Origin of the sequence: Streptomyces ambofaciens ATCC 23877 (assembly GCF_001267885.1) — a bacterium.
In the GTDB taxonomy this organism is placed as follows: domain Bacteria; phylum Actinomycetota; class Actinomycetes; order Streptomycetales; family Streptomycetaceae; genus Streptomyces; species Streptomyces ambofaciens.
Map to the genome: position 1 here is coordinate 2,097,686 of NZ_CP012382.1, position 55,159 is coordinate 2,152,844.

A 55,159-nucleotide genomic window follows, 5' to 3' on the forward strand; every position below is an offset into this window, starting at 1 on the left:
GCCGATGGAGACGACCTTGGTGAGGCCGGGGTTCTCCTGCGCGGTCCGCAGGATCTCCTCCCTGAGGCCGCCGCTGCCGCTGTACGGGCGGAAGACGCCGTCGGCCGCGGCCTCGACGCGCTTCTCGGCCCGGGCGGACAGGGTGTGCTCGGCGAGGCCGACGCCCTGCTTCTCCAGTTTCTCGGCCTGCCCGTCGGTCAGGTAGACCTCGACGGTGGCCGTCCCCTTGTCGGGGACCCGCTCACTGAGTTCGTGGCCGTCCTGTCCGGCGGCCAGCAGCAGCGGAACCTGCTCCTGGGTGACGTCCGCGCGGAAGACCTTCACTTCGTCCGCGTCCGGGGTCACCGGGTCCGCGGGTTGTGCCTGGGCGATGGGTGCGAAGCTCGCTCCGCCGATCAGGAGCGCGCCGACGGCGAGGATCGATCTCGCTCTTCGTCTCATGAACCCCCCTAGCTGAAGCCTGTCCGACAGGCTTGAGTCCGCCACAGCAGCGAACAGATGCCAGGCTCATGACACATCATGATCCAGTCAAGAGCGCGGCAGAGACACGCCTGAGCCGGTGGCGGTCACCCAAGTGGGTGCCGGCACCGGCTCGTTGACGTCCCGCGCGAGGACGGTCGGCGTGTGCGAGGAGGGAGCGGTCCTGGTCGGGTCAGCCGACGAGGTTGTCGGCCAGCTCGTCGCTGAGGTTGGCGTCCGTGCCGGGGATGCCGAGGTCCGAGGCCCGCTTGTCGGCCATCGCCAGCAGGCGGCGGATGCGGCCGGCGACGGCGTCCTTGGTCAGCGGCGGGTCGGCGAGGGCGCCCAGCTCCTCCAGGGAGGCCTGCTTGTGCTCCATACGGAGCCGGCCCGCGGCGGCGAGGTGCTCGGGCACGTCGTCGGCGAGGATCTCCAGGGCGCGCTGGACCCGGGCGCCGGCGGCGACGGCGGCGCGCGCCGAGCGGCGCAGGTTGGCGTCGTCGAAGTTGGCGAGGCGGTTGGCGGTGGCGCGGACCTCGCGCCGCAGCCGCCGCTCCTCCCAGGCCAGCACCGAGTCATGGGCGCCGAGCCGGGTGAGCAGGGCACCGATCGCGTCACCGTCCCGGACGACGACCCGGTCCACGCCGCGCACCTCGCGGGCCTTGGCGGGGATCGACAGCCGGCGGGCGGCGCCGACGAGGGCGAGTGCCGCCTCGGGCCCCGGGCAGGTCACCTCCAGGGAGGAGGAACGGCCGGGCTCGGTCAGCGAGCCGTGCGCCAGGAAGGCCCCGCGCCAGGCGGCCTCGGCGTCGCACGTGGCCCCCGAGACCACCTGCGGCGGCAGGCCCCTGATCGGCCGGCCCCGGCCGTCCACCAAACCGGTCTGCCGGGCCAGCTGATCACCGCCCGCAACCACCCGAACGACGTAACGCGAGCCCCGGCGCAGTCCGCCCGGTGCCATCACGATCAGCTCGGAGCTGTGCCCGAAGATCTCCAGAATGTCCTGCTTGAGCCGGCGGGCCGCTCTCGCGGTGTCCAGTTCGGCCTCGATCACGATGCGCCCGCTCACCAGGTGAAGGCCGCCGGCGAACCGCAGAATGGCGGAGACCTCCGCCTTTCTGCAGCAGGTACGGGTGACGGGGAGCCGGGAGATCTCATCCTTCACCGCTGCCGTCATCGCCATGGGCCGATCCTTCCATGCATCCGAAAAATACGGTCGTACGCGGCGGCCAGCAGCTCCGGGTCGTGCCTCGGGGTCCCGTCGGTCCGGGCAACCGGAGCCAGTTCGACCGCGGCGCCGAACCGTTTCGCGGCGTCGGTGAGCGAGTCACGGTCGGGCACGGCGGCCTCGTCGGCCAGCACCACGTCCAGGGCGAGTTTAGGGGCGTGTCGTCCCAAAACCTCCAAATGACGCTGCGGAGAGAAGCCCTCGGTTTCTCCGGGCTGGGGCGCGAGGTTCAAGGAGAGCACCCGGCGTGCCTTCGTCTGGGCGAGCGCGTCCAGCAGATCGGGCACGAGCAGGTGCGGGATGACCGAGGAGAACCAGGAGCCCGGGCCGAGCACCACCCAGTCGGCGTCCAGGACGGCGTCGACCGCCTCGGGCACGGCGGGCGGGTCGTTCGGCACCAGGTGGACGGACTGCACCTCGCCGGGCGTGAGCGCCACGGTCGCCTGCCCGCGCACGGTGTCCACCTCGTCGGGCCGCTCCGGGTCGTGCCCCCGGACCAGGGCCTGGAGCTCCAGCGGCACGGCCGACATGGGCAGCACGCGCCCGTGCGCGCCGAGCAGCTTGCCGACCAGGTCCAGCGCCTGGACGTGGTCGCCGAGCTGCTCCCACAGGGCGACGATCAGCAGATTGCCGACCGCGTGTTCGTGCAGGTCGCCCTGGGACTGGAAGCGGTGCTGGATGACGCGGGCCCAGGTCTGGCCCCAGTCGTCGTCGCCGCACAGCGCGGCCAGCGCCTTGCGCAGGTCGCCGGGTGGCAGGACACCCAGCTCGTCACGGAGGCGCCCGCTGGAACCACCGTCGTCGGCCACGGTGACGACGGCGGTGAGGTCGCCGGTGATCCGGCGCAGTGCGGCGAGCGAGGCGGACAGGCCCATGCCGCCGCCGAGGGCGACGACCTTGGGCTGGGCGCCCCGGCGGCGCGGCTTGCCGCCGCGCGCCTGTTCGGGCCGGGCGGCGCGGGTCTCGGCGGGCCGGCCGCCGCGCCCCTCGGGCACCACCCGGCGCAGCCTGCTCAGCCGCGGAGTACGTCCTGTCATTCCCGTCCCATGTCCCGGTGGACGACCACCGTCTCCACGCCCTCCGCGGCGAGCCGGGCGGCGAGCTTCTCCGACATGGCCACGGACCGGTGCTTGCCGCCGGTACAGCCGACGGCGACGGTCACATAGCGCTTGCCCTCCCGACGGTAACCCGCGGCGATCATCTGGAGCAGCTCGGTGTAGCGGTCGAGGAACTCCTTGGCCCCGGGCTGGTTGAGGACGTAGGAGGACACCTCCTCGTTCAGGCCGGTGAACGGGCGCAGCTCGGGGACCCAGTGCGGGTTGGGCAGGAAGCGCATGTCCACGACCAGGTCGGCGTCGACCGGGAGGCCGTACTTGAAGCCGAAGGACATGACGGTGGCCCGCAGCTCGGGCTCCTCGTCGCCGGCGAACTGGGCGTCCATCTTGGCGCGCAGCTCGTGCACGTTGAGGCTGGAGGTGTCGATCACCAGGTCGGCGTCGCCGCGCAGCTCGCGCAGCAGTTCCCGCTCGGCGGCGATGCCGTCGACGATGCGGCCGTCGCCCTGGAGGGGGTGCGGGCGGCGCACCGACTCGAAGCGGCGCACCAGGGCCTCGTCGGACGACTCCAGGAAGACGATCCTGCGGGTGACACCGCGCGCGTCCAGGTCCGCGAGGGATTCGCGCAGATTGTCGAAGAAGCGCCGGCCGCGGACGTCGACGACGACCGCGATCCGTGCCACGTTGCCCTGCGAGCGGGCGCCGAGCTCCACCATCGTGGGGATCAGCGCGGGCGGGAGGTTGTCGACGACGAACCAGCCGAGGTCCTCCAGACACTTGGCGGCCGTCGAACGGCCGGCCCCGGACATGCCGGAGATGATCACCAGCTCGGGGATGGCCGCCTCGTGCGCCCCGGCTGTTTCCTTGCCCGTACTCACCTGTGCTCCGTCGTCCTGGCGCGGTGCGGAACCGGCCGCCTGCGGGCCCGGCTCCTCACCGGTCGTGCGGTGGGCCTGTTCTCGTCCCGCTGTGGGCTGTGCCTGGTGCTCGGTCATCTCTCCTGCCCCCGTCGTTCGTCCGGGGTGCCCGCGGTCACGGGCTCCCCAGGGGCATCCGCCGTCGTCTCGGGTGCCCCGTCCTCGTCATCAATGATCTCTCCCGTCGCCGTGTTCACGGCGGGCGCGGCCGGGGTGGCCGCGGCGAGGGCCACGGCGACGGTCTCGGCCGTCTTGCGGCCTATGCCGGGCACCTCGCAGATCTGGTCGATCGTCGCCGTCCGCAGCTTCTTCACCGATCCGAAGTGCTTGATCAGCGCCTGCTTGCGGGTCTCCCCGAGGCCCGGCACGTCGTCCAGCGGACCGGAGCGGAAGCGCTTGGCGCGCTTCGTGCGCTGGTAGGTGATCGCGAAGCGGTGGGCCTCGTCGCGAACGCGCTGCAAGAGGTACAGGCCCTCGCTGGTGCGGGGCAGGACGACCGGGTCGTCCTCGCCGGGCAGCCAGACCTCCTCCAGTCGCTTGGCGAGGCCGCAGACGGCGATGTCGTCGATGCCCAGCTCGTCCAGGGCCCGCTGGGCCGCCGCGACCTGCGGCCGGCCTCCGTCGACGACGATGAGCTGGGGCGGGTAGGCGAAACGCCTGGGGCGGCCGTCCTCGTCCTTCAGGGCGGGGCCGTCCGTCAGCGGCGCGTCGCCGCCCGCCTCCGCCGCGTCGCTGCCGTTCTCCCCGTCCGCCCACTCGCCGGTCCTCTCCTTGTCGGCGAGGTAGCGGCGGAAGCGGCGGGTGACGACCTCGTGCATGGAACGGACGTCGTCCTGACCGTTGCCGTGCCACAGCTGCGTGTCTCCGGCACGCCCCTTGATCTGGAAGCGCCGGTATTCGCTCTTGCGGGCCAGACCGTCCTCGAAGACGACCATGGAGGCCACCACGTCGTCGCCCTGGAGGTGCGAGATGTCGTAGCACTCGATCCGGAGCGGGGCGCTGTCCAGGCCGAGGGCGTCGGCGATCTCCTCCAGCGCGCGCGAGCGGGTCGTCAGGTCGGAGGCCCGCTTCGTCTTGTGCAGCACGAGGGCCTGCTGGGCGTTGCGCTGGACGGTCTCCATCAACGCCTTCTTGTCGCCGCGCTGCGGGATGCGCAGGGACACGCCGGACCCGCGGCGGTCGGTCAGCCACTGCTGGACCGGCTCCACCGGGTCGGGCAGCGCGGGGACCAGGACCTCCTTGGGGACGGCGTCCCCGGTCTCCTCGCCGTACAGCTGCTGGAGGGCGTGCTCGACGAGGGCGCCGGTGGTGATCTCCTCCACCTTGTCCGTGACCCAGCCGCGCTGGCCGCGCACGCGTCCGCCGCGCACGTGGAAGATCTGGACGGCCGCCTCCAGCTCGTCCTCGGCGACCGCGATCAGGTCGGCGTCGGTCGCGTCGGCGAGCACGACCGCGCTCTTCTCCATCGCCTTCTTCAGGGCCCCGATGTCGTCGCGCAGGCGCGCCGCCCGCTCGTACTCCATCTCCTCGGCCGCGTCGGCCATCTGCCGCTCCAGGCGGCGCAGGTAGGTGCCCGTGCGGCCGGCCATGAAGTCGCAGAACTCGTCGGCCAGGTCCCAGTGGTCGTCGGGGGAGATCCGGTCGACGCACGGGGCCGAGCACTTGCCGATGTAGCCGAGGAGGCAGGGGCGGCCGGTACGGGCGGCGTTCTTGAAGACACCGGCGGAGCAGGTGCGCACCGGGAAGACACGCAGCAGGAGGTCGACCGTGTCGCGGATCGCCCAGGCGTGCCCGTACGGCCCGAAGTAGCGCACGCCCTTCTTCTTGTGGCCGCGCATCACCTGCACGCGCGGGAACTCCTCGTTCATGGTCACCGCGAGGTACGGGTAGCTCTTGTCGTCGCGGTACTTCACGTTGAACCGGGGGTCGTACTCCTTGATCCAGGAGTACTCCAGCTGCAGTGCCTCGACCTCCGTGGACACCACCGTCCACTCCACGGACGCGGCGGTGGTGACCATGGTGCGGGTGCGGGGGTGGAGGTTCGCCAGGTCCTGGAAGTAGCTCGCCAGGCGCTGGCGCAGGCTCTTCGCCTTTCCGACGTAGATCACCCTGCGGTGCTCGTCACGGAACCTGTACACCCCCGGGGTGTCCGGGATCTCTCCCGGCCTGGGGCGGTAGCTGGAGGGGTCGGCCATGACTCACACCCTACTGGCGGGGGCCGACACTCCGGCGGGCCTGTGGACGACGGGGCGGGGGCCTGTGGACGACGGGGCGGGGGCCTGTGGACGACGGGGCGGGGGCCTGTGGACGACGGGGCGGGGCCCCATCGACGACCGGCCGCGGCGCCGGGGGAAGACGGTCCGGGGCCGGTCGGTCACACCGTGTGCCCTCGGGGAGCCGGGCCGGTGCGTTCTCGGCCAGGACCGTGTCGGGGTCGGGCGTCAGGTGTTGTCGGGACTAGATCAACACGCTTCAATGCGGGGGGACTCGGGGCCTCGAAGCGCGGCGGACGGATGTGAGGACCTTCGCGCCGCGACCGGGGGGGGCGGCTCCGGTCGATCCGCGCCGAACGGTCTGACCAGCCGTCGTGAACTTCACAGGAAGGCCCCCGCATGCCGCACGCCACCCAGCCCTTGGACGTCGCCACCGCGGAACTCGACTCGGTGCTGCGCGGTGGCCCCTTCCACGTGGCCCTGCGCGCCGCGATCGCCGCGCGCGGGCTGCCCCTGCAGCGGGTGCAGCACCATCTGTCGCGCCGCGGGGTGAAGGTGGGCGTCACGAGCCTGAGCTACTGGCAGCAGGGCGCCCGGCGCCCGCAGCGTCCGGAGTCGCTGCGGGCCGTGCGGGCTCTGGAGGAGATACTCCAGCTGCCCGAGGAGTCGCTGATACGCCTGCTCGCGGAGACGGACGAGGACACCGTCGCCCGGCGTCCCGCGGCCCGCTCCTACCGAGCCCACGTCGAGGCCTCCTGCGTCCTGGACGGGCTGCTGGCCGAGCTGGACCACCTGCGGTCGGACGGCGGCGTGCACAGCCTCGGGCACCACGAGCGCATCCGGGTGGGAGCGCGGCGCGAGCTCGCCGGCCGCGAGTCGCACCACATCGTCCGCGCCCACCGCGACGGCGTCGACCGCTTCGTCGCCGTCCACCACGGTGACCCGGGGTGCGCCCCCGCGCGGATGACCGTCCACGCCCTGGAGAACTGCCGCACCGGACGTGTCCGCACCCACCACGACACCGGTGTGCTCGTGACGGAGCTGCTCTTCGACACGCGGCTGCGGGCCGGGGACACCCACCTCTTCCGGTACGGGGTCGAGGACGGCACGGCGGGAGTGTCGCGCGAGTACGTCCGGGGGTTCGGCTCGGTGGGCGGGCAGTACGCGCTGCAGGTGCGGTTCGACCCCGCGGCCCTGCCGGCGCGCTGCCACCGGTTCACCCAGCACTCACCGGCGGCTCCGCGCGGCGCCCGCCAGGAACTGCTCCTCAGCGGCCCGCACCACTCCGTGCACCTCGTGGAGCCGCGGGTGCGGTCGGGGCTGCTGGGGATCGGGTGGGAGTGGGACTGAACGGACGGCGCCCGCGCGGACGGCGGGGCGCGGTCAGGTTCCCGGGCTCACCACGATCCGGCCCTGTTTCACCTCGACCGGAAGCTCGACGAGCGCGACGGTCGCCGGGGCGTGCAGCACCTCGCCGGACCGGGCGTCGAACTCGCTGCCGTGGCAGGGACAGACGAGCTTCGCCCCCTCCAGCTTCTTGATGGGGCACCCCGCGTGCGTGCAGACCGTGCTGAACGCCTTCAGGGCGCCGTCCTCTCCCCGGCTGACGACCACGTTCTCGTCCCGGTAGAGCTTGGCCTCTCCCCCGGCGACCGCCCCCTCCGCGCCGAGATCGACGGGCGCGGTCGGCCTGGCGGGCGCCGCGCCGTCGTCGCCCGGCGAGCAGGCGGCGAGACCGAGTCCGGCGACGGGGGTGGCGGCCGCCGAGCGCAGGACGGTACGGCGGCTCGGGAGGGGACGGCCGGGCATGGGAGGTCTCCACAGGTCGGGGGATGTGCAGGCCGACGATATCGGGCACCGGGTTTGTGCCCGCCGGGTGGGTCGCCAGGACATGCGAGGGATGGACTAGCCGCGTAAACGCTTGCGCAAGCGTTTACGCGGCCATGGCCGATGGGATACGGTCCCCAGCGACGCGCCGGGAGGAACACGGAGAGGAACCCGCCGATGGCGACCATGGCCGACGTCGCGCGGAGCGCCGGGGTCTCCGTGGCGACCGTCTCGCACGTGCTCAACGACACCCGTCCGGTGCGGCCGCACACCCGCCAGGCGGTCCTGGACGCCATCGAGGAGCTCGGCTACACGCCCAACACCCTCGCCCGCTCCCTGGTCACCTCCCGCACCCGCTCCATCGGGCTCGCCGTGTCGGCGATCAGCAACCCGTACTTCACGGAGATCCTCCAGGGCGTCGAGGCCGCCGCGCTGGAGCACGGTTACAGCCTCCTCATCGCCGACCCGCACGACGACCCGGTGCACGAGCGCAAGGTCGTCCAGCTGCTGCACGAGCGGCGCGTGGACGGCATGATCGTCGCGCCCTCCGCCGACCCGCGCGACCTCGTCGCCTACCTGGGCCGCCACCGCGTGCCCACCGTGTTCCTCGACCGGGTCGTCGGCACTCCCGAGGGGGACGGCACAGCGCTCTTCGACCAGGTCTGCGCGGAGAGTGCCGAGCCCACGACCCGGCTGGTCACCCATCTCGCCGGGCTCGGCCACCGTCGGATCGGCCTGGTCGCGGGCCGCCCGGGGCTCAGTACCACGCGCGAGCGGATCACCGGTTACCGGCACGGCCTCGCCGCCGCCGGGCTGCCCCACGACGAACGGCTCCTGGTCCACGGCGACTCCGAGGCGGCCGGCGGCGAACGGGCCACGGCGGCCCTGCTGTCCCTGGCGGTACCGCCCACCGCCCTGGTCACCGCCAACAACGCGATGACCATCGGCGCGCTGCGCACCCTGCGGGAGCGCGGCCTGACCGTCCCCGGCGACCTCGCCCTGTGCTGTTTCGACGACTTCGCCTGGGCGGACCTCTTCTCCCCCCGGCTCACCGCCGTGGCGCAGCCCAGCAGGGAGCTCGGCGCGCAGGCCGTCCGGTTGCTCCTGGAGCGCCTCGCCGCACCGGACCGGCCCGCGCGGACCGTCCGGCTGCCCTGCGCCTTCGTCCACCGCACCTCGTGCGGGTGTCCCGAGCGGTCCGGACACACCGCGCAGTCCCCTACCGAGGCCCACGAAAGGAACCCGCAGTGATCGTCGTCGCCGGTGAGGCACTGATCGACCTGGTACCGCAGGGCGCGGGCGCCCTCGCCGCGCTGCGGCCGGCGCTCGGCGGCGGGCCGTACAACACGGCCGTCGCGCTGGGCCGCCTCGGCTCCACCACCGCCTTCTGCTCCCGGGTGTCGTACGACGCCTTCGGCGAGGCGCTGCTGGACCGGCTGCGTGAGACCGGCGTGGACGTCTCACCGGTGCAGCGCGGCCCCGAGCCGACGACACTCGCCGTGGCCTCGGTGGACACGGACGGTTCGGCCGCGTACTCCTTCTACGTCCAGGGGTCGGCCGACCGGCTGTTCACCAAGCCCGGCGCGCTGCCGGACGGCACGCGCGCGGTGTCGTTCGGCACCTGTTCGCTGGTCCTGGAGCCCGGGGCGAGCGCGTACGAGGAGCTGATGCGCGAGACGGCCGAGCGGGGCGTGTTCACGGCGCTGGACCCGAACATCCGGGCCGGTCTGATCCCCGACCCCGAGGCCTACCGGGCCCGGTTCCGCAGCTGGCTGCCGTGGGTGTCACTGCTGAAGCTGTCCGCCGAGGACGCCGAGTGGCTCGGTGGCACCCCTCGGGAGTGGCTGGCCGCGGGCCCGGCCGCGGTCGTGGTGACCCGGGGCGGTGCGGGGCTGACGGTCTTCACCCGTGACGGAGGTGAGCACGCGGTGCCGGGTGAGCGGGTCGAGGTGGTGGACACGATCGGCGCCGGCGACACCGTGAACGCGGCGCTGCTGCACGGCCTCGCGGCCCGGGACGCCCTCGACGGCGACGCCGTGGCCACGCTGGGGGCTGACGGCTGGACCGAGTTGCTGGGCTTCGCCGCCCGTGCGGCGGCGGTCACCTGCTCGCGGGCGGGCGCCGAGCCGCCGTACGCCCACGAAGTGGCCCTCTGACGACGGGGTCGTGACGGGTCGGGTTCGGCGGGCCGGGGCCGGGACAGCGGTCCGGGTCAGCCCGTCGGCCGTACCGCCCGCAGGGCGCCGGGGCGGCGGCCGTTGAGCCGGTCCAGGGCGGCGGCCGTGGTGTCGTCCGCGGGCAGGTGCACGACGATCCGCTGGCCCTCCTCGGGGAGCGCCAGCGTCTCGTGCAGCAACCGCAGCGGCCCGGCCTCCGGGTGCTCGACGTGCTGCGTCCCGACCCGCCGGGGTGCCACGGCCAGGTCGGCGAACCGGTCGGTGAACGGGGCCCCCACCGTCACGGTCAGCTCGTCGGCCAGCTCGGCGACGGACGGGTCCCGCAGCGGGGCCTCGTGCCGGAGCTGGGCGACCAGGTCGTCGGCCATGCGGTCCCAGTCCGGGTAGGCGGCACGGGCGCGCTCGTCGGTGAACAGGTACCGGAGCAGGTTGGGGCGTTCCTCGTCGAGCAGTCCGATCGGGCCGACCAGCCGTGCGTATCCGCCAGTGTGGGCGAGAACGTCGCCGATCCAGTTGAGCACCACGGCGGGGGTGGGCTCCAGACGGTCCAGCACCGCCCGCACGGTGGGTCGCGCGGTCCGGCCGAGCGGTGGGGCCGCGGCACACAGCAGCGGGTCGCCGCCCTCGGCCTCCTTGGTCAGCCGGCGCAGCAGCATCCGGTCCCGCAGCGACAGCTGGAGGGCGTCGGCGAGGGCGCCGAGGACCTGGGCGGACGGGTTGCGGTCGCGTCCCTGTTCCAGCCGGGTGAGGTACTCGACACTGACGCCGGCGAGCGTGGCCAGTTCGGCGCGGCGCAGGCCGGGGGTGCGGCGGCGGGGGCCGACCGGCAACCCCACCTCGACCGGGGTGACGGACTCGCGCCAGGTCCGCAGGAACGTGCCCAACTCGTTGTCGCTCACGTCTGGAACGTACCAAGGTGCGCGGGCGGAAGGGTGGCCCTGCGACTACCACGCTCGGGCCGGTCTCCCTGCCTGGGCGCGACGCGCCCAGGGTGGAGGGCATGACGAATGACACCACCGCCACCGCAAGCGCCACCGCGACCACCGACGCCGTCGCCGCTCCCCTGCCCGTCACCCCTGGTCAGTGGGAGATGGACCCGTTCCACTCCGCCGTGAACTTCACCATCCGCCACCTCGGCATCGCCAAGGTGCGGGGGCGTTTCACCGGGGTGCGGGCCGAACTGTTCGTGGGCGAGCGGGTCGAGGACGTCCGGGTGTCCGCGACGGTCGACCTGGCCACCATCGACACCGGGAACGCCGACCGGGACGCGCACGTGCGCGCCTCCGACCTGCTCGACGTGGAGAAGCGGCCGACGATGACCTACCGCTCGACCCGGGTGTCGGGCGAGGGCGAGGACTGGACCATGGAGGGCGAGCTGACCATCGGCGACGTGACCCGTCCGGTGACGTTCGCCGTGGAGTTCGGCGGGCTGGGAGCCATGCCCGGCGGCGACGGACGGCACGCCGGGTTCGAGGCGACGGGCGAGATCCGGCGCAGCGAGTTCGGCCTGGACTTCGCTCCCGGACTGCTCGGAGAGGTGGTGAAGATCCAGCTCGACATGCAGTTCGTGGAGCCGGCGGGTGCCTGAGCGAGAGCCGAGCGAACGACGCGCCGGGCCCCGCGGAATCGTCCGCGGGACCCGGCGCGTCGCTGTGCCGGCGGGCCGGGCCGCGACCAGGGTGCACTTCGCTCACCCGGAGCGGCCCAGGCTCAGGCCTTGCTCGTCCGCGTCGTCTTCTTCGCGGCGGGCTTGGCGGTCTTGGTCGCGGCCTTGGTCGCCTTGGTGGCGGTCTTCTTCGCCGCCGTGCCGGCGACCGCCTTGGTGGCGGTCTTCTTCGCGGTGGCCTTGGCGGCCACCGTCTTCGCCGCCGCCTTGCGCGGGGCCTTCACGGGGGCGTCGCTGATCCGGTCGGCACCGAGGATGTCCCGCAGGAACTTACCGGTGTGGCTGGCGGGAACGCCCGCGACCTGCTCGGGCGTGCCCTCGGCGACCACCAGGCCTCCGCCGGCGCCGCCCTCGGGGCCCATGTCGACGACCCAGTCGGCGGTCTTGATCACGTCGAGGTTGTGCTCGATGACGATGACCGTGTTGCCCTTGTCGACCAGGCCGGACAGGACCGTCAGCAGCTTGCTGATGTCCTCGAAGTGCAGGCCCGTGGTCGGCTCGTCCAGGACGTAGACCGTGCGCCCGGTGGACCGGCGCTGCAGCTCGCTCGCGAGCTTCACACGCTGCGCCTCACCACCGGACAGGGTGGTCGCGGACTGCCCGAGCCGGACGTACCCGAGCCCGACGTCCTTGAGCGTCTTCATGTGCCGGGAGATCGCGGGGACCGCCTCGAAGAAGTCGGTCGCCTCCTCGATCGGCATGTTCAGGACGTCGGCGATGGACTTGCCCTTGTAGTGGACCTCCAGGGTCTCCCGGTTGTACCGGGCGCCGTGGCAGACCTCGCACGGGACGTAGACGTCCGGGAGGAAGTTCATCTCGATCTTGATCGTGCCGTCGCCCGCGCAGTTCTCGCAGCGGCCGCCCTTGACGTTGAACGAGAACCGGCCGGGCAGGTAGCCGCGGACCTTGGCCTCGGTCGTCTCGGCGAACAGTTTGCGGACGTGGTCGAAGACGCCCGTGTAGGTCGCCGGGTTGGACCGCGGGGTGCGGCCGATCGGCGACTGGTCGACGTGGACCACCTTGTCGACGAGGTCGTCGCCGTCCACGCGCGTGTGCCGGCCCGGGACGCTCCGCGCCCCGTTCAGCTCGCGGGCCAGGTGCGTGTACAGGATGTCGTTGACCAGGGTCGACTTGCCGGAGCCGGAGACACCGGTGACCGCCGTGAACACGCCCAGCGGGAAGGACACGTCGATGTCCTGGAGGTTGTTCTCACGGGCGCCGTGCACGGTCAGCCGCCGGGACGGGTCGAGCGGGCGCCGGATGTCGGGCAGCGGGATGGCCTTCCTGCCGGACAGGTAGGCGCCGGTCTGCGACTCGGTGTTGTCGAGCAGCTCCTTGACGGACCCGCTGTGCACCACCTTGCCGCCGTGCTCGCCCGCGCCGGGGCCGATGTCGACGATCCAGTCGGCGACCTTGATGGTGTCCTCGTCGTGCTCGACGACGATGAGCGTGTTGCCCATGTCGCGCAGGCGTACGAGAGTCTCGATCAGCCGGTGGTTGTCGCGCTGGTGCAGGCCGATGGACGGCTCGTCGAGGACGTACAGGACGCCGACGAGTCCGGAGCCGATCTGCGTGGCCAGGCGGATACGCTGCGCCTCACCGCCGGAGAGGGTGCCGGCCGCCCGGTTCAGCGAGAGGTAGTCCAGGCCGACGTCGACCAGGAACCGCAGCCGTTCGTTGACCTCCTTCAGCACCCGCTCGGCGATCTTCTTGTCGCGGGCGCTGAGCTTCAGCTCGCCCAGGAAGTCCGCGCAGTCGCTGATGGACATCGCCGAGACCTCGGCGATCGACTTGCCCATGACGGTGACCGCGAGGACCAGCGGCTTCAGGCGCGTGCCCTCGCACGTGGGGCAGGGCACCTCGCGCATGTAGCCCTCGAAGCGCTCGCGGCTGGCGTCGCTCTCGGCCTCGCTGTGCCGGCGCTTGACGAAGGGGATCGCCCCCTCGAAGGCCGTGGTGTACCGGCGCTCGCGGCCGTACCGGTTGCGGTAGCGGACCTCCACCTGGGTCTTGTGACCGTTCAGCAGGGCCTTGCGGGCGCGCAGCGGCAGGCCCGCGAAGGGGATGTCCGTGCGGAAGCCGAGGGCGTCCGCGAGTGCGCCGATGAGGCGGCCGAAGTAGTCCTTGGTGTGCCCGTGCGACCAGGGGTGGATGGCGCCCTCGTCGAGCGACTTGTCCTCGTCCGGGACGATCAGCTCGGCGTCGACCTCCATGCGCGTACCGATGCCGGAGCAGTCGGGGCAGGCGCCGAAGGGCGAGTTGAAGGAGAAGGAGCGGGGCTCGAGCTCCTCGAAGGACAGGTCGTCGTACGGGCAGTACAGGTGCTCCGAGTACATGCGCTCGCGCTCGGGGTCGTCCTCGGGGAGGTCTACGAAGTCGAGCACGACCATGCCGCCGGACAGGCCGAGGGCGGTCTCCACGGAGTCGGTCAGCCGACGCTTGGCGGAGTCCTTCACCGTGAGGCGGTCGACGACGACCTCGATGGTGTGCTTCTCCTGCTTCTTCAGCGTGGGCGGGTTGGAGAGCTGGACGGTCTCGCCGTCCACTCGCGCGCGGGAGTACCCCTTGGTCTGGAGATCGGCGAAGAGGTCGACGAACTCGCCCTTGCGCTCGCGCACCAGCGGGGACAGCACCTGGAAGCGGCTGCCTTCCGGCAGCTCCAGGACCCTGTCGACGATGGCCTGCGGCGACTGGCGCGAGATCGGCCGGCTGCACTCCGGGCAGTGCGGCTTGCCGATGCGGGCGAAGAGCAGGCGCAGGTAGTCGTAGACCTCGGTGATGGTGCCGACCGTGGAGCGCGGGTTGCGCGAGGTCGACTTCTGGTCGATGGAGACCGCCGGGGAGAGGCCCTCGATGAAGTCGACGTCCGGCTTGTCCATCTGGCCGAGGAACTGCCGGGCGTAGGAGGAGAGCGACTCCACGTAGCGCCGCTGGCCCTCGGCGAAGATGGTGTCGAAGGCCAGGGAGGACTTGCCCGACCCGGACAGGCCCGTGAAGACGATGAGCGAGTCGCGAGGCAGGTCGAGCGAGACGTTCTTCAGGTTGTGCTCGCGCGCGCCACGGACGATGAGACGGTCGGCCACGCCGGTCCGCACCTTTCTTGAGAGAAGTGACAGGGGCGGGGCCCCCGTCCTTCTCAGACTAGGGGGAGCCACTGACAACGCCGGTCGATTCACCAGTCGTCAACAAACCCCGACTGTCCAGCATGCCCGACGCCGCTTCCGACCATATAGCACGTGCATTCGATTAGCGGACGTCGTCCGTCACCTTCACCCGAAGGTGTGGCGCGGTCTAGGGTCAGCACCATGATTGATCACGCGCATGACCTGGCGTCTGTACGTGACGCTACCGAGCGGCTGCTCATCGCGGTCGGGAAACTGGACAACGCGTCCGTGACGGAGTCGTCACGGCTGCCGGGCTGGACCCGCGGCCATGTCCTCGCCCACCTCGCCAGGAACGCGGACGCCCTCGTGAACGTCTTCGAAGGACGCCCCATGTACGCCTCCGCCGAGGCCCGGGACGCCGACATCGAGCGGGACGCCCCCCGCCCCCTCGACGTCCAGCTCGCCGACGTGCGCGAGAGCGGGGCCCGGTTCCAGGCGGCGGGGGCCGTGCCCGCCGACTGGTCGCGCACCGTGGCGTTGCGCAACGGGGTCACCGACTCGGCCTCCCGGGTCCCGTTCCGGCGGTGGGTCGAGGTGGAGCTGCACCACGTGGACCTGGGCATCGGGTACGAGCTGGAGGATCTTCCGGCGGAGTTCACCGAGCGGGAGACCGCGTTCCTCGCCACCCGGTTCGCCGGGCACCCGGACGTACCGCCCACCCGGCTCACGGACGGCACGCGCGCGTGGAGCACGGGCCGGGAGGCGAGCGCTCCGGAGGTGACCGTCACCGGTCCCCCGGCCGACCTGCTCGGCTGGCTGGCCGGACGTCGCGAGGGGGCCGTGCTGACGGTGGAGGGGGGCCCGCTGCCGTCACTGCCTCCCCTGTGACGCCCGGGAGGCGGTCTTCGGGCCGCCTCCCGACGCTAGGCTGGCCGTCATGACGTACAGCGGAGAGGTGAGGGTCGGCGGCCCCGCCGACGTGCACGAGCTCAAGGACCTGATGATCACCAAGGTCGCGGTCGGCCCGATGAACAACAACGCCTATCTGCTGCGCTGCCGGGCCACCGACGAGCAGCTGCTGATCGACGCGGCCAATGACGCGCACACGCTGCTGGGGTCGATCGGTGACGACGGCATCGCGTCCGTCGTCACCACGCACCGGCACGCGGACCACTGGCAGGCGCTGGCCGAGGTCGTCGCGGCCACCGGCGCCCGCACCCACGCCGGCTGTCATGACGCGGACGGCATCCCCGTGCCGACCGACGTCCTGGTCGACGACGGCGACACGATCCGGGTGGGGCAGGTGGAGCTCACCGCGCGCCACCTCGTCGGACACACACCGGGCTCCATCGCCCTGGTGTACGACGACCCGCACGGGCACCCCCATGTGTTCACGGGAGACTGCCTCTTCCCGGGCGGTGTGGGCAACACCCACAAGGACGCGAAGGCGTTCGCGAGCCTGATCCACGACGTGGAGACCAAGATCTTCGACGCGCTCCCGGACGAGACCTGGGTCTACCCCGGCCACGGCAACGACACCTCCCTCGGCGCGGAACGGCCCCACCTGCCGGAGTGGCACGCACGCGGCTGGTGAACGCCGCGCGCCCCGCGTGCCGCGCGCCCGCACCGATGGGACGGTGCGCGCCGCCGGTTCGCCCGGCACCGTCTCCGGGCGGCGGCCCGGTGTCTCAGGTCCGGGCCCGCCCCTCCCCGGCCAGCGCCGCGATCCGCTCCACGCCGAACAGGTAACCCTGGACACCGCACCCCGCGATCACCCCGTCGGCACGCTGCGAGACGTAGGAGTGGTGCCGGAACGACTCGCGCTGGTGGATGTTGGAGATGTGGACCTCCACCACCGGCAGGCCGTCACAGGTGTTGAGCGCATCCAGGATCGCGACGGACGTGTGCGAGTAGGCGGCGGGGTTGATCACGATCCCGCAGTGGTTCGTCCGGGCCTCGTGGATCCAGTCGACCAGTTCGCCCTCGTGGTTGGACTGCCGGAAGTCCACCGTCCCGCCGTGCGCCGCCGCCGCCTTCACGCACAGGGCCTCGATGTCGGCAAGGGTGTCGGAGCCGTAGATCTCCGGCTGACGCTGACCCAGCAGGTTCAGGTTGGGGCCGTTGAGAATCATGATCGGGGCGTTGGCCAGGGTGCGGGGCACGGTTCCTCCGGTCCGTTCGGGGTGCTGCGGCCCTTGCGCGACCGCTGCTCGGTCCCCGGTTTATCACGGTGCACCGGCGGCCCGGCCGCCCGTACCCTCCGTGCATGGTGCCGATCACTTACCCGCCCAAGCCCTCGTCCGGCGACCGCGTCGCGGTGATATCCCCCGCCTCCGGGCTGCCGGGACTCTTCCCGCGCCCCTACGAGTTGGGGCTGGAGCGGCTGCGCGAGGAGTACGGGCTGAAGCCGGTCGAGTACCCGTCCACCCGGACGATGGGTGCGAAGCCCGCCGAGCGGGCCGCCGACGTCCACGCCGCCTTCGCCGACCCTGAGATCAAGGCCGTGATCGCGTCGATCGGCGGCGACGACCAGATCACCGTGCTGCCGCACCTGGACCGGGAACTGATCCGGGCCAACCCCAAGCCGTTCTTCGGCACGAGCGACAACACGAACCTCCTCGCCTACCTGCGCAACACGGGCATCGTCGGGTACCACGGCGCGAGCGTCATGGTCGAGCTGGGACGTCCCGGAGCCATGCACCCGCAGACCGCCGCGTCACTGCGCGCGGCACTGTTCACCTCGGGCCCCTACGAGCTGCGGCCCGCCGCACGCTGGAACGACGTCGACCGCGACTGGGCCGACCCGGCGACCTTCGACGAGGAGCCCGGGTCACGGCCCGGGTCGGGCTGGTCCTGGGTGAACGCCGAGCGGGTGACCGAGGGACGCAGCTGGGGCGGCTGCCTGGAGATCCTCGGCTGGCTGCTGATGGCCGACCGGGAGATCGCGCGCGACCCGGCGGAGTACGACGGTGGCGTGCTGCTGCTGGAGACCTCCGAGGAGATGCCGAGCGCCGCGGAGGTCTTCCGGACCCTGCGCAACATGGGCGAGCGCGGGTTGCTCCGCCGCTTCGCCGCTCTGTTGATGGCCCGTCCCAAGACGTGGTCCTTCGAACGCCCCCACAGCCCCGAGGAGGGCGCCCGGTACGCGGCGGAGCAGCGCGAGGCGGTCCTGCGGGCCATGCGCGCCTACGCGCCCGATGCCACGATCGTCTTCGACGTGGACTTCGGCCACACCGACCCGCAACTGGTCCTCCCGTACGGCGGGACCGTACGGGTCGACGGGCCCGCCCGGCGCATCACCGTCACCTACTGAACCACCGCCGCTCTTCCTCGTCCTCGTCCTCGTCCTCGTCCTCGTCCCAGGCTCCGCACGTCTAGGGGTTGATCGCGAGTTCCAGATACGCCGCGAACAGCACCAGGTGGACGCCTCCCTGCAGGGGCGTCGCACGGCCCGGCACGACGGTCAGCGAGGCCACCACGACGGTCAGGGCGAGCAGCACCATGTGGGTGGGTCCCAGGCCCAGTACGAGCGGTCCGGAGAGCCACACGGACGCGAGGGCGACCGCCGGGATGGTCAGGCCGATGCTGGCCATCGCCGAGCCGAGGGCCAGGTTCAGGCTGGTCTGCACCCGGTCGCGGCGTGCGGACCGCACCGCGGCGATGGTCTCGGGGAGCAGTACCAGCAGGGCGATGATGACGCCGACGACGGCGTGGTGCAGTCCCGCGGCCGCCACGCCCTCCTCGATGGTGGGCGAGACCCCCTTCGCCAGACCGACCACGCCGATCAGGGCCAGGCCCAGCAGCCCCAGGCTGAGCAGCGCCGTACGGGCGGACGGGGCGTGGGCGTGCTCCTCGAAGGTGATCACCTCGCCCTGCCGGGTGATCGGCAGGAAGTAGTCACGGTGCCGCACCGTGAGGGTCGCGATGAACAGGCCGTAGAGGATCAGCGAGGAGATCGCGGCGAACGTCAGCTGCACGGTGGAGAACTCCGGGCCGGGCGCGCTGGTGGTGAACGTGGGCAGCACCAGGCTGAGTGTGGCCAGGGTCGCGACCGTCGCGAGGGCGGCGCCGGTGCCCTCCGGGTTGAACACCGCGATCCCGTGGCGCAGTGAGGCGACCAGGAGGCTGAGACCGACCACGCCGTTACAGGTGATCATGACGGCCGCGAAGACCGTGTCCCTGGCCAGGGTCGCGCCCTTGTCGCCGCCGTCCGCCATGAGGGTCACGATCAGCGCGACCTCGATGACCGTGACGGCGACCGCGAGGACCAGGGACCCGAAGGGTTCTCCCACCCGGTGGGCGACCACCTCCGCGTGGTGCACGGCGGCCAGCACGGCCGCCGCGAGCACGATCGTCAGGAGCGCCACGATCCCGCCGGGCAGATCCCGGCCCCAGGTGAAGGCCAGCAGCAGGACCGCCGCCACGGGAGTGACGGTCGTCCACTGTGCGAGGAGATCCCTGGGACGACTGACCATGCGGCGATCGTCGCAGAGGGCTACGACACTCGCACTCCCTGTCATGCGGACCGGGGGCGCGTCCCCTCATCCGTCACACGGCCTCACGGGCCGGCGTGCACCACCCGGAACGGCCGCCGTCCACGGCGCCGACAGGAGCGGCGGACGGCTCCTCGCCGCCCGCCGCTCCCGGTGGTGCTCGCTACGCCCGGCTGGGGGCCGTGCGCGGTCAGGCCTCGACGCTGTCCTTCGGAGCCTCGTCGCTCCCGGTGGCAGCGGCTTCGGCCTCGGCCTGCTTCTTGGAGGCCCGGAGGCTGGTGATCGTGGTGACGATCAGGACGGAGCAGATCACGCCGAGGGAGACCGGGATGCTGATCTCGGGGACGTGGACCCCGGACTCGTGCAGGGCGTGCAGCACCAGCTTGACGCCGATGAAGCCCAGGATGACCGACAGACCGTAGGAGAGGTGCACCAGCTTCCTCAGCAGGCCGCCGAGGAGGAAGTACAGCTGTCGCAGACCCATCAGGGCGAACGCGTTGGCCGTGAACACGATGTACGGGTCCTGGGTCAGGCCGAAGATCGCCGGGATGGAGTCGAGCGCGAAGAGCACGTCGGTGGTGCCGATCGCGAGCATCACGACCAGCATCGGGGTCATGACGCGCTTGCCGTTCTGCTCGATCCACAGCTTGGTGCCGTGGTAGCGGTCGGCGACGCCGAAGCGGCGCTCGGCCGCCTTGAGCAGCTTGTTCTCCTCGAACTCCTCGTCCTCCTCGTCGGCACGGGCCTCCTGGATGAGCTTCCAGGCCGTGTAGATGAGGAAGGCGCCGAAGATGTAGAAGACCCAGGCGAAGTTGGCGATGATCGCGGCACCCGCCGCGATGAAGACGGTCCTGAGGACCAGGGCGATGAGGACACCGATGAGGAGCACTCGCTGCTGGTACTGCGAGGGCACCGCGAACTTCGCCATGATCAGGATGAAGACGAAGAGGTTGTCCACACTCAGGGACTTCTCGGTGATGAAGCCCGCGAAGAACTCGCCGGCGGGCTGGCCGCCGCCGAAGATGAGCAGGCCGACCCCGAAGAGGCCCGCCAGGGCGATCCAGACGGCCGTCCAGATCCCCGCTTCCTTGATCGATACGTCGTGCGGCTTGCGGCCGATGAAGAAGTCGGCCCCGATCAGGGCGGCGAGGCCCACGACGGTCAGGACCCACAGGGTCACGGAAACTTCCACTACTACGCCTCCGGCAGTACGTCACACGGCAGATGTCAGCGTCGTCGCTGCCGGAGGTCTCTTCCACCCGGGTCCGGGACGCATGACGCGTTCGGAACTCGCGGGCCGACGCCCCGGGATCTGGCCTGATCCGTATTGACGGGTACGCCGCACAGACAGGGAGTACTCCCCTCCGTACGGACGACAGTACCCCATTCCCCAAGGGAAGGTAAAGAGATTCGCAAATTAAGCTCAAAAGGCCAGGTAGAGCGCCGTCACCGATCCCACGAACGGCGGGCCGCGGCGACCTGGGAGAGCACGTGCCGGAGGACCTGACTGCCGGGCGGCACGAGTGAGGGCTCGTACGTCCACGCGTGCCCCACCCACGGGTCGGCGAGGTGGTCGTCGGCCACCGGCGTCAGCCGGAGCAGCGAGCGCCACAGCGGATCGAGCAGCGGCCCGTACCCGGCCGAGTCCTCACGGTCGGCGACCATCATCAGGTGGACCCCGACGGCGGGCCCTTCGTCCGCGAGGTACCGCAGCTGGTTCACCGCCCGGTCGTCGAAGCCGTGCGGGAAGTCATGGACGATCAGGAGCTGCTGGGAGGTGTCGAGCCCGGGAGGGAGCGCGTCGGGGGCGCCGCCGCGCAACGCCATCTGCACGAGATCGACGCGCTGGGTGAGGCGCGCGAGCACGTCAGCCGTGCCGGCGGCTCCCAGGGCGGGCGGGGCGGCGAGCACCCCGCTCTGCGTCAGGGGTGCCAGTGCCTGCGTGCCCGACCCGGCCGGATCGATGACGTGCACGGTGAACTCGCCCGCCGGATACACGGCGAGCAGCCGCGCCGCGTGGGCGACCGCCGTCTCCAGGCCCAGACTCCGCATCTCGTGGGAGTCGGCGAACGAACCGTCGAGCGAGGCGGAACGCCCGCTGTCGATCCACAGCCCGCGCTCCAGCGGCAGCCGGACCAGCAGGGGGATGCGTATGCGCTCGGCCTCGGGCAGGTGGAGGTCACCCAGCCGCAGGGCCATGGGGATCTCCATCGGTACGCGGTAGGCGTGCCAGACGGGGCTGTCCCAGCTCGCGAAGGCCATCGGCAGGGCGGGCTCGACGACGTCCGCCTCGGCGGCGAGCTGGGCGACGTCCCGGTCGAGGGCCTCCTGGGCCTGGGACACGAGCTGCCCGTACCGCGCGCGGGCCGCCTCCCGGGCGGCGTCGCCCTGACCGCCGATCCGGCTGCGCGGGTCGGACAGGACCTGGTCGAGCTCCTTCTCCATCCGGGAGTCGGCGAAGTCCACGGCGCTGCGGTACGCGGCCGTGGACCGGGCCAGATCCTCGAACATGCCCCACACCTGGTTGTAGAGCCGCTCCTCCATGGACCACCCGGTGGCATCGCCCGCGACGGGCGGCGCCGGCTGTCCCGGTGCGGCCGGGGGCGCGGTCGGCGGCGGAGGGGGCGGAGCGGCGTTCTGCCGGCGTGGGTGGCTGTAGTCGATGGAGCCACCACCCGTGGGCGTGGACGGCCGACCGGCGGTGGAGGGGTCCCCCGGTCCGCCGGGGTGCGGCTGTTGCATCCCTTGCTGCGGCGCGGTGGCGGGGGTCTGCGGGCCGGGAGCGGGCTCGGGGTCGTACGGGGAGACCGGTGGTACGGGGCCCGTGGCACCGTGGGGTGCGGCGGCGCCGTGGTCCGGGCCGTGCGCCGGTGCGGTGGTCTGCCGGGGACGGTCGCCGTCGGCGGTACGAGCCGGAGGCGCCGGCACGGACCGGGCCAGGCCGCCGGCCACCGCTTCGTGGATGCTCCCGGCGAGCTGGTGGGCCTCGGGCAGGTTCTGGTCGGTGAGGAGCTCGGCGATGCCTCCGGCGTAGCCTTGGCCGACGGCCCGCACCTTCCAGGCGCCCTGCCGCCGGTAGAGCTCCACCGCGACGACGGCGGACTCCGCCTCCAGACCGGTGATGGTGTAACTGGCGACCTCGTCGCCGTCGAGACCCGTGACGGCGACGAAGGGGGCGGCGACGGCCCCGAAGCGGGCCGGACCGCTCCCGGCCGCGGGCAGGGCGAGCAGCACGCTGACCCGGTGCACGGCGTCCGGCACGGCGTCCAGGTCCACCGCGAGGCGGTGATCGGCGGCGGCCTGCCGGGAGACCTCCAGGCCGGGCAGAGTGGGCGTGCCCGGGTGGGCCACCCACTCGACGCCGTGGACCCTGCCGTTCTCGTCGCCGAGCGTGGCCCCGGCCACGACCGGTGTGCCGGCCGAGATCCGGATCTCCAGACGGGCCCGGGGAAGCGGGTGGTTCTGTCCCCGCGTCAGCTCGGCCGTCATCGCCTGTCCCCCTGCGTCACTCGTGCGTCACTCGTGATGTCGTCCGGCGTGCGCCCGTCCCGCCTGCCGGTTCCGCCTACCGGACCGCCCGTGCGTGGCGGCTGCTACAGGACCGGCAGGATCGCCGGCATCAGGTCCTGGAAGGTGCGGCCGTTGGCCGGGGAACCGATCGCGGTCATCGCCCAGCCCTGGCCCGCCCGGTGCACCTTGGCCATGATCTGGGCCGTGTAGGCGCCGCCGCCGGCCAGCGTGTAGCGGGCGAGCTCCTGGCCGTTGGTCTCGTCGACCAGGCGGCAGAAGGCGTTCTGCACCTCCTGGAAGGTCTGGCCCGTGAAGCTGTTCACGGTGAAGACGATCTGGTCGATGTGGACCGGGAGGCGCTGGAGGTCGACGAGGATCGCCTCGTCGTCCCCGCCCTGGCCGACGCCGCCGACGAGGTTGTCCCCGGTGTGGCGCACGGAGCCGTCGTCGCTCACCAGGTGGCGGAAGAAGACGACGTCGACCGGCTGCTTGTCGGCGAACAGGACAGCGGAGGCGTCCAGGTCGATCTCCCTGGTGCGCGAGCCGAACAGGCCGCGCCGCGGAGCCGCCTGCCAGCCGAGACCCATGCGCACCGACGTCAGGCTGCCGCCGTCGTTCTTCTGCAGACTGATGGCCTGACCCTTGGTCATGTTGACGGTCACGCGCTGATCCCCTCTCGGACTGTCCCCTGTTGCCGCGGCGCCCGCGGTTGACCAGAACCCTACGCAGGGGCACCGACAGCGCCCCACCCGGGAACGCACTTTGTGTCGGTCTTGCAACACAGTGCGTGCCGGGCGGGCCGTCAGGCCAGACCGGCCTCCTTCATCTGGCGCAGTTCCTTCTTCATCTCGGACACCTCGTCGCGCAGGCGGGCCGCGATCTCGAACTGGAGGTCCGCGGCGGCCGCCCGCATACGGGTCGTGAGGTCCTCGATCTGCCCGGCGAGCTCCGCCGCGGGGCGGTCGGTGACCGCCGTCTCCTTGGCCTTGCCCTTGCCCGCCTTGGGGCCGGCCGGCGTCTGGCCGCCGAGGGCGGGTACGGGTGCCTTGGCCCCCTTGCCGTCCTTCGACTGGCGGTAGCCGGAGCCGAGCAGTTGCTCGGTGTCGATGTCCTCCCGGGCGATCTGCGCGACGATGTCGTTGATCTTCTTGCGGAGCGGCTGCGGGTCGATGCCGTTCGCCTTGTTGTACGCGATCTGCTTCTCGCGGCGGCGATTGGTCTCGTCGATGGCCCTCTCCATCGCCGGCGTGATCTTGTCGGCGTACATGTGGACCTGTCCGGAGACGTTGCGCGCCGCGCGGCCGATGGTCTGGATCAGTGACGTGCCGGAGCGCAGGAAGCCCTCCTTGTCGGCGTCGAGAATCGCCACGAGGGAGACCTCCGGCAGGTCGAGTCCCTCCCGCAGGAGGTTGATGCCGACCAGGACGTCGTACTCGCCGGCGCGCAGCTCGCGCAGCAGCTCCACGCGGCGCAGCGTGTCGACGTCGCTGTGCAGGTAGCGGACCTGGATGCCGAGCTCCAGGAAGTAGTCGGTGAGGTCCTCGGCCATCTTCTTGGTGAGCGTGGTGACCAGGACGCGCTCGTCCTTCTCGGTCCGCTGACGGATCTCGTGCACGAGGTCGTCGATCTGGCCCTCGGTGGACTTGACGACGACCTGCGGGTCGACGAGGCCCGTGGGCCGGATGATCTGCTCGACGGCGCCGTCCGCACGCGAGAGCTCGTAGGCGCCCGGCGTGGCCGACAGGTAGACGGTCTGCCCGACGCGCCCCTGGAACTCCTCCCACTTCAGTGGACGGTTGTCGAGCGCGGAGGGCAGTCGGAAGCCGTGGTCGACCAGGGTCCGCTTGCGGGAGGCGTCGCCCTCGTACATCGCGCCGATCTGCGGGACGGTGACGTGCGACTCGTCGATCACGAGCAGGAAGTCGTCCGGGAAGTAGTCCAGCAGGGTGTTCGGCGGGGAGCCGGGCAGGCGGCCGTCGAAGTGCATGGAGTAGTTCTCGACGCCGGAGCAGGAGCCGATCTGGCGGAGCATCTCCAGGTCGTACGTCGTGCGCATCCGCAGTCGCTGGGCCTCCAGGAGCTTGCCCTGCTGCTCCAGCTCGGTCAGGCGCTCCGTCAGCTCCTTCTCGATGTCGTTGACGGCCCGCTCCAGGCGCTCCGGGCCCGCGACGTAGTGGGAGGCCGGGAAGACGTACAGCTGCTGGTCGTCGCTGATGATCTCGCCGGTGACCGGGTGGAGCGTGGACAGGGCCTCGATCTCGTCGCCGAACATCTCGATGCGGACGGCGAGCTCCTCGTAGACCGGGAAGATCTCGATGGTGTCGCCGCGCACCCGGAAGGTGCCGCGGGTGAAGGCCATGTCGTTGCGCGTGTACTGGATGTCCACGAAGCGGCGCAGCAGCTCGTCCCGGTCGTGCTCCTCGCCGACCCGGAGGGGGACCATGCGGTCCACGTACTCCTGCGGGGTGCCCAGACCGTAGATGCAGGAGACGGAGGCGACCACGACGACGTCACGGCGGGTGAGCAGCGAGTTGGTCGCGGAGTGGCGCAGCCGTTCCACCTCCTCGTTGATCGAGGAGTCCTTCTCGATGTAGGTGTCCGACTGCGGGACGTAGGCCTCGGGCTGGTAGTAGTCGTAGTACGAGACGAAGTACTCGACGGCGTTGTTCGGCAGGAGCTCGCGGAACTCGTTCGCCAGCTGGGCGGCCAGCGTCTTGTTCGGCGCCATCACGAGGGTCGGGCGCTGGAGCTTCTCGATCATCCACGCGGTGGTGGCGGACTTGCCGGTACCGGTGGCGCCGAGCAGGACGACGTCCTTCTCGCCGGCCTGGACGCGCCGGGCCAGCTCGGCGATGGCCGCCGGCTGGTCGCCGTTGGGCTGGTAGGGGCTGACGACCTCGAAGGGCGCCACCGTGCGTTCGATGTGAGAGACGGGCCGCATGGGTTCCACCGTACGACCCCGCACTGACAACGGGTCCGGATCAGCGGTTCTGCGGGGTGCGGGAGCGCCGGTGGACGAGGGTGCGGCGGGTGTGGTGCGGGGAGTGGTGGGCCGCGGGATGGCGGGTCCGGTGCGGCGGCTCGGGGTGGGCGGGGACGCCCGGTTTCCGGTCCAGCGGGACGTCGGCGGGCTGCCCCGTGACCATCAGCGGGTCGAACATCACCACGACGCCGGCGAGGAGCAGGAAGGCGAGGGGACCGATCAGCATGGGAGCCAGCAGTTCGGCGGGCGATCCGCCGGAGGCCGGATCGGTGGTGCCGTGGACGTGGACCTCCAGGGCGGCCATGCCCGTGTAGTGCATGCCGGTGACGGCCAGCCCCATGACGAGGCTGGCACCGACGCTCCACAGGAACCCCCGGATCTGTCCGGCCGCCCACAGGGCGGCCGTGGCGGCGGCCATGGCAATGGCGACGGACACGGCGACGGTGAGGGTGTTGTACGTCAGCTGCCCGTCCAGGCGCATGCCGGCCATTCCGAGGTAGTGCATCGAGGCGATGCCCAGGCCCGTGATGGTGCCGCCGGTGAAGAGGGCCGTTCCCCGCGCCCCCCGGTAGCCGACGATGAAGATCCCGATGCCCACCATGACGATGGCGACGGCCAGGCTGGCGAAGGTCATCAGCCAGTCGTAGCGGATCGGCGTGTGTTCGATCGTGAACCCCATCATCGCGATGAAGTGCATCGTCCAGATGCCCGAGCCGATCGCCGCCGAGCCGAGGGCGAGCCACCCGGGACGCCAGGACCGGGTGACCCTCATGGACCTGGTGGTGCAGCGCAGCCCGAGGGCACCGCCGAGACAGGCCATGAGGTAGGCCACCAGCGGTGTGACGAGTCCGTAGTTGAATCCGTCGACCGTGCCTTGCATGTGCGGCTGCCCTTCCGCCTTCTTACGCCCCGGGTCACGCCCCGGAATGTCCTGATGTGCGCCCCTCCCGGGACCGCGCGAACGATCAGGGTCGAGTGCAGAGAGTATGACTCCCACCGGAATGGTCGAACGATTCTCCGGCAAAGAATCACGGGCCTGCCCCACTTGTGCGGTCCCGGTGAGCGGAGTTGAGCGACTCCATTCAGCCTGTGGCCATTCTGCACCCCTCTCCCGTTGACCCTCCGGTGTCACAGTGATGCTGTCCGTGATCGCTCGACGCGAGGAGTACGCATGCACGCGCGCGCAGTTGCCGTCACGACCACCGCGCTCCTGGGGGTCGCCCTGCTCGCCCCCCTCTCGCACGCCCGGGCCGCCCACGCCGATGACGCCGACGGGCCCTCGGTCATCGCCCACAGGGGTGCCTCCGGGTATGCGCCGGAGAACACCCTGGCCGCCGTCGACAAGGCGGCCGAGCTGGGCATCCGCTGGGTGGAGAACGACGTCCAGCGCACCAAGGACGGCCGGCTCGTCGTCCTCCACGACAACAGCCTGCGGCGTACGACCGACGTGGAGGAGGTCTTTCCCGACCGGGCCCCCTGGAACGTGAAGGACTTCACCGCCGCCGAGATCGCGCGACTGGACGCGGGCAGCTGGTTCGGTTCCGAGTACGCGGGCGCGCGGGTGCCGACGCTGGAGCAGTTCGTGGACCGCCTGGAGCACCACCACCAGAAGCTGCTGCTGGAGCTCAAGAGCCCGGGCCTGTATCCGGGCATCGAGCAGCAGACGCTCAAGGTGCTCGCCAACGAGGGCTGGCTCGACCGGCACCACGTGGCCGGGCGTCTGGTCGTGCAGAGCTTCGACGCCGACAGCATCCGGACCGTCCACGGCCTCAAGCCCGCCGTGAAGACCGGGTTCCTCGGCACACCGCCGGTATCGGATCTGCCCGAGTACGCGGAGTTCACCGACCAGATCAACCCCTCCTACGGCTCGCTCTCCATGAGTTACGTCTCCTCCGTCCACGCGTTCACGGGGCCGCACGGCCGGCCGATGGAGGTCCTCACCTGGACGGTCGACGCCGCGGACACCGCCCGGCTGGTCGCGGGGTACGGCGTCGACGGCATCATCACGAACAGGCCGGACGTCGTGCGGGACGCCGTGGGCGAGGCGGAGGACACCGTCCGCGGCTGAACCCGACCGGCCCGGGGTCTCGGGGCGTTCTCGTCCCCGAGGCCCCGGGCTCTGTCAGTGGCCGGCCGTACGGTGGGCGCATGGACAGCCATGGGCAGTACGCGCAGCAGGTCGTGTGGACCGTCGTCGACACCGGCATCGGTCCGCTGCTGCTGGCCGCCACCCGCGACGGTCTGGTCAACGTCGTGTTCCACGCCACCGGGACCACGCGTGAGCGGGCGCTCGAACGGCTCGCGGCCCGCCTGGGCACGGACCCCGTCGAAGCGCCCGGCTCCCCGCTGCTGGCCGAGGCGATACGCCAGGTGACGGCGTACTTCGCGGGCGCGCGACGCGACTTCGACCTGTCGCTGGACTGGTCGCTGATCTCGGGTTTCAACCGGGAGGTGCTGCGCGAGCTGGCTTCCGGCGTTCCGTACGGCTCGGTCGTCGGCTACGGCGATCTGGCGAGCCGGGTGGGTCAGCCCGCTGCCGCCCAGGCGGTGGGCATGGCCATGGGGGCCAACCCGCTGCCCGTCGTGGTGCCGTGCCACCGGGTCGTCGAGAGCGGCGGACGCCTCGGCGGGTTCGGGGGCGGGGTGGACACCAAGCGACAGCTCCTCGCCCTGGAGGGTGTGCTGCCCGAGCCGCTGTTCTGAGGGCCGGCCGCCCGGCGGGTCATTCGTAGTGCCGGGCCTCGACGATGTTGCCGTCCGGGTCACCGAAGTAGAAGCTGCGCCGGGCCAGGCCGCGCGCGCCGTAGGAGTCGTAGGAGAGTTCCGAGACCGGAACCGCCTGCTCTTCCAGGCGGGCGCGCAGTGCCTCGAAGTCGTGCGGTGACAGTGCCAGGCAGATGTGGTTGACGGGATGGCCCGCGCTGCTGTCGGCGCCCGGGACCATTCTCATGCGGTCCGCCAGTGAGTGCGGCGCGAGGTCGAGGATGGTCTCGTCGTTGAGGCGCACGGAGGGGAAGCTCACGGTCCCCGCCGTGTACTCGGTGATCCGCAGCGGTTGCGTGCCGAGGGTCTTCTCGTAGAAGTCGGCCGCGGCGATCGGGTCGCGCACCCAGAGGACGACATGGTCGAGACGTGTCGTGTGGTCCGTCATGGTTCCCCGGCTGGTCGTCCGACGTGGGGGCCGCAAGGGCTCGCCCGGGGTCCGTGCGGGGTTTGGTCCGGTCCCCGGCCCGCCAGAGATGAGGGGAACCGACGGACAGGAGGCGGACACGTGGTGCTGGTGGTGTCGGAAGAGGTACGGGCGGCGGTCGACGCGCGTCATCCCGTGGTGGCCCTGGAGTCCACGATCATCGCGCACGGGCTGCCGCGCCCGCGCAATCTGCGGGTGGCGCGGGAGCTGGAGGAGGCGGTTCGCCGGGAGGGTGCCGTACCGGCGACGATCGCCGTGCTGGACGGGCGGCCTCACGTGGGCCTGGACGAGGAGCAGCTGGAGCGGGTCGCGAGCGAGGACGGCATCCGCAAGCTCGGCCACCGTGACCTGCCCCTCGCCGTGGCGGCCGGCGCGAGCGGGGCGACCACCGTGTCGGCGACCGCCCTGCTGGCCGCTCTGGCGGGCATACGGGTCTTCGCGACCGGTGGACTCGGCGGCGTTCACCGGGAGTGGACGGTGACGCAGGACGAGTCGGCCGATCTGGGTCTGCTGGCCCGTACCCGGATCACGGTGGTCTGCGCGGGCGTGAAGTCCATTCTGGACGTACCGGCGACCCTGCAGCGGCTGGAGACACTGGGAGTGGCCGTGGCCGGTTACGGCACCGACCGCTTCCCCGGCTTCTACCTGTCCGACTCGGGGCATCCGGTGGACTGGACGCTGGACGGCCCGGAGCAGGTGGCGGCCGTCATGCGGGCACAGGACGCGCTCGGTGGGCCGCGGTCCGCGCTCGTGGTCGCCAACCCCGTCCCCGAGGAGGAGCAGCTCGACCCCGTGCTGCACGCGCGGGTACTGGCCGACGCGCTGCACGCGTGCGAGCAGGAGGGGATCACGGGCCAGGCGGTGACCCCCTTCCTGCTCGACCATCTGGTACGGCACACGGACGGCGCCTCGCTGCACGCCAACCTGGCGGCGGTCCGCGGAAACGTGCGCCTGGCGGCACGCATCGCGGCAGCGTGGGCGGGAGCGTGACCGCGGGGCACGGCGGCGCCCTGCTGGTGGTCGGCGACGTCGTCACGGACGTCGTCGCCCGGTACCGGGGGCCGCTGTCCGCCGGCACGGACACGGCCGCCTCGATCCACCGGCTGCCCGGCGGCGCGGGCGCCAACGTGGCGTGCTGGGCCGTGTACGGCGGCTGCGGGGACGTACGGCTGCTGGGGCGGGTGGGCGCCGACGCGGCGGCCTGGCACGAGCGGGAACTGGCGGCCCGTGGTGTGCGCCCCCTTCTCGTCGTCGACGCGGCGGCCCCGACGGGTACGGTGATCTGCCTGGTCGACACGGGCGCCGCGGCCGAGCGGACGTTCCTCACGGACAGCGGGGCGTCGTCGCGGATCGGGCCCGAGGACTGGTCGGACGCGCTGCTCGACGGCGTCGCCCGGCTGCACCTGTCCGGTTATCTCCTGTTCTCGGAGCCGAGCCGCGCTCTGGTGGAGGTCGCCCTGGCCGCGGCACGCGCACGACGGGTGCCGGTCAGCCTGGACCCGGCGTCGGCGGGATTCCTCTCCGGGCTGGGCGTCGACCGTTTCCTCGACCTGGTCGAGGGCCTGGACGTCCTGCTGCCCAGCCGTGACGAGGCGTGCCTGCTCACCGGGCTTTTGGATCCGGCGGACTCGGCGGCGAAGCTCAGCCGGCACGTGCCCTCGGTGATCGTCAAGCAGGGCGCGGAAGGGGCGTTGGTGGCCCGGTCCGGCGTCGTATGTGCGCGGGTCCCCGCCGCACCGGCGTCGCCGCGGGACAGTACCGGCGCCGGCGACGCGTTCACCGGCGCGTTCCTCGCGGCCCTGATCGCCGGTGCGGGGCCCGAGGACGCGGCTGTCGCGGGGTGCCGGGCGGGAGCCGAGGCGGTCGTACGGGTGGGCGCGAGACCTCCGCGGGCGGCGGGATGACGGCCGGCCGGTGCACGGGCCGGGAGGACGGGGTACGGGCTACGGCGGTGCGCCGTCGGCACGTCCCGATCCATGGGCTCGGTGGCGGTCGGCGGGGCCACGGTGCGTCCGGGGACCGACCGGTTCGCGGTGCTCCGCTCCACACGGCCGAGGACGGAGACCGCGGTGGACCCGGGCCGTGGCCGCCTACGCCTTGCGTCCCCACGCCGAGATCATCGGAGCCGTCGCGAGATCCATGGTGCCGGAGGCGACGTTCGCGAGGTGACGGTCGATGTCCTCGTGGGTGGCCACCCCGGCGCCGACCAGTTGGTCGCGGACCTGACGGATCGTCGCTGCTTCGAGGGCGGCGCACGCCGGCGAGGTGACCGGGAAGTGGGCATCGGCCTCCACACGGCACAGCCCCGCCTCCCGGAGCAGGCGTGGGAGCCGTCGGCCGTAGGAGAGATCGGCGCCGCGACGGGTCAGCAGGTGGCGGAAGCCGTGCCGGAGCCGGTTCGCCAACTGCTGTTCGGGGCCGTGCTCGTCGGGGCAGAGCAGGGGCTGCAGAGCGGGGTCGGCGTCCTCGACCAGGAGGCGGCCGCCCGGACGGAGGGCCTCGACCATGGACCGCAACGCGCGTTCCCGGTCCGGGACGTGCACGAGGACGAGCCGGGCGTGCACCAGGTCGAAGCCCTCCCCCGGCGGTTCCTCCGCGCCCACGTCGTGGACGCGTACCTCGACCGGCGGGCGGCCGGCCGGAGCGACCCGGGAGGTGTCGATGTCGGTCGCGAGGACCCGGCCGGTCGGTCCCACCTTCTTGGCCAGCCAGGACACCACCGAGGTGCCTCCGGCTCCGACCTCCCAGCAACGCCAGCCGGGTCCCACGCCGAGCGCCAGGAGGTGCCGGAACGTCGTCGGGTCGAAGAGGGTGGCGAAGGCGTCGAAGCGGTCCGCCGCCTCGGCCTGCCGGTTGTCGAGAAGGTATCCGTCGGCTCGCGTCATGCGGCGATCATCCCAGTTGTCCGGTCTGCCTGAAGCGGTCGACGCTCCGACGCGGCGTCCCTCCGAACCGGCCGCGGGCCGCGTCTGGTCCGGGGCGGGACGGGCCGGGTCCGGGGGCGGGGGCGGGCCGGGTCCGGGGGCGGGGCGGGCCAGGTCCGGGGGGCGGGGCGGGGCCCGGGATGACCGGGCCGTGGCAGGGCCTGGTCCGGCGCGAACGGCCTGTCCACAGCCGGGAACAAAGCGGAACGCTCCCCTTCCACAGGCGCGTCCGCCCCTCCCGCCGGCCTGGCAGACTGGCGCACCAAGGCGCGGGAAGCATGGCGCGAGGGGACCCACGCGAGGGGACATGGATGACGATGGCTGGGAATCTACGGAAGGTCACGGCCCTGGGGAGGGTCGGTGGTCTCCGCAAGGTGGCGCGGCTGGCCCGGCGCCGCCCCCGTGTGGACCTGAGCCATCCCGCCCGCTCCCCGCTGGGTTCCTCGGTGGTGAACTGCGTGACGTACCGGGACGGTGTCCGCACCCCCGAGGGCGGCGATCCGGTCGAGGCCGTGACGCGGATGCGCAAGCGAGGAGCCGGTTTCGTCTGGCTGGGGCTGCACGAGCCGACGGATCAGGAGTTCGCGGGCGTCGCCGAGCTCTTCGACCTGCATCCGCTGGCGGTCGAGGACGCGATCGAGGCTCACCAGCGCCCCAAGGTCGAGCGGTACGGGGAGACGCTGTTCGCCGTGTTCAAGACGGTCTGCTACGTGGAGCACGAGGAACTCACGGCCACGAGCGAGGTGGTGAGCACCGGCGAGATCATGGTCTTCGTCGGCCAGGACTTCGTGGTCACCGTGCGGCACGGGATGCACGGCTCCCTGGGACCCCTGCGGGAAGGGCTGGAGTCCGACCCCGCCCAGCTCGCCAAGGGACCGTCCACGGTGCTGCACGCGATCGCGGACCATGTGGTGGACGACTTCCTCAGCGTCATCGAGGCGTTCCAGGCGGACGTCGACCATGTCGAGACGGAGGTGTTCGCGGAGCACGGCGCGCGGGTCGATCCGGGCCGGATCTACCAGCTCAAGCGTGAACTCCTCGAACTGAGGCGGGCCGTGGTGCCGCTCGGCCGGCCGCTGGAGGAGCTGGCCGCACGACCGCTGCGAGTGGTCCAGCCGGAGATACAGGCCTACTTCCGAGACGTCGCCGATCACCTGCTCCGAGCCACCGAGCAGATCGCGGCCTTCGACGAACTGCTCAACTCCATCCTCCAGGCACACCTCGCCCGGGTGACGGTCGCGCAGAACGAGGACATGCGGAAGATCACCGCCTGGGCCGCGATCGTCGCGGTACCCACGATGGTCTGCGGCGTGTACGGCATGAACTTCGACCACATGCCGGAACTGCACTGGCGGTACGGCTACGGGCTGGTCATCGGCGTGATAGCCACCGCCTGTCTGGCGCTCCACCGGGGCTTCCGGCGCAGCGGCTGGCTCTGAGGGCGGTCCGGCCCCGCTCAGACCGAGAAACCCACGATCTTCCGCGGTACGACGCGGATGATCACGCGGGCCTCGTCCTCCTTCTCCGCGGGCGGATCGATGCCGAGGTACTTGTGGGAGAGCTCGTGCGGGAGTCTCTTCCCCTCGTCGGGGACGACCTCGGCGGTGCCACGGATCTCCACGGAGGTGTAGGGGTTGGCGAGGTCGTAGACGGAGAGGCTGATCCGGGGGTCCCGGCGGAGATTGCGCACCTTCTGGCGTCCGTCCACGGAGGAGAACAGCACGGTGTCCCCCTCGCGTTTGATCCACACCACGGAGTTCTGAGGAGCTCCGTCGGGACCGAGCGTGGCGACGGAGGCGAAGTTCCTGCCGTCCAGCAGGGCGCGGACCGGTTCGTCGAAGGAGAGCGTGGAGGTACGGGCAGCGGTGGCGTCGGCGGCAGCGCCGGAGGAGATCGTCATGGCGACAGCGTAGTTACATGCGCACGCATATAAAAGAGGGGTGGGGTGAATTCCTGTCGGGCGAGTGCCTCAGCCGCTCCACGCGGGATGGCGTGGATCGTCGGCGCGCACCAGGACGTCGGCGGTGCCGGAGGGATCGGCCTCCTCGTCGTAGCGTTCGAAGGCGGGCAGGGTCCAGTGCTCGGTCTCGGGGGTGCGGCGGCGCAGGGCGCCGGGACCGAGGACGAGGTGGACGCTCAGGTCGAGGGGGAACCAGTGACGCAGCAGGAAGGGCCCGTGCAGCAGCAGCGCCCCGCCGGGTGGCAGGGTGACGTAGGGGCTGCGGGTGGCGCGGTCGGTGGCCGGGTCCCACAGGTCGGGCAGGACGCGCCCGTCACCGCCGGGCCCGAGCGGGTCGAAGACCTCGCGCCAGAGGGCACCGGTGTCGTGCCAGCCGCTGTAGTAGGACTCGACGTCCTGACGTCCGTATTCCAGTCGCAGCGAGGCCGGGCGCAGGAAGCCCTGCGTCCCGACGACGAGGGCGGGGCGGCCGCGGACGCGCAGCGCCTCCAAGACCCGTTCGGCGAGGTCGCCGGGGCGGGCGGCCGGAGCGCCGTCGAAGGCGATACGCGGCCAGGCGGCCCCGTCGGCGGGCGTGAGGTCGAGCACGCGCTCGGCGAGCAGGTCGCCGAGCCTGTCCCAGGTGATCGCTTCCAGTCGCACCCGCCCATGATGCGTCAGCCGCCGGTCCGCCCGCCTGGACGCTCGCACATGCGCACGCGCCGATCAGCCATGGTCGACGATGCCCGGGCGGAGGTTGACTGGGGTGATCGACGGCCGGCGGTGCAGAGCGGGCGACGACTCGACGGGTGGGAGCTGACACGACATGATCGATGGACCGTACTTCGTGCTGACGGTACTGGGGGTGCTCGGGACCGGTATGACGGCCGGCGCCTTCTACGCGTTCTCGGCCTTCGTCATGCGAGGGCTCGCCGCGCTGCCGCCCGCGCAGGGAGTCGCCGCGATGAACGCGATCAACAGGGCGGCGGTGCGGCCGGCCTTCATGCTGCTGTTCCTCGGGACGGCGGTGCTGACCGCGGTGATCGCCGTGGTGACGTTCGTGCTGTGGCCGGACGGAGCCGCGGTGGAGCTGCTGCTGGGCAGCGCGTTGTATCTGTTCGGGTCGTTCGGCGTGACGGCGGCCGCCAACGTGCCGCGCAACACCGCGCTGCTCCGGCTGGAGCCGGGCACCGCGGAGGCGGCCGGCCAGTGGCCCACCTACGTGCGTGAGTGGACGGCGTGGAACCACGTCCGCACGGGCGCCTCGGCAGCGGCGGCGGTGGCGTACGTACTGGCCCTCACCTGAGCACGCGTCGGGCTCCACGAGGCCGGCGGCACCGGCACGAGCAGCGGGCTCGGTCGGCCCGGAGGGACGGGTGCACTCCCTCGCCGCGGACCTCGCCACCGCCACCGGCGCGGACCACCCGGTGCCGGGTGGAACACGGGGCGCGGGGACCCCACCGAGCGCAGGCCACCGGCGCGATCCGGACAGCCGCCCCACCCGGCACCGCCACCCGCACGACACGGACCACCACCCCACCCCACCCGCCACCCCACACGAGACGGACCACCTCCCCCGCCCAGCACCCGTCACCGGTGCGGGAGGGAACCCGCTCGACCAAGCCGTGTCGCGGCACGGCACGGCACGGCACGGCACGACAGGCGTCCCACCGGGCTTGATACCGATGCGAGGGGGGTGGCGTCCGCCCGGGGCGGTGCGCCGTGGTCGAGGGCTCGGGCGGCCTGCGCCCGGGGGCGGCGGGACGTATCGTGGGGCGGAAGAGTGCCGCTCGACGGCGCGCACGGCCAGCCACCCCGGTGAGCAAGGAACGACGGCCATGGCCGATCCCAAGGGTTTCATGACCACCCCCCGCGAGGAGTGGCCCCGCAGGCCGGCCGAGGAGCGGGTCCGGGACTGGGACGAGGTGTACGTCCCGGGCGCGCTGCTGCCGATCGTCGGCGCGCAGGCCGACCGTTGCATGGACTGCGGCGTTCCGTTCTGCCACGAGGCCTGCCCGCTCGGCAACCTGATCCCGGACTGGAACGACCTGGTCGCCCGGTCGGACTGGCGGGCGGCGAGCGAGCGACTGCACGCCACGAACAACTTCCCCGAGTTCACCGGCCGGTTGTGCCCCGCGCCGTGCGAATCGGGCTGCGCGCTCGCCATCAACCAGCCGGCCGTCACCATCAAGAACGTCGAGTGCGCGATCGCCGACAGGGCCTGGGCGGAGGGCTTCACGCCGCCGCGGCCACCGGACCGGTTGTCCGGGAGGACGGTGGCGGTGATCGGGTCGGGGCCCACCGGACTCGCGGCGGCGCAGCAACTGACCCGGGCCGGCCACACCGTCGCCGTCTACGAGCGGGACGACCGGATCGGCGGGCTGCTGCGGTACGGCATCCCCGAGTTCAAGATGGAGAAACGCCATCTGGAGCGGCGCATCGACCAGATGCGGACCGAGGGCACCAGGTTCCGTACGTCGACGACGGTCGGGCGGGACATGGCCGCCGACGAACTGCGGGCCCGCTACGACGCCGTGGTGATCGCCACCGGAGCGACCGCCTGGCGCGAACTGTCCGTGCCCGGCCGGGAGCTGGCCGGGATCCACCAGGCGATGGAGTACCTGCCGCTGGCCAATCGGGTGTGCGAGGGCGATCTGGAGCGCTCCCCGCTGTCCGCCGCCGGGAGGCACGTCGCCATCGTGGGCGGCGGTGACACGGGCGCGGACTGTCTGGGTACCGCGGTGCGGGAGGGTGCCGCGTCCGTGACGCAACTCGACATCTACACACGACCGGGTGCGGCGCGGGACGAGGAGGCCGAGCCCTGGCCGACGCATCCGAAGCTGTACCGGCTGTCGGCCGCGCACGAGGAGGCGCGTGACCTGCGGTCCGCACCGGCGGCGGACGCGGACGCCAGGCTGTTCGCGGCGTCCACCCTCCGCTTCACCGGCGACGCGGAGGGACGTGTGCGCTCGCTGCACCTGGTCGGAGTGGACGCCGGGCGCCGTCCGCTGCCCGGTACCGAGCGATCACTCCCCGCCGATCTCGTCCTCCTCGCCCTCGGCTTCTCGGGACCCGGGCGGGAGGACGGACTCGTGGACGGGCTGGGGCTGGCGGTGGAGCCCCGCGGGACGATCACCCGGAACCCGGACTTCGCGACGAACGTGCCGGGGGTCTTCGCCGCCGGGGACGCGGCTCGCGGGCAGTCGCTCGTCGTGTGGGCGATCGCGGAGGGACGGGCGGTGGCGGCGGCCGTCGACCGGCACCTGTCGGGCGGCACTACCCGGCTGCCGTCACCGGTCGGTCCGTACGACCGGCCGATGACGGCCTGAGCACGCCGGGCGGCCGGGTCCGTGGGCGGTTGTCCCTCGTTCCCAGTGGGCCGTTCCTTGTGGGCCGTCTTCCTGGGCCGTTCCTCCTGGGCGTCAGCGTCGGGTGGGTCGACTCGGTGCCAAGCAGTTTAAAAAACAAACATCAACAGAGTGCGCGTCTCAGGACAGCAGGAAGTCCGCCTCCCCCGCCTTCGCACCCTCGATGAAGGCCGTCATCTCGGCGGACGTGTAGATCAGCGCGGGACCGTCGGGGTCGGTGGACTGCCGGACCGCGACCCGGCCGTCGGCGAGTTTCATCGCTTCCAGGCAGTTGCCCCCGTTGCCGCCGCTCCAGGGCTTGTGCCAGCCCTCGCTGCCCAGTTCACGGGCGGGCATGCCGTTGTAGATCCGCTCGCCGCGGGTCCGTGGCGAGCACTGGGGCTCGATGCGCTTCATTCACAGCTCCTTGCGGAGATCCCGGAGGATCTCCTTCGTGCGATGTGCCGTGGCGGCCTGTGCCGCCATGCGGTCCATGACCTCGAGGTGGGTCGCCACCTCGGCGCGCGCGTCGAGGTAGACGGCGCCGGTCATGTACTCGCTGTAGACCATGTCCGGCAGCTCCGGCATGGCGAATCGGAACAGCACGAAGGGCCCGTAGGTGCCGGGGTGCGGCCCGTTGGAGAACGGGGCGACCTGCAGTGTCACGTTGGGCAGCTTCGTGGCCTCGAGCAGCCTGTCGATCTGGGCACGCATCACCTCCGGGCCGCCCACGGGGCGGCGCAGCGCGGTCTCGTCCATCACGACCCAGAGCCTGGGCGCGTCGTCGCGGGTGAGCAGTTCCTGGCGTTGCATGCGCAGGTCGACATGGCGCTCGATGTCGTCGGGCCGGGTCTGCCCGATGGCTCCGGAGCGGAGCACTCCGCGCGCGTAGTCCTCGGTCTGCAGCAGTCCGGGGACGAAGTGGGGCTCGTAGGAGCGGATCAGGGCGGCCGCACCCTCCAGGCTCACGTACATCGAGAACCAGCCCGGCAGGATGTCGTGGAAGCGCTGCCACCATCCGGGCTTGTTGGCGTCCTCGGCCAGCCGGACGAAGGCGTCGGCCTCCTCGTCGCCGACGCCGTAGGCCTTCAGCAGGAGCTGGAGGTACGGGATCTTGAGGGCGACCTCGGCCATCTCCATACGGCGGACCGTGGCCGGGGCGACCCGCAGGATGCGGGCGGCTTCCTCACGCTTGAGACCGGCGCGTTCCCGCAGGTCCAGCAGGCGTCGGCCGAGAACGACCTGGCCGACCGTCGGCGCTGACCGCGGCTCGCTCACCGCCCACCTCCCGAAGAGTCCCGAAGCATCCATGTGCGGACAGCCCGGCGGCGCCATTCGAAGACCTTTTCGAAAGTCTGGGCAGACCTTCGGTGATCTGAAGTGGCGCCGCTCGACGTGCTGTTGCGAGCAGTGTGCCACGGCCGTCCAGACCGTCACACAGCACTCTGCATTTTTCAGAGTGACACTTGCCAAGTGTTCACGGCGGGGCGATAGTGGCAAGCGTGATTCCGTCCGCGCCCTTAGGAACAGACGCCACCGCGGGCTCCCTGGGCCTCGGTGCCGCCGTGGGAGCCGGCCCCTCGGGAGCCGCCGCCCCGCGCCGGTTCCGCTTCGAGCTGGCCGCACATCCGGGCTCCCCCGCGCAGGCCAGACGCCTGACGCGCGCTCGGCTGAACGGCTGGTCGGTGTGCGAGGACACCTGCGACACCGCGGCCCTGGTGGTCTCCGAGCTGGTGACCAACGCGATCGTCCACACCGCGAGCAGACACATAGTGTGCGAGCTGCACGACGGCGCCGACCTGGTCCGCATAGCCGTGCGCGACGAAGGCTGCGCCCCTGGCCGGCCCCGCCCCTCGGCCGATCAGCAGCCGGAGGACGAGCACGGCAGGGGACTGCTCCTCGTCGACGCCCTGTGCGACGCCTGGGGCGCCCACGAGCACGGCCCCGGACTACTGGTCTGGGCCGAGCTGCCGCGGAAGGCCGACGGGCCGCGCGATCCGTCGGAGCCCCACAACGACCTGGGCTGGGGCGCCCGCCCGAAGCCCGGCCCCGCCGACGGCACGGGCGACGACGGCGAGGCGGAGGGACGCCGGCAAGAGGCGCGCCGCGGAACGGGGACCGCATGACCATGAGGGCTGCGTCCGGCATCCGACCCCTCGGTCTGGACACACTGGTCCGCCTCCAGCGCGGACTGCACGCCCCCGGGACACCCCGGCGGCTGCCCGTACCGGACGGCATGACGGCCCCGCTGGGCTGCGACGCGGTGGCGGTGCCCGCCCGCCTCGGCCCCCTGGTGCTCCCCCGGCTGCCACGCGTGGGCTGCGTCTACGCCGACGACGCGCACTGGTGGTGGATCGTCCCGTCCGACTCCGACTACGCCCTGGAATGGCCCGCGCCCGCCCGGTACGCCACCGGAGCGGTCGTCCCCGACGTCCCGAGCGTCCCCGGCCTCATCCACCGCGGGGACGGTACCGTCCCCTACACCCCGCCCATCCCGCTCTACCTCGCACTGTGCCGGCTGACGAACACGACGCCGACGTGGTCGCGCCCGGTGAGCGCGTAGGGAGCCGCGGCGCCCTCCCGCACCAGGCCATCCGCCCCGGCGCCACCGCGCCCTCCCTCGCCGCCCCTCATTCCCGCCCCACCGCGCCCACCCGCACCACCGCACCTCACCGGGCGGCGCCCCTCCCGCGCCACCGCGCCGCACCCCACCTCCGCGCCTCCCGGCTTCATCCCGCGCGCCCCTTTCCGGCGTCCTCCGGCCGCGCGTGCGCCCGCGCGCCCCGGCCTGCCCGGCTCGCGCCCTGCCCGTAGGCATCCCGCCCGGCGATAGTGGCCGTCCGTCCACAATCGGGGGAGGCCGACGTGCGCAGGAAGGGCGGCACGGAACCAGCCGGGGTGTCGGATTCGGAGCGGCTGCTCTTCGGCGGTCCGCTGCGCTACGACATGGGCTGGAGCCAGCACGCCGACGCCTTCCTGGAGCTGGGCTTCCGGGCGATGCTGACCCGGCTGCCGTCCCTGCTGGCGTCCAGTCTCAGGCTCGCCCGGCAGGCCGACCCGCGGGCGGCGCGGGCGGTGCTGTCGGCCGAGGTGGGCCGGGGGCTGGCGCAGGCGGTCAGTCTGCTCGCCGTCAACAGTGTGCTGGCCGGTCTGATGACCGCCGGGCCGATCGAGGAACGGCTGCGCCAGGCCGTTCCGGCACTGATCACCGTGGCCGCGGCGATGGTCGTCGCGGCGCTGCTGAGGGCGGCCTCGACGTACGCGACGGGGCGGCTGGAGCCCAAGGTGGAGCGGGTGGCCACCGAGCGTTACCTGGAGCGGGCGGCGGCCGTGGAGCTGTCCGCCATCGAGGATCACGCCTTCCACAAGCTCCTGGACACCGCCCAGTACGGCGCCGCCTCCGCGCGGCGCATGATCCCGTTGGGCACCCGCGTGGTGAACGCGATGATCTCGCTCATCGCGGCGGCCGGCGTACTGACCGTGCTGCACCCGGCGCTGCTGCCGCTCCTGGTGACGATGACCCTGCCGAGCGCCTGGAGCGCGCTGACCCTCGCCCGCCGCTGGTACGAGTCCTTCCACGCCTGGGTCCAGCACGAACGGGCGGGACGGCTCCTGGGCAGGCTGCTGATCGAACCCGCCGCGGCCCCCGAGATAAGGGTGCACGGAGTGGGTCCCTTCCTGCTGCGCCACTTCCGCGCGATGGCGGAGACCGCCGAGGCGGAGCAGGCCCGGCTGGCCCGGCTGGCGGCCCGTACGGGACTGATCGCGGCGGCGTGGACGGGACTGGCGACGGCCGCGACCTACGCGACGCTCGGTGGGCTGCTGCTGGGCGGTGCGATGGCCCTGTCGGTGGCGGGTACGGCCGTGATCGCCATCCGCACCGGCTCGCAGAGCCTCGGCACCCTGGTCGTGGAGGTCAACGCGCTCCACGAGGAGGCCCTGTTCGTCGGTGACCTGGAACGGCTGCACAGGGAGGCCGCCGCCCGGGCCATCCCGGCGGGCGGCGCCTCGCTGCCCGAGGACCCCAAGGAGATCCGCTTCGAGAACGTCACGTTCCGCTACCCGGGCGACGCGACCCGCCCGGCGCTCGACGACGTGACGCTGTCGCTGCCGCTGGGCCGGATCGTGGCCCTGGTCGGCGAGAACGGCTCGGGCAAGACGACGCTGGTCAAGCTGCTCGCCGGGCTGTACACGCCGGACCGGGGCAGGATCACCTGGGACGGCGTCGACGCGGCGACGGCCGACCGGCGCTCTCTCGCCGAGCGCATCGCCATGGTGGCGCAGGACTTCAAACGCTGGCCGTTCACCGCGCGGGTGAACGTCGCGGTGGGTCGTTCCTCGGTGCCGCTCGGTGAGGAACGCCTGACCGAGGCGATCACCGAGGCCGGGGCCCAGGAGGTGGTCGCGGACCTGCCACGCGGCCTGGACACCCTGCTGGCCCGGGACTTCAGCGGCGGACACGAGCTGTCCGGCGGCCAGTGGCAGCGCGTCGGGATCGCGCGCGCCGCGTACCGGCGGGGTCACATCCTCATCGTGGACGAACCGACGGCGGCCCTGGACGCCCGGGCGGAGCTGGAGGTGTTCGAGAAGATCCGCGCCCTGGCCGGCCGCGGACAGACGGTCGTCCTGATCACCCACCGCCTGGCGTCCGTGCGCCACGCGGACCTGGTGCACGTCCTCGACCAGGGGCGGCTCGTGGAGTCCGGGACACCGGACGAGCTGCTGGCCACCGGCGGGGTCTACGCGGAGTTGTACTCGCTGCAGGCCGAGCAGTTCACCAAGGCGCCGGTGCACGCCCCGGAGGCGAGCTGACGGGCACGGACACGTTGCGCCGGGCCGGGCGCCGTCACCGCCGCACCTCAGGCGGCCGCGTCACCGGCGGCGTGTCCGCCGCGGACGATGACCAGGAACATGTCCGTGGCGAGATCCATGACGACCTCGGCGGGCAGGCCCTCCAGACGTCGCGCGTTCGCGAACTCCTCAGCCGGCCAGGATCCACGCGGTCCGCCGGCGGGAAAGCGTTCGAGCACCGTTCGCCCGTTCACCCCGCACCTCCATGTAGCGCTGTACTCGTAGAGTTAAACGCCAACCATGGAGCCAAAGGCTCGTGCGGTGATGGTACTGAGACATAGTTGACACTCGTTCACCGCAAAGTGTGAGCGGCGCCTCAGCCGTTCGGCCGTTTTCGCCACTCTGTGTGTCATCCCTCGTACTCGTCGTGGTAGCGGACTGCCTCGCTTCCCACAGGGGCACCGAAGGCCGACGCGCGTCCCTCGGGTTTCTCCCAGTGCTCCCGCCGGCCGAGCGCGGTCAGGTCGAGGAGGCTGGTGGTCGAGCCGAGTCCGTCGAGGCCTCGCTCGTAGGTCGAGTAGGTGTGGAAGACCCGGTCGCGGTCCCGCAGGAAGCAGCTGAGTCCGGGTCGCTCGACGAGTTCACCCTCGTGTTCCCGGGTCACCTCGAAGTCGGTGTTGAAGTCGCTGACGTACGACGAGTACCAGGGCAGGGTCCAGCCCATCCGCGCCTTGAAGGGCAGGATCCTCGGGTACGGCGCCCGGGAGACGGCCGCGAACGACGTACCGCGGGCCCTCAGGTGCGCGAGGTGCCCTACCTGGTCCAGGAACGCCGAGCACCCGCGGCAGCCGGCGTCCCACTCCGGAGCGAACATGAAGTGGTGGACGACGAGCTGGTCGCGTCCCTCGAAGAGGTCGAGCAGCGTGGCCTTGCCGTCGCCGCCCTCGAACACGTACTCCTTGTCGACCTCCACCATCGGCAGTCCGCGCCGCTCGGCGTTGAGCGTGTCTCGCGCGCGCGTGGCCGCCTTCTCCTTGGCCAGTAAGGCCTCGCGCGCCGCGCGCCAGTCCGCGCGGGTGACGATCTCGGGCAGCGACATGGCTCCAGCTCCTCCAGTGCGACGGTCCGTCGAGGGGTGGTGACCGCCGGGACGAGCGGAACTCATCGCGGCTCGGTGGATTTCTTTTCCGAGCCGCCCCGCGGATGCGCGTCCAGGTGACGCGGATCAGGTGTCGTACTCCTGGATGCGCCGGCCGTGCCCCCGGTCGGTCAGGGCGGGCAGCCGCTCCCCCAGTTCCCGCACCACCGCGGGGACGTCGAGGGTGAGCAGTTCGCGCTCCCGCATGAGGACCCGTCCGTCGACGATCGTCGTGCGCACGTCGGCGGACCGCGCGCTGTGCACCAGGGTGGCGGCGAGATCGTGCACGGGCTGGGTGTGCGGGCCGGTGAGGTCGACGAGGACGAGGTCGGCCCGCATGCCGGGCGCGATCCGCCCGATGGTGTCACCCAGCCCCACCGCGCGGGCGCTCTGCACCGTGGCGTGGTGCAGGGCCTGACGGGCGGAGAGCCAGCGGGGGTCGCCCTCGCTCGACTTCTGGATCAGGGAGGTGAGGGCCATCGACTCCCACACGTCGAGCGAGTTGTTGGAGGCCGCTCCGTCGGTGGCGAGGCCGACGGGGACGCCGATGTCGCGCAGGGCGCGTACGGGGGTGGTGGTGGGCCAGGCGAACTTGAGGTAGCCGCGGGGCGCGGTCGCCACGGCCGTACGCCCACCCGCGCGCGCGAGGAGCGGCAGATCGGCCTCGACGATGCCGGTGCCGTGCGCGATGAGCACGTCGGTGTCGAGGATCCCGGTGCGTTCCAGGACCTCGATCGGCGTGGCACCGTTCCGGGCGAGGCTGGTGTCGGTCTGGTCGCGGTTCTCCGCGGCGTGCAGGTGCACGGGCAGACCGTGGTCGCGGGCGAGTCCGGCGGTGGCGGTGAGATCGGCTTCGGTCACGGTGTAGGGGGCGTGCGGTGCGAGGGCGGTCGTGATGCGGCCGCCGGCGGTGTCCCGGTGCCGCAGCGCGAACTCCAGTGACCGCTCCCGCCCTTCGGGCCCCTGCGAGGAGAAGTACGCCTGGCCCAGAAGTGCCCGCATTCCGCACTCGGCGACCACGGCGGCGACGGTGTCCATGGCGAAGTAGTGGTCCGCGAAAGAGGTGACGCCCGCGCGGATCATCTCGGCGCAGGCCAGCCGGGCTCCCAGCTCCACATCGCGTTCGGTCAGGTTGGACTCGACGGGCCAGACGACGTCGTTGAACCACTCCTCGGTGGGCAGGTCCTCCGCCAGCCCGCGCAGGGCCACCATCGGCGCGTGCGTGTGGCAGTTGATCAGCCCGGGGAGGGCGGCCTGGCCACGCGCGTCGATGCGGTCGGCGGCGGCGAGGTCCGCCACGGCGGCGGCCGTCGTGACGGAGTCGACGAGACCGTCCCGTACGACGACGGCCGCGTCCTCCTCGAAGCCGATCCGCTCGCGCTCGTCGTGCACGAGGACGGTGCAGCCCGTGATGACCAGGTCGGCGGGCTCTCGGGAGCCGGCGGGCTCCTCACCAGGGGCGGCGGGCTTCTCACGGAAGTCGGTGGGCTTCGCACGGTACGAAGGGGTCATCACGCCAACGTACGGCCCGGGCGGCGAGGTGGACGTCGTCCGGCGGGACGCTCACCCGGCCAGGCTCGGTGCGGGGTCACGCAGTGCCACGTGCCCGCGCCGCGCGGCGAGTTCGCTTCGCAGCCCGGCGAGCCGTTCGGTGTGCCGGGGCGTGAGCCGGCCGGTGTCGTCGAGGTGCACGGCACACGCGGTGGTGGTGTCGACGAGCCGTTCGAGGACCGCGGCGACCTCGTCCGCGCCCTCGGAGTGCCGGGCGAGGGCAGGCAGCTCGGCGGCGGCCAGCGCGATCGCGGCGCGGGCTTCGGCCAGCGTGCGGTAGGCCTCGCGGCGCAGCGTCCACCGGGTGGCACGGTCGTCGGACTCACTCAGGACGTGGGCGAGATAGGCGTGCGCGGCGGCGTCGGCGGCCTCGGTGCGGGTACGGACCCTGCCGCCCCGCTGCCCCGGCATCGGCAGGTGTCCGACGACCAGCACGATGGCGCAGGCCAGCAGCGTCTCCCCGATACGGCTGACGGAGGCCTGGGGCTCACCGGCCACCATGATCAGGGCCAGGACGAGGACGGTGACCACGGCCGTCTGCGCGGCGAAGTGCCGTGCGGCGACCGGCACCAGGGCCCCGCAGACGGCGACGAGGACCACGAGTCCTTCCGGGCGGGGCAGCACGGCGGCGACCCCGGCGAAGAGAAGCGCCCCGAGGACCGTCCCGGCCGCCCGGCACAGCACCCGGGACGCCAGCGGTCCGAGGTCGGGCTTCACGAGGAAGACGGCGGTGGCGGGAAGCCAGTACCAGTGCTGGTGCGCACCGTGCCAGGGCCCGTGGTGCAGGGCCTGGGCGACGGCGGCACTGGCCCCGAAGCAGAGGCCGGCGCGCAGCCCGTACTCCCGTCCGCCGGCGCCGAGGACGGTGCGGACCAGGGAGACGAACGACCTCCTGCGGGTGTGCAGGTCCCGGCCCCCGCCCCGGTCGAAGGCCTCGGCGGCGTGCAGGAGGGCGTCGTCCAGGGCACGCAGAGCGGGCTCGGTGCGGCTGGGTGCGGGCAGCGGACCGGCCGGGGTGTTGCCGCGGACGGCGGCGGCGAGCCGCCGTGGGCCCTCGCCGGCCCGTGCCGGCAGGGGCCGTTCCGCCCAGGCGAGCGCGGTCGCCGCCTCGCCCAGCGGCAACGCGGCGGCGTACTGGGCGTGCAGCCGCCGTTCGGCCGCTGAGGAGGCTTGGCGTCGCAGCCGGGGCCCGGTGAGCGCGTCCTGCGCCTGGTCGAGGGCTGCGGTGAGCGCGGCCCTGCGGGCGACGGCGTGCTCGGTACCCGCGGCGTCCAGGAGCGCGGCGACGGCGTCGTAGATCGCGGCGACGGCGGCCCGCTCCCCGTCGAAGCGGAAGGCGAGGCGTGAGTCCCCGGCGAGGGAGCCGGGCGTGGGCAGCACCAGCCGCAGCACGAGCAGCCATCCGGCACCGGCGAGGAAGGCCGGCGCGCTCTGCCACGCGGGGCCGGGCAGCGGCATGCCGGCCCCTACGGCGGTGGTGACCAGCAACTGCGTCCCGGCGCCGGAAGCCACGGTTCCGAGGGCGCTGAAGCCGCCTGCGACCAGTCCGAGGCCGGTCAGCACCAGCGTCAGCGGGACGCCGTCGAGACGCTCACCGGAGTACGTCCCCACGAGCAGCCCGACCGCTCCCGCGAGCGCGGGGACGCCGATCCGCCGCACGGAGGTACGACGGCTGCCCGGCCGGTCGTTGATGCCGGCGAGCATGGCGGCGATGGCGGCGACGACGCCCAGGGGCGCCCGGCCGGCGAGCATCGCGGCCAGCAGCAGCGGCCCGCCGGCCAGCGCGCCGCGGATCACCGCGCTCCAGGGCACGGGGCCGCGTTGGGCGCTCAGGGCGTGGGCGAGCCACGGCGGAAGCGTGGGGGCGACGGGGCGGGCGCGGCGGAGGGTGCGGAACACGGGGTGCGGGGCTCCTGTGTCGTCCGGTCGAGGGCGGGGGGTGAGCCTTCGGGCGACGGTGGCCGGGCTGTGCGGTGCACGATCAAGCGTACGGTCGGTTCTTGAGGCACCGGAAACGGGCGGGTTTCCGCGGTGTGAAGTCGTTCGGGGCGGGGCGGGGCGGAGTCGGGTCGTCGGGGCTGATGCCGGGTTTCCGGCCCCCTTGGGGTCGGCACCTTCCGCGTGCGCGGTCGTCGTCTTCCGCTTGCGCGATCTTCGTCTTCCGCTTGCGCGATCGTCACCTGCCGTGCCCGGTTCGTCAGCCGGCGTCCACCGCCTCGCTCAGGGTCCGCTCGGCCTCGGTCACCGATCGTGACAGGGACCGCGGGTCCGGCAGCAGTGTCGCCAGTAGCCCGTTCATCGTGCCCAGCCCGGCCCGCTCGATGAGCCCTTTCTCGTTCGTGATCCACTCCCCCCGTGCCGCCATCACCGCATGCGCCGTCTGTGTCGTGGCGAGGGCGATCGCGCCGGCGACCTGGGTGAGGGCGCCCCTGGGGGCGTGGCCCGCCTTGGCGTAGGCGAGGGTGGCCGTGGCCGCGCCGTACCAGCGCTCCGGGGCCGTGGCGCGGAGGGCCTCCGGGTAGGAGGGGCAGGGCAGTTCGCCGCGCAGCACCTTGTTGATCGCCAGCTCGGCGACGACCAGGTACGTGGGGATGCCCGCCAGGTGGAACGTCAGCGGCTCGATGTCGAAGCGCCCCGCCTGCGCCTCCGCCACCTGGTGCTCGACCACGTCGAGGTCGCGGTAGTGCAGGTCCACCCGGCGTTCGTCGACGGTCAGCCACGCTCCCCCGTTGAAGACGCCACCGCCCCAGGCACCGACCTCGGAGACCTCACCGGGCCAGCCGAGGGCACGGACGTCGTCCGGGTCGAAGGGACCGCGGTAGTAGACCGCCAGGTCCCAGTCGCTGTCGGGGCCGTGCGTGCCCTGGGCCCTGGAGCCGCCGAGGGTGACGGCCCGGACGGTGGGCAGGGTGGCCAGCCGGTCGGCGGTGGTGTCGAGGAACACCTGGTCCGGGAGGGAGGGCACTGCTGGGGCCTCCTGACGGGAGGGTGCGGTCGCGTGGACGCCGAAGCGTACGCGCGGTCGGCGCGCGGTACGAGTCGATTGTCAGTGGCAGGCGTTATCAATGAAGTCGTCACTGAGCGTAGCGACGGGGGAGGTGGTGTCGTGAGGGCATCGCGACAGCGGGACAAAGGGAACCCGGGCGGGCACGGAGGGCGGGACGAAGGGAGCCCCGGGCCGGCACGGAAGGAGCGCGCGGTACGGGCGCGGGAGCCCGGTGGGGCCGAGCCCGGGCCGAGGCACGGCCACGTGTCGGCGGCCGGGTTGCGGGCCAGGGGCTGGACTGCGGAGATGGTGCGCCGGCTGCTCGGGGAGCCCGATCTGCTGCGCACCCACCCGTACCTCCGCTCGGCGCCGCCGACGCGTCTGTACGCCGTGGACCGGGTGGAGGCTGTGGAGCGCGGCGCCGCCTTCCGGGCCGCGGCGGCGGCTGCGGCGCGCCGGTCCACCGCACGGCGGGGCACGGTCCGGCTCCGGAAGCGGGAGTTGCGGGCACGGATCAGCGCACGGCGGGGCGGTGAGCGGCGGTGGGGCGAAGAGCGGCGGTGGGGAAATTCGGATGCGCAGGAGGTCCGGAGAACGGACGATCGGGAGGTCGATCGCCCACCGCCCCAGGAGCCCACGTGATCCAGCGCGTCACCGTGCCCGGCCTGTTCCCGCCGCCCACCTACGCTCATGCCTCGGTCGTCGAGGCCGGGACGAGGCTCGCCTTCCTGGCCGGGTCCGTTCCGCTCGACGCGGAGGGCCGGCTGGTCGGCGAGGGCGACCCGGTCCGTCAGGCCGAGCAGGTGATCGCGAACCTCACCGAGCAGTTGCGCGCCGTCGGGAGCTCGTTGGATCACGTCCTGTCGACCGAGGTGTACGTCGTGAGCGCCGAATCCGGCACGCTGTCCGCCGTCTGGGACGTCGTCGAGGCGTCCGGGCTCAGTACGGGCCCTCATTCCTCGACCCTGCTCGGGGTGAGCTGCCTCGGGTACCCGGGGCAGCTGGTGGAGATCACGGCGACGGCGGCCGTGTCGGACGACGCGCCCGCCGGCGTGTCGACCACCGCCGTGTCGACCACCCCGGACGTGTCGGGTCGGGAGCGTCCGTGAGCGGGGCAGAGGACGGACAACCGGTCGTCCTGAGGCGGGCGACGGCCGCCGATGCTCGGGACGCGGCCGACGTCTGGTTGCGTTCCTTCGCCGCCGCACTGCCCACGGTCGTCAGGCCTCGGACCGACGACGAGGTGCGGGAGTACTTCCATCACGTGGTGGTGCCCCTGCGTGAGGCCTGGGTGGCGGAGGCGGCACGCGGAGAGGTCGTCGGCGTGATGGTGCTGGAGGGCGAGGAGTTGTCGCAGTTGTACCTCGCCCCGGAGTGGCGCGGGCGCGGGATCGGAGACCGGTTCGTCGCCCTGGCCAAGGAGCACGGGCCGGGGAGGCTCTCCCTATGGACCTTCCAGGTCAACGCGCCCGCCCACCGCTTCTACGAGCGGCACGGTTTCACCGCCGTGGAGTGGACGGACGGCGCGGGCAACGAGGAGCGGGAGCCGGACGTGCGGTACGTGTGGCGGCCTTAGACGACGGCTCCTCGGCCATGCGCCATGCGTCCCTCGTCATGCGTCATGCGTCATGCGTCATGCGTCATGCGTCAGTGCGCGCGTACCGGTCCGTCGCCGCCACCAGCGCCCGGTCACCGATCACTCCGGCATCGTGTCCGGCCTCGTCCACGACCACCAGCTCACTGTCCGGCCAGGCGTGGTGGAGCCGCCAGACGATGCCGAGGAGGTTGCCGAAGTCGAGGCTGCCCTGCACGAGGGTGCCGGGGATGCCCTTCAGCAGGTGGGCGTCCCGGAGGACCACGCCCTCGCCGTTGCCGTCGCCGAGGAAGTGGTCGTTGCCCCAGTAGTGGGTGACGGTGCGTGCGAAGCCCAGGCGGAACTCCGGGTCCTCGAACCGGGCGACCGAGCGCGGCGGCGCGGGGATCGTCGCCGTCTCCCAGTCGGTCCAGGCGCGCGCGGCCCGCTCCCGGACCGCGGCGTCCGGCGACTCCAGCAGCCGGTTGTACGCGGCGGCGGGATCGCCGGCACGTTCGCCCGCGGGCAGCTCGGCCAGAAACCGTTCGTGAGCCTCGGGGAAGATTTTTCCCAACCCGCGGGTCAGCAGGGCGACTTCGGCCCCGGAGCCGGTGGCGACTCCGGTCAGCACCAGCTCGGACACCACTCCCGGATGTGTCTGCGCGTACCGCAGTCCCAGGACCGATCCCCACGAGACACCCCACACGAGCCACCGCTCGATACCGAGGTGGGCGCGCAGCCGCTCGAGGTCCGCCATGACATGCGCGGTCGTGTTGACGCTCATGTCGGTGCGGTGGTCGCTCGCCGGCGGGACCGAGCGTCCGGCGCCGCGCTGGTCGAGCAGGACGATCCGGTACGCGGCGGGGTCGAAGTAACGCCTGAGGTTCGGAACCCGGCCCTCCGTGGAGTACCAGCGCGGGCTTGCCCTGTGGGTTCCCGCTGGTCTCCCAGTGGACGCGGTTGCCGTCACCGACGTCGAGCATGCCGTGGTCGTACGGTTCGATCTCCGGATACAGGCCCATCGGTGCACCGTAGCGTCGCCGCGTGTGGCCGCTCACTCCGCTTGGCCCGTGTGATCCGCACGCCGAGCCTCACGCGGTGGGCAGCCCGGCCGTGTCGGCCGCCGTACGGAGCACGTCACGGAGCATCTCGGGGGTGAGACGGCCGGTGAACGTGTTGCGCTGGCTGACATGGAAGCAGCCGAAGAGGTCCAGGCCGGGGCCGTCGGGAGCGTCCAGCCTGACGTGTCGGCCGTGTCCGAAGGCGGGGCGGGGGCGTGGCACGATCCAGCCCGCCTCGGCGAATGCCGGGAGTGCGGCCTGCCAGCCGAAGGCGCCGAGCACGACCACCGTCCGCAGTGTGGGCCTCAGCAGCCCCAGTTCCTGGATGAGCCAGGGACGGCAGGTGTCGCGCTCGGCGGGGGTGGGCTTGTTCTCGGGCGGGGCGCAGTGCACCGGCGAGGTGACGCGCACGCCGAGCAGTTCCAGGCCGTCGTCCGCGGAGACGGCGGTGGGCTGCGAGGCGAGCCCCACGTCGTACAACGCCTGGTACAGCACGTCCCCGGAGCGGTCCCCGGTGAACATCCGGCCGGTGCGATTGCCTCCGTGGGCCGCGGGGGCGAGCCCGACGATCAGCAGACGCGCGTCCGGCGGACCGAAGCCCGGCACGGGTCGTCCCCAGTAGGTCCAGTCGGCGAAGGCGGCCCGTTTGGTGCGGGCCACCTCCTCCCGCCAGTCGACGAGCCGCGGACAGGCCCGGCACTCCTCGATGCGCCGGTCGAGTACGGAGAGGCCGCTGGTGTTCATGCCTCCACCGTAGAACGCCATGCGGCCGCTGCCGGAAGGCGGCAGTGGGCGAGGCGCCGGGCACTGCGTCCGCGATCGCCCGTCACCGACCTCGACGAGCAGACCCCGACGGGCGTCCAGGCGGTGCCGGCCCGCGGAAATAGAGGTCTCTCTCGTCCGGCCGGACGGTTAAGGTCGGACCATGGCTTCCGAGCATGACGAGGGCAGGAACGGCGGGCCGGCCGCCCCACGGGACGCCCGCGCGGTACAGGCCGGGACAGCGGCCGGCGACAGCGTCGCGGAGAGGGCCGCGGACGCGGTCGGCGGCAAGGCCACCGGGCAGCGGCCCGAGGCGGTCGGTGGCCGCGGCACCGGGCAGCCCGGCCCGGGCGACGCAGCCGCCGGCGTCTCCGAGCCCCCGGACCCGAAGACCGCCGCGGCGATCGCCGCCGCCGAGGCGGCCGGGCCGCAGAACGGCGAGACCGTCCGGGTGGACAGCTGGATCTGGGCCGTGCGTCTCATCAAGACCCGCTCCCTCGGCGCGACCGCCTGCCGAGGCGGCCATGTCCGGGTGAACGGCGAGCGCGTGAAGCCCGCGTACTCCCTGCGCGTCGGCGACGAGGTGCGCCTGCGGCACGAGGGCAGGGAACGCGTCGTCGTCGTGAAGCGACTGATCCGCAAGCGCGTCGGCGCCCCGGTCGCCGCCCAGTGCTACCTCGACAACTCCCCGCCGCCCCCGCCCCGCGAGGCCGTCGCCCCGGCCGGCATCCGCGACCGCGGCGCCGGCCGCCCCACCAAGCGCGACCGCCGCGAACTGGAACGCCTGCGAGGACTCGAAAGCCTGAGCCGCGCCCGGAGGGATGCCGAGACCAGGCCCTGAAAGCGCCGCGGCCCCGCCCGCGTGCCCTGCCTCGGACGCTGCCGCGGACGTCGTCCGCGGCAGCGTCCGAGGCGGGGCACCTGCCCGGTTCAGGCGCGCCGGGGCCGTACCCGGCGGAGAAGCTCCTCGTTGTGTCCGCGCCGGGCCCAGGCGACGAGCAGGAGCGGCACCATGAGGATGACGGGTGTCGCGGCGTTGTCCCCGTCGAAGCAGGCGAGCTGGACGACGAACGCGCCGACCATCAGAGCGCCGAGGGCCGCCGCGGCCACCGACTGCAGTGCGGGGATCAACAGAGCGATCGCGCCGGCCAGTTCGAGCACGCCGATGACGTACATGCCCGCGTTGCCCCAGCCCATCGTGGCGAAGGTGTCGGCCGCCGAGGAGTGCGCGATCAGCTTGGGCAAGGCGCTCGCCCCGGCGAAGAACACCGCGAGGAGCACCTGCACCGCACGCAGGACGGTCCGGGCGCCCCGCCCACGGGCCGGTGCGGTGGAAGTCGCCGGGGCCGCGGAAGCACCAGGGCTCGACGGGGCGGCGGCGACGATCGGGGCGGCGGGCTGAGACATGAGGGTCTCCTGGTGAGCGGTCCGGGAAGCTGTCGGAGAGGTAGACCGCCCGTCGGCCCCGAACTCATCGCCGGCCCCTTCAGGAAACGGGCAGCGCGCTGACCCACGTCCCGTCCTCGGTCAGACGCCGGTCCACCCGGAGCCCCACCTCCTCCAGTGCCTGCTCGAACTGCTCCTCGGTCATGGGCCGGGCACGGAAGGTCTGCGTCCAGACCGCGTCCGGGAACTCGTACTCCGCGCGCACCGAGTTGACACCGTCTCCGACCGGCTCCGACGAGACGATCCGCACGGTGAAGCCGCTGGGGTCGACCCGCTCGCGCGGCAGGTCCGTGTGGTAGTCCGCCCCCTCCTTCTGGATCAGGACGCAGCCGCCCTCCGCGACATGGCGGACGCAGGTGCGCAGCAGCCCCCGTCTCACCTCGGCGTCTCCGGCGTGCACGAGGAACGACGCCAGCAGCACGACGTCGAAGCGCTCGCCCAGGTCGAGGTCCTCGATCGGGCTGCATATCGTGCGTGTCCCGCGTACGTGCTCCAGCATCTCGGCGGACTCGTCCACCGCGGTCACCCTGAACCCCCGCTCCAGCAGCGGGTGGGTCATGCGCCCCACGCCGCTGCCCAGCTCCAGGATGTGCGCGCCCTCGGGCACGGCGGCGGCGATGACGTCCGGCTCGGCTCCCGCGGGCAGCCGCGAATAGAGCTCGACCGCACAGCCGTCCGGGGTGATGGCCCCGGGTCCCGTCCCCTGGTGTCCCTCTCGCATCCTCAGCTCCATGTCCGTCCAACGGACGGCCTCCGCACGCCCGTTCCCCTCGCGGCCCGGTTCACCCGTCGGAGTGAACGCGTCGGCCGTCCCGAACGGAGGGCGCCGGTGGACGCGCCTGTCGGCGGAGCCGGGGGGCCGCCGGCGTGGCCGGCGTACGTCAGAGGGGGAACCAGCCGTACCTGACGTACCAGTGCCCGCCCGCCCGCAGATGGTCCCCGACCGCCCGCTCCACCGAGGTGCGCCGCGGCAGGTCGTCGACCGGCAGGGAGGGGTCCCCGAAGACGAAGCGCACGGGTTCCTCGTCGGCGGGCTCGGTGTCCTGCGGTGCCACCCGGAAACGCTCCTGGAAGCGCACGATGTTGGAATCCGCGTCCAGATAGCCCTTCAGCTGCGGGTCGAGGAGCCAGGAGTGGCACATCGCGGCACGGTACGGCTCCTCCGGGAAGTGCCGGCGGAAGAACCGCTCGGCGAGCGCGAGTGAGCGGTCGCAGGCGGCCGGTGTGAGGGGCCCGCGGAAGTCCGGGACGTGGAGGGCGAGAGCGGGCTCGCCCGGCACCGCGTCCATCCCGGCCGCCCGCAGTACCGGAGCAGTGCGCTCCCCGACGGTGGCCCGTTCGAACTGCAACCGCCCCAGTTGGTAAAGTTCTCCCCGGAAGTGGTGCACCAGCCACCGCGGGGCGCGTACCCCGCCGGTGCCGTACCTCCTGCGATGGCTCGCCATGTTCCGCCCCAGGTCGGCGAGGGTGTGCCGGGTGACCTCCGCCGGGACGCCGCGCTCCTCGTGGTAGGCGCGTGTCCAGGGCAGCGCGGCGACGAAGACGTAGGCGGCGAAGTATCCGCCCAGCGCCTCCGGGGCCTCGGCCAGACGCTCCCCGAACCGCCGCGCGCCCTCCGCGTCGCCCGCCTCGACCCCGACGTCCCGCACCAGTTCCTCGACGCACTCCTCCAGCAGCCGTCTCGTCCCGGCGTCGCGGGTCACCAGACCGCGCCGTCCCACCAGTACGTTGATGTCCTCGTGCGGAACCGCCAGGTCCAGCAGCAGCTCGGGCAGGTCGTCGACATCCGGCAGCACGGGTCGGTCCGGGATGCCGGAGCGGTCTGGGACGCCGGAGAGGTCCGGTGTGCCCGAGCGGTCCGTAGAGGCGGGTCGGTCCGTAGAGGCGGGTCGGTCCGTAGAGGCGGGTCGGTCCGGTAGCACAGCGCGTTTCCCCCTCGTCGGTCTCCCGCAGTACCTTTTCCACAGGAGTGATGATCGATGCGCACCGGCAGTGAACCGGCCACCGCGCGCAGTGCCCTGCGGGCGCGCTTCTGGCTGAGCCTGTGGGGAGTGATCTGGGCCCTCTTCGGGACGGCCGCCTTCGCGGTGGTCGGGCGGCCCGGATGGGCGCTCGCGTGCGGGGTCCTGTGGCTCGTCGCCACGGTCGACCTCGTCGTGATCGTTCGGCACATCCGGCAGGGCCCGCACTACCAGCCGGGTCCGGACATCCCGCCGTACCGGCCACCGAGGAACTGACCCGTACCGGCCGTCGAGGAACCGCCCCGGACCGGCCATGAGGATCAGGGACACGTCAGCAGGGCACCGGGTGGGCGTCCGGACCCGTCACGAGTCGAAGCGCGCCTGCTGCAGGTACTCCGGGTTCGGGTCCAGAGCCGCCGCCAGCCGGAAGTGGCGTCGGGCCTGGTCGGGGCAGCCCCGGCGCTCGTAGGTGCGGGCGAGCGCGAAGTGCGCGAACGCGTTGTCCGGCTCGCGCTCCAGCACGATGGTGAACTCCAGCTCGGCCGGTCTCAGTTGCGCCGCCGCGAAGAAGGCGCGCGCACGCAGCAGTCGCGCGGCCGTGTTCTCCGGGTGCACGCCGATGACCCCGTCGAGCAGTTTGACCGCGCCCTGCGGGTCCCGCGCCGCGAGCAGTTGCTCGGCGGCACGGAAGTCGATGACATCCGTCTCCGGAGTACGTCCGGTCGAACCGCTGGTCTCGGGCACGGCAGCATCCTTCCCTCTCTCGGAGGGATCAACGCCCGCGCGGGAGCCGCTATTCCAGGAGCGACAGGGGCGGCCGGGTGCGGCCACGGCCCGCTCCGTACGCGCCCGGGCGCT

At 72.4% G+C, this 55,159-nt stretch carries 53 protein-coding genes and 1 pseudogene (2 of these 54 cut by a window edge); 21 read left to right on the forward strand and 33 right to left on the reverse strand.

Features of this window, described 5'->3' with window-relative positions; genetic code table 11:
• The 5 genes from SAM23877_RS09470 to uvrC all read right to left on the reverse strand — a co-directional run.
• Positions 1 to 441: the 5' end (the start) of a M14 family metallopeptidase gene (locus SAM23877_RS09470; RefSeq protein ID WP_053128928.1), read on the reverse strand. 2,511 nt of this gene lie to the left of the window's left edge; only the first 441 of its 2,952 coding nucleotides appear in the window; the start codon lies at positions 439 to 441; its stop codon lies off the left edge, out of view.
• Positions 442 to 652: 211 nt separating this feature from the next.
• Positions 653 to 1,642 carry a DNA-binding protein WhiA gene (whiA, locus tag SAM23877_RS09475; RefSeq protein WP_053128930.1) on the reverse strand — a complete coding sequence of 330 codons (990 nt, stop codon included), beginning with the start codon at positions 1,640 to 1,642 and terminating at the stop codon, positions 653 to 655.
• Positions 1,633 to 2,724 carry a gluconeogenesis factor YvcK family protein gene (locus SAM23877_RS09480; RefSeq protein ID WP_053128931.1) on the reverse strand — a complete coding sequence of 364 codons (1,092 nt, stop codon included), beginning with the start codon at positions 2,722 to 2,724 and terminating at the stop codon, positions 1,633 to 1,635. The genes whiA and SAM23877_RS09480 overlap by 10 nt, the downstream gene beginning before the upstream one ends.
• Positions 2,721 to 3,737, reverse strand: a complete 1,017-nt coding sequence (rapZ, locus tag SAM23877_RS09485; RefSeq protein WP_053128934.1) for an RNase adapter RapZ — start codon at positions 3,735 to 3,737, stop codon at positions 2,721 to 2,723. Before rapZ ends, SAM23877_RS09480 begins: the two co-directional genes overlap by 4 nt.
• On the reverse strand, positions 3,734 to 5,854 hold the full coding sequence (uvrC, locus tag SAM23877_RS09490) for an excinuclease ABC subunit UvrC (RefSeq protein ID WP_053128937.1): 2,121 nt from the start codon (positions 5,852 to 5,854) through the stop codon (positions 3,734 to 3,736). The genes rapZ and uvrC overlap by 4 nt, the downstream gene beginning before the upstream one ends.
• A 417-nt stretch (positions 5,855 to 6,271) precedes the next feature.
• Between uvrC and SAM23877_RS09495 the strand changes: the two genes are divergently transcribed.
• On the forward strand, positions 6,272 to 7,222 hold the full coding sequence (locus SAM23877_RS09495; protein WP_053128941.1) for a hypothetical protein: 951 nt from the start codon (positions 6,272 to 6,274) through the stop codon (positions 7,220 to 7,222).
• A 33-nt stretch (positions 7,223 to 7,255) separates the two neighbouring features.
• Here SAM23877_RS09495 and SAM23877_RS09500 read toward each other — a convergent pair whose 3' ends face one another.
• Positions 7,256 to 7,681 carry a Rieske (2Fe-2S) protein gene (locus tag SAM23877_RS09500; protein ID WP_053128952.1) on the reverse strand — a complete coding sequence of 142 codons (426 nt, stop codon included), beginning with the start codon at positions 7,679 to 7,681 and terminating at the stop codon, positions 7,256 to 7,258.
• A 195-nt stretch (positions 7,682 to 7,876) separates the two neighbouring features.
• Between SAM23877_RS09500 and SAM23877_RS09505 the strand changes: the two genes are divergently transcribed.
• Positions 7,877 to 8,950: a LacI family DNA-binding transcriptional regulator gene (locus tag SAM23877_RS09505; protein WP_053128955.1), complete on the forward strand. Its 1,074-nt coding sequence runs from the start codon at positions 7,877 to 7,879 to the stop codon at positions 8,948 to 8,950.
• Positions 8,947 to 9,855 (forward strand): carbohydrate kinase family protein, encoded by a 909-nt coding sequence (locus SAM23877_RS09510; RefSeq protein WP_053128958.1) that lies wholly within the window; start codon positions 8,947 to 8,949, stop codon positions 9,853 to 9,855. The genes SAM23877_RS09505 and SAM23877_RS09510 overlap by 4 nt, the downstream gene beginning before the upstream one ends.
• Before the next feature lie 56 nt (positions 9,856 to 9,911).
• Here SAM23877_RS09510 and SAM23877_RS09515 read toward each other — a convergent pair whose 3' ends face one another.
• The gene (locus tag SAM23877_RS09515; protein ID WP_053128961.1) at positions 9,912 to 10,775 is read right to left on the reverse strand and encodes a helix-turn-helix domain-containing protein; all 864 of its coding nucleotides are present in this window, start codon (positions 10,773 to 10,775) and stop codon (positions 9,912 to 9,914) included.
• Between the two features lie 101 nt (positions 10,776 to 10,876).
• Here SAM23877_RS09515 and SAM23877_RS09520 point away from each other — a divergent pair, with 101 nt between their 5' ends.
• Positions 10,877 to 11,464 carry a YceI family protein gene (locus tag SAM23877_RS09520; RefSeq protein ID WP_079030110.1) on the forward strand — a complete coding sequence of 196 codons (588 nt, stop codon included), beginning with the start codon at positions 10,877 to 10,879 and terminating at the stop codon, positions 11,462 to 11,464.
• A gap of 122 nt (positions 11,465 to 11,586) precedes the next feature.
• Here SAM23877_RS09520 and uvrA read toward each other — a convergent pair whose 3' ends face one another.
• Complete coding sequence (uvrA, locus tag SAM23877_RS09525; RefSeq protein ID WP_053142323.1) at positions 11,587 to 14,625, reverse strand: excinuclease ABC subunit UvrA; 3,039 nt, start codon at positions 14,623 to 14,625, stop codon at positions 11,587 to 11,589.
• 222 nt (positions 14,626 to 14,847) lie between these two features.
• On the opposite strand from uvrA, the gene SAM23877_RS09530 reads away from it, so the two are divergent.
• Both SAM23877_RS09530 and SAM23877_RS09535 read left to right on the forward strand, forming a co-directional pair.
• Entirely contained in the window at positions 14,848 to 15,534 is a 687-nt protein-coding gene (locus SAM23877_RS09530; RefSeq protein WP_053128964.1) for a maleylpyruvate isomerase family mycothiol-dependent enzyme, read from the forward strand.
• A gap of 49 nt (positions 15,535 to 15,583) precedes the next feature.
• On the forward strand, positions 15,584 to 16,240 hold the full coding sequence (locus tag SAM23877_RS09535; protein WP_053128967.1) for an MBL fold metallo-hydrolase: 657 nt from the start codon (positions 15,584 to 15,586) through the stop codon (positions 16,238 to 16,240).
• Positions 16,241 to 16,334: 94 nt separating this feature from the next.
• On the opposite strand, the gene aroQ is transcribed toward SAM23877_RS09535, so the two are convergent.
• On the reverse strand, positions 16,335 to 16,808 hold the full coding sequence (aroQ, locus tag SAM23877_RS09540) for a type II 3-dehydroquinate dehydratase (RefSeq protein ID WP_053128970.1): 474 nt from the start codon (positions 16,806 to 16,808) through the stop codon (positions 16,335 to 16,337).
• A gap of 104 nt (positions 16,809 to 16,912) precedes the next feature.
• Here aroQ and SAM23877_RS09545 point away from each other — a divergent pair, with 104 nt between their 5' ends.
• Positions 16,913 to 17,959: a S66 family peptidase gene (locus tag SAM23877_RS09545; protein WP_053128973.1), complete on the forward strand. Its 1,047-nt coding sequence runs from the start codon at positions 16,913 to 16,915 to the stop codon at positions 17,957 to 17,959.
• Between the two features lie 61 nt (positions 17,960 to 18,020).
• Here the strand turns inward: SAM23877_RS09545 and SAM23877_RS09550 are convergent, their stop codons facing one another.
• The 6 genes from SAM23877_RS09550 to SAM23877_RS09575 all read right to left on the reverse strand — a co-directional run bounded on the left by SAM23877_RS09550 (position 18,021) and on the right by SAM23877_RS09575 (position 26,512).
• On the reverse strand, positions 18,021 to 19,121 hold the full coding sequence (locus tag SAM23877_RS09550; protein ID WP_053128976.1) for a calcium:cation antiporter: 1,101 nt from the start codon (positions 19,119 to 19,121) through the stop codon (positions 18,021 to 18,023).
• A 208-nt stretch (positions 19,122 to 19,329) separates the two neighbouring features.
• Positions 19,330 to 20,331 (reverse strand): TerC family protein, encoded by a 1,002-nt coding sequence (locus tag SAM23877_RS09555; RefSeq protein WP_079030111.1) that lies wholly within the window; start codon positions 20,329 to 20,331, stop codon positions 19,330 to 19,332.
• Positions 20,332 to 20,585: 254 nt separating this feature from the next.
• Complete coding sequence (locus tag SAM23877_RS09560) at positions 20,586 to 22,628, reverse strand: TerD family protein (RefSeq protein ID WP_053128982.1); 2,043 nt, start codon at positions 22,626 to 22,628, stop codon at positions 20,586 to 20,588.
• Between the two features lie 104 nt (positions 22,629 to 22,732).
• Positions 22,733 to 23,311 (reverse strand): TerD family protein, encoded by a 579-nt coding sequence (locus tag SAM23877_RS09565; RefSeq protein WP_053128985.1) that lies wholly within the window; start codon positions 23,309 to 23,311, stop codon positions 22,733 to 22,735.
• Between the two features lie 140 nt (positions 23,312 to 23,451).
• Complete coding sequence (gene uvrB, locus SAM23877_RS09570) at positions 23,452 to 25,590, reverse strand: excinuclease ABC subunit UvrB (RefSeq protein WP_053128988.1); 2,139 nt, start codon at positions 25,588 to 25,590, stop codon at positions 23,452 to 23,454.
• Positions 25,591 to 25,630: 40 nt separating this feature from the next.
• The gene (locus tag SAM23877_RS09575; protein WP_053128991.1) at positions 25,631 to 26,512 is read right to left on the reverse strand and encodes an MHYT domain-containing protein; all 882 of its coding nucleotides are present in this window, start codon (positions 26,510 to 26,512) and stop codon (positions 25,631 to 25,633) included.
• Positions 26,513 to 26,803: 291 nt separating this feature from the next.
• Here SAM23877_RS09575 and SAM23877_RS09580 point away from each other — a divergent pair, with 291 nt between their 5' ends.
• Together SAM23877_RS09580 and SAM23877_RS09585 are read left to right on the forward strand one after the other, a co-directional pair.
• Complete coding sequence (locus SAM23877_RS09580) at positions 26,804 to 27,700, forward strand: glycerophosphodiester phosphodiesterase (protein ID WP_053128994.1); 897 nt, start codon at positions 26,804 to 26,806, stop codon at positions 27,698 to 27,700.
• Between the two features lie 80 nt (positions 27,701 to 27,780).
• Positions 27,781 to 28,335 carry a methylated-DNA--[protein]-cysteine S-methyltransferase gene (locus SAM23877_RS09585; protein ID WP_053128998.1) on the forward strand — a complete coding sequence of 185 codons (555 nt, stop codon included), beginning with the start codon at positions 27,781 to 27,783 and terminating at the stop codon, positions 28,333 to 28,335.
• Between the two features lie 19 nt (positions 28,336 to 28,354).
• On the opposite strand, the gene SAM23877_RS09590 is transcribed toward SAM23877_RS09585, so the two are convergent.
• Positions 28,355 to 28,783, reverse strand: coding sequence for a VOC family protein (locus SAM23877_RS09590; protein ID WP_053129002.1), 429 nt, complete (start codon positions 28,781 to 28,783; stop codon positions 28,355 to 28,357).
• 120 nt (positions 28,784 to 28,903) lie between these two features.
• Here SAM23877_RS09590 and SAM23877_RS09595 point away from each other — a divergent pair, with 120 nt between their 5' ends.
• Both SAM23877_RS09595 and SAM23877_RS09600 read left to right on the forward strand, forming a co-directional pair.
• The gene (locus SAM23877_RS09595; RefSeq protein WP_053129005.1) at positions 28,904 to 29,812 is read left to right on the forward strand and encodes a pseudouridine-5'-phosphate glycosidase; all 909 of its coding nucleotides are present in this window, start codon (positions 28,904 to 28,906) and stop codon (positions 29,810 to 29,812) included.
• The gene (locus SAM23877_RS09600) at positions 29,809 to 30,726 is read left to right on the forward strand and encodes a carbohydrate kinase family protein (protein WP_079030670.1); all 918 of its coding nucleotides are present in this window, start codon (positions 29,809 to 29,811) and stop codon (positions 30,724 to 30,726) included. The genes SAM23877_RS09595 and SAM23877_RS09600 overlap by 4 nt, the downstream gene beginning before the upstream one ends.
• A gap of 186 nt (positions 30,727 to 30,912) precedes the next feature.
• On the opposite strand, the gene SAM23877_RS09605 is transcribed toward SAM23877_RS09600, so the two are convergent.
• Positions 30,913 to 31,707, reverse strand: coding sequence for a methyltransferase (locus SAM23877_RS09605; RefSeq protein ID WP_053129011.1), 795 nt, complete (start codon positions 31,705 to 31,707; stop codon positions 30,913 to 30,915).
• Between the two features lie 350 nt (positions 31,708 to 32,057).
• Between SAM23877_RS09605 and SAM23877_RS09610 the strand changes: the two genes are divergently transcribed.
• A complete protein-coding gene (locus tag SAM23877_RS09610) occupies positions 32,058 to 33,185 on the forward strand; it encodes a magnesium and cobalt transport protein CorA (RefSeq protein ID WP_053129014.1) in 1,128 nt (375 codons plus the stop codon).
• Between the two features lie 17 nt (positions 33,186 to 33,202).
• Here SAM23877_RS09610 and SAM23877_RS09615 read toward each other — a convergent pair whose 3' ends face one another.
• Positions 33,203 to 33,646 (reverse strand): PPOX class F420-dependent oxidoreductase, encoded by a 444-nt coding sequence (locus SAM23877_RS09615; RefSeq protein ID WP_053129016.1) that lies wholly within the window; start codon positions 33,644 to 33,646, stop codon positions 33,203 to 33,205.
• 69 nt (positions 33,647 to 33,715) lie between these two features.
• Positions 33,716 to 34,348, reverse strand: coding sequence for a nucleoside/nucleotide kinase family protein (locus tag SAM23877_RS09620; RefSeq protein WP_053129019.1), 633 nt, complete (start codon positions 34,346 to 34,348; stop codon positions 33,716 to 33,718).
• 163 nt (positions 34,349 to 34,511) lie between these two features.
• Here SAM23877_RS09620 and SAM23877_RS09625 point away from each other — a divergent pair, with 163 nt between their 5' ends.
• Both SAM23877_RS09625 and SAM23877_RS09630 read left to right on the forward strand, forming a co-directional pair.
• Entirely contained in the window at positions 34,512 to 34,991 is a 480-nt protein-coding gene (locus SAM23877_RS09625; RefSeq protein WP_053129023.1) for an anthrone oxygenase family protein, read from the forward strand.
• Between the two features lie 532 nt (positions 34,992 to 35,523).
• Positions 35,524 to 37,014, forward strand: a complete 1,491-nt coding sequence (locus tag SAM23877_RS09630; protein WP_053129026.1) for a glutamate synthase subunit beta — start codon at positions 35,524 to 35,526, stop codon at positions 37,012 to 37,014.
• A gap of 159 nt (positions 37,015 to 37,173) precedes the next feature.
• Here SAM23877_RS09630 and SAM23877_RS09635 read toward each other — a convergent pair whose 3' ends face one another.
• Both SAM23877_RS09635 and SAM23877_RS09640 read right to left on the reverse strand, forming a co-directional pair.
• Entirely contained in the window at positions 37,174 to 37,449 is a 276-nt protein-coding gene (locus SAM23877_RS09635) for a DUF397 domain-containing protein (protein ID WP_053129029.1), read from the reverse strand.
• Entirely contained in the window at positions 37,450 to 38,310 is an 861-nt protein-coding gene (locus SAM23877_RS09640; protein ID WP_053129033.1) for a helix-turn-helix domain-containing protein, read from the reverse strand.
• A 215-nt stretch (positions 38,311 to 38,525) separates the two neighbouring features.
• Between SAM23877_RS09640 and SAM23877_RS09645 the strand changes: the two genes are divergently transcribed.
• From SAM23877_RS09645 to SAM23877_RS09655, 3 genes are all read left to right on the forward strand, one after another.
• Positions 38,526 to 39,158: an ATP-binding protein gene (locus tag SAM23877_RS09645; protein WP_053129036.1), complete on the forward strand. Its 633-nt coding sequence runs from the start codon at positions 38,526 to 38,528 to the stop codon at positions 39,156 to 39,158.
• On the forward strand, positions 39,155 to 39,595 hold the full coding sequence (locus SAM23877_RS09650; RefSeq protein ID WP_162492098.1) for a hypothetical protein: 441 nt from the start codon (positions 39,155 to 39,157) through the stop codon (positions 39,593 to 39,595). The genes SAM23877_RS09645 and SAM23877_RS09650 overlap by 4 nt, the downstream gene beginning before the upstream one ends.
• Before the next feature lie 383 nt (positions 39,596 to 39,978).
• Positions 39,979 to 41,844: an ABC transporter ATP-binding protein gene (locus SAM23877_RS09655; RefSeq protein ID WP_079030671.1), complete on the forward strand. Its 1,866-nt coding sequence runs from the start codon at positions 39,979 to 39,981 to the stop codon at positions 41,842 to 41,844.
• A gap of 47 nt (positions 41,845 to 41,891) precedes the next feature.
• Here SAM23877_RS09655 and SAM23877_RS09660 read toward each other — a convergent pair whose 3' ends face one another.
• The 5 genes from SAM23877_RS09660 to SAM23877_RS09680 form a co-directional block, all read right to left on the reverse strand.
• Positions 41,892 to 42,077: a hypothetical protein gene (locus SAM23877_RS09660; RefSeq protein WP_053129041.1), complete on the reverse strand. Its 186-nt coding sequence runs from the start codon at positions 42,075 to 42,077 to the stop codon at positions 41,892 to 41,894.
• A gap of 155 nt (positions 42,078 to 42,232) precedes the next feature.
• A complete protein-coding gene (locus SAM23877_RS09665; protein ID WP_053129043.1) occupies positions 42,233 to 42,922 on the reverse strand; it encodes a DUF899 domain-containing protein in 690 nt (229 codons plus the stop codon).
• A gap of 126 nt (positions 42,923 to 43,048) precedes the next feature.
• A complete protein-coding gene (locus tag SAM23877_RS09670; RefSeq protein WP_053129046.1) occupies positions 43,049 to 44,473 on the reverse strand; it encodes an amidohydrolase in 1,425 nt (474 codons plus the stop codon).
• Positions 44,474 to 44,524: 51 nt separating this feature from the next.
• On the reverse strand, positions 44,525 to 46,411 hold the full coding sequence (locus tag SAM23877_RS09675; RefSeq protein ID WP_053129049.1) for an FUSC family protein: 1,887 nt from the start codon (positions 46,409 to 46,411) through the stop codon (positions 44,525 to 44,527).
• Positions 46,412 to 46,709: 298 nt separating this feature from the next.
• A complete protein-coding gene (locus SAM23877_RS09680) occupies positions 46,710 to 47,477 on the reverse strand; it encodes a nucleotidyltransferase domain-containing protein (protein WP_053129052.1) in 768 nt (255 codons plus the stop codon).
• A gap of 659 nt (positions 47,478 to 48,136) precedes the next feature.
• On the opposite strand from SAM23877_RS09680, the gene SAM23877_RS09690 reads away from it, so the two are divergent.
• Positions 48,137 to 48,607: a RidA family protein gene (locus SAM23877_RS09690; protein ID WP_053129058.1), complete on the forward strand. Its 471-nt coding sequence runs from the start codon at positions 48,137 to 48,139 to the stop codon at positions 48,605 to 48,607.
• Positions 48,604 to 49,074, forward strand: a complete 471-nt coding sequence (locus tag SAM23877_RS09695; RefSeq protein WP_053129061.1) for a GNAT family N-acetyltransferase — start codon at positions 48,604 to 48,606, stop codon at positions 49,072 to 49,074. The genes SAM23877_RS09690 and SAM23877_RS09695 overlap by 4 nt, the downstream gene beginning before the upstream one ends.
• A gap of 64 nt (positions 49,075 to 49,138) precedes the next feature.
• On the opposite strand, the pseudogene pip reads toward SAM23877_RS09695, so the two are convergent.
• Positions 49,139 to 50,093: pseudogene (gene pip, locus SAM23877_RS09700) on the reverse strand (prolyl aminopeptidase).
• 69 nt (positions 50,094 to 50,162) lie between these two features.
• Positions 50,163 to 50,876: a uracil-DNA glycosylase gene (locus SAM23877_RS09705; RefSeq protein WP_053129064.1), complete on the reverse strand. Its 714-nt coding sequence runs from the start codon at positions 50,874 to 50,876 to the stop codon at positions 50,163 to 50,165.
• A 181-nt stretch (positions 50,877 to 51,057) separates the two neighbouring features.
• On the opposite strand from SAM23877_RS09705, the gene SAM23877_RS09710 reads away from it, so the two are divergent.
• Positions 51,058 to 51,735: an RNA-binding S4 domain-containing protein gene (locus SAM23877_RS09710; protein WP_053129067.1), complete on the forward strand. Its 678-nt coding sequence runs from the start codon at positions 51,058 to 51,060 to the stop codon at positions 51,733 to 51,735.
• A gap of 89 nt (positions 51,736 to 51,824) precedes the next feature.
• Here the strand turns inward: SAM23877_RS09710 and SAM23877_RS09715 are convergent, their stop codons facing one another.
• The 3 genes from SAM23877_RS09715 to SAM23877_RS09725 all read right to left on the reverse strand — a co-directional run bounded on the left by SAM23877_RS09715 (position 51,825) and on the right by SAM23877_RS09725 (position 54,136).
• Positions 51,825 to 52,301, reverse strand: a complete 477-nt coding sequence (locus tag SAM23877_RS09715) for a DoxX family protein (RefSeq protein ID WP_053129070.1) — start codon at positions 52,299 to 52,301, stop codon at positions 51,825 to 51,827.
• 79 nt (positions 52,302 to 52,380) lie between these two features.
• Positions 52,381 to 53,061: a class I SAM-dependent methyltransferase gene (locus SAM23877_RS09720; protein WP_053129073.1), complete on the reverse strand. Its 681-nt coding sequence runs from the start codon at positions 53,059 to 53,061 to the stop codon at positions 52,381 to 52,383.
• A 160-nt stretch (positions 53,062 to 53,221) separates the two neighbouring features.
• Complete coding sequence (locus SAM23877_RS09725; protein ID WP_053129076.1) at positions 53,222 to 54,136, reverse strand: acyltransferase domain-containing protein; 915 nt, start codon at positions 54,134 to 54,136, stop codon at positions 53,222 to 53,224.
• Positions 54,137 to 54,319: 183 nt separating this feature from the next.
• On the opposite strand from SAM23877_RS09725, the gene SAM23877_RS09730 reads away from it, so the two are divergent.
• On the forward strand, positions 54,320 to 54,577 hold the full coding sequence (locus SAM23877_RS09730) for a DUF6343 family protein (RefSeq protein WP_053129079.1): 258 nt from the start codon (positions 54,320 to 54,322) through the stop codon (positions 54,575 to 54,577).
• 87 nt (positions 54,578 to 54,664) lie between these two features.
• Here the strand turns inward: SAM23877_RS09730 and SAM23877_RS09735 are convergent, their stop codons facing one another.
• Both SAM23877_RS09735 and coaE read right to left on the reverse strand, forming a co-directional pair.
• The gene (locus SAM23877_RS09735; protein ID WP_053129082.1) at positions 54,665 to 55,045 is read right to left on the reverse strand and encodes a tetratricopeptide repeat protein; all 381 of its coding nucleotides are present in this window, start codon (positions 55,043 to 55,045) and stop codon (positions 54,665 to 54,667) included.
• Between the two features lie 113 nt (positions 55,046 to 55,158).
• A protein-coding gene (gene coaE / locus SAM23877_RS09740) for a dephospho-CoA kinase (protein ID WP_053129085.1) crosses the window boundary here: on the reverse strand, position 55,159 shows a 1-nt sliver of it. Its footprint extends 605 nt past the window's final position; only 1 of the gene's 606 nt is visible here; its start codon lies beyond the right edge, outside the window — the gene reads right to left on this strand; the stop codon is cut by the window's right edge — 1 of its three bases falls inside, at position 55,159.

What these genes read in the sequence shown, in the direction of transcription:
- whiA (WP_053128930.1), bottom strand. Translation starts at nt 1,642, where the DNA reads ATGGCGATGACGGCAGCGGTGAAGGATGAGATCTCCCGGCTCCCCGTC.
- SAM23877_RS09480 (WP_053128931.1), bottom strand. Translation starts at nt 2,724, where the DNA reads ATGACAGGACGTACTCCGCGGCTGAGCAGGCTGCGCCGGGTGGTGCCC.
- rapZ (WP_053128934.1), bottom strand. Translation starts at nt 3,737, where the DNA reads ATGACCGAGCACCAGGCACAGCCCACAGCGGGACGAGAACAGGCCCAC.
- uvrC (WP_053128937.1), bottom strand. Translation starts at nt 5,854, where the DNA reads ATGGCCGACCCCTCCAGCTACCGCCCCAGGCCGGGAGAGATCCCGGAC.
- SAM23877_RS09495 (WP_053128941.1), top strand. Translation starts at nt 6,272, where the DNA reads ATGCCGCACGCCACCCAGCCCTTGGACGTCGCCACCGCGGAACTCGAC.
- SAM23877_RS09500 (WP_053128952.1), bottom strand. Translation starts at nt 7,681, where the DNA reads ATGCCCGGCCGTCCCCTCCCGAGCCGCCGTACCGTCCTGCGCTCGGCG.
- SAM23877_RS09505 (WP_053128955.1), top strand. Translation starts at nt 7,877, where the DNA reads ATGGCGACCATGGCCGACGTCGCGCGGAGCGCCGGGGTCTCCGTGGCG.
- SAM23877_RS09520 (WP_079030110.1), top strand. Translation starts at nt 10,877, where the DNA reads ATGACGAATGACACCACCGCCACCGCAAGCGCCACCGCGACCACCGAC.
- SAM23877_RS09530 (WP_053128964.1), top strand. Translation starts at nt 14,848, where the DNA reads ATGATTGATCACGCGCATGACCTGGCGTCTGTACGTGACGCTACCGAG.
- SAM23877_RS09535 (WP_053128967.1), top strand. Translation starts at nt 15,584, where the DNA reads ATGACGTACAGCGGAGAGGTGAGGGTCGGCGGCCCCGCCGACGTGCAC.
- SAM23877_RS09545 (WP_053128973.1), top strand. Translation starts at nt 16,913, where the DNA reads ATGGTGCCGATCACTTACCCGCCCAAGCCCTCGTCCGGCGACCGCGTC.
- SAM23877_RS09550 (WP_053128976.1), bottom strand. Translation starts at nt 19,121, where the DNA reads ATGGTCAGTCGTCCCAGGGATCTCCTCGCACAGTGGACGACCGTCACT.
- SAM23877_RS09560 (WP_053128982.1), bottom strand. Translation starts at nt 22,628, where the DNA reads ATGACGGCCGAGCTGACGCGGGGACAGAACCACCCGCTTCCCCGGGCC.
- uvrB (WP_053128988.1), bottom strand. Translation starts at nt 25,590, where the DNA reads ATGCGGCCCGTCTCTCACATCGAACGCACGGTGGCGCCCTTCGAGGTC.
- SAM23877_RS09575 (WP_053128991.1), bottom strand. Translation starts at nt 26,512, where the DNA reads ATGCAAGGCACGGTCGACGGATTCAACTACGGACTCGTCACACCGCTG.
- SAM23877_RS09580 (WP_053128994.1), top strand. Translation starts at nt 26,804, where the DNA reads ATGCACGCGCGCGCAGTTGCCGTCACGACCACCGCGCTCCTGGGGGTC.
- SAM23877_RS09585 (WP_053128998.1), top strand. Translation starts at nt 27,781, where the DNA reads ATGGACAGCCATGGGCAGTACGCGCAGCAGGTCGTGTGGACCGTCGTC.
- SAM23877_RS09590 (WP_053129002.1), bottom strand. Translation starts at nt 28,783, where the DNA reads ATGACGGACCACACGACACGTCTCGACCATGTCGTCCTCTGGGTGCGC.
- SAM23877_RS09605 (WP_053129011.1), bottom strand. Translation starts at nt 31,707, where the DNA reads ATGACGCGAGCCGACGGATACCTTCTCGACAACCGGCAGGCCGAGGCG.
- SAM23877_RS09610 (WP_053129014.1), top strand. Translation starts at nt 32,058, where the DNA reads ATGACGATGGCTGGGAATCTACGGAAGGTCACGGCCCTGGGGAGGGTC.
- SAM23877_RS09615 (WP_053129016.1), bottom strand. Translation starts at nt 33,646, where the DNA reads ATGACGATCTCCTCCGGCGCTGCCGCCGACGCCACCGCTGCCCGTACC.
- SAM23877_RS09625 (WP_053129023.1), top strand. Translation starts at nt 34,512, where the DNA reads ATGATCGATGGACCGTACTTCGTGCTGACGGTACTGGGGGTGCTCGGG.
- SAM23877_RS09630 (WP_053129026.1), top strand. Translation starts at nt 35,524, where the DNA reads ATGGCCGATCCCAAGGGTTTCATGACCACCCCCCGCGAGGAGTGGCCC.
- SAM23877_RS09635 (WP_053129029.1), bottom strand. Translation starts at nt 37,449, where the DNA reads ATGAAGCGCATCGAGCCCCAGTGCTCGCCACGGACCCGCGGCGAGCGG.
- SAM23877_RS09650 (WP_162492098.1), top strand. Translation starts at nt 39,155, where the DNA reads ATGACCATGAGGGCTGCGTCCGGCATCCGACCCCTCGGTCTGGACACA.
- SAM23877_RS09655 (WP_079030671.1), top strand. Translation starts at nt 39,979, where the DNA reads ATGGGCTGGAGCCAGCACGCCGACGCCTTCCTGGAGCTGGGCTTCCGG.
- SAM23877_RS09665 (WP_053129043.1), bottom strand. Translation starts at nt 42,922, where the DNA reads ATGTCGCTGCCCGAGATCGTCACCCGCGCGGACTGGCGCGCGGCGCGC.
- SAM23877_RS09670 (WP_053129046.1), bottom strand. Translation starts at nt 44,473, where the DNA reads ATGACCCCTTCGTACCGTGCGAAGCCCACCGACTTCCGTGAGAAGCCC.
- SAM23877_RS09705 (WP_053129064.1), bottom strand. Translation starts at nt 50,876, where the DNA reads ATGAACACCAGCGGCCTCTCCGTACTCGACCGGCGCATCGAGGAGTGC.
- SAM23877_RS09710 (WP_053129067.1), top strand. Translation starts at nt 51,058, where the DNA reads ATGGCTTCCGAGCATGACGAGGGCAGGAACGGCGGGCCGGCCGCCCCA.
- SAM23877_RS09715 (WP_053129070.1), bottom strand. Translation starts at nt 52,301, where the DNA reads ATGTCTCAGCCCGCCGCCCCGATCGTCGCCGCCGCCCCGTCGAGCCCT.
- SAM23877_RS09720 (WP_053129073.1), bottom strand. Translation starts at nt 53,061, where the DNA reads ATGCGAGAGGGACACCAGGGGACGGGACCCGGGGCCATCACCCCGGAC.
- SAM23877_RS09730 (WP_053129079.1), top strand. Translation starts at nt 54,320, where the DNA reads ATGCGCACCGGCAGTGAACCGGCCACCGCGCGCAGTGCCCTGCGGGCG.